Origin of the sequence: Arcticibacter svalbardensis MN12-7 (assembly GCF_000403135.1) — a bacterium.
Classification (GTDB): domain Bacteria; phylum Bacteroidota; class Bacteroidia; order Sphingobacteriales; family Sphingobacteriaceae; genus Arcticibacter; species Arcticibacter svalbardensis.
In genome coordinates this window covers 1-57,671 of record NZ_AQPN01000063.1, presented here as the reverse complement: position 1 = coordinate 57,671, position 57,671 = coordinate 1, and the positions used below count along the sequence as shown (strand labels likewise).

The 57,671-nt window shown below is 38.8% G+C and carries 53 protein-coding genes; 32 read left to right on the top strand and 21 right to left on the bottom strand.

All coding sequences use genetic code 11. The features are described 5' to 3' along the window. Nucleotides 1-109: 109 nt before the first annotated feature. From ADIARSV_RS07615 to ADIARSV_RS07580, 9 genes are all read left to right on the top strand, one after another. The gene (locus ADIARSV_RS07615) at nt 110-658 is read left to right on the top strand and encodes a DUF3347 domain-containing protein (protein WP_016194870.1); all 549 of its coding nucleotides are present in this window, start codon (nt 110-112) and stop codon (nt 656-658) included. A 508-nt stretch (nt 659-1,166) separates the two neighbouring features. After that, a complete protein-coding gene (locus ADIARSV_RS23000; protein ID WP_016194869.1) occupies nt 1,167-1,493 on the top strand; it encodes an L-rhamnose/proton symporter RhaT in 327 nt (108 codons plus the stop codon). Between the two features lie 18 nt (nt 1,494-1,511). After that, nucleotides 1,512-3,629, top strand: a complete 2,118-nt coding sequence (locus ADIARSV_RS07605; protein WP_016194868.1) for a bifunctional rhamnulose-1-phosphate aldolase/short-chain dehydrogenase — start codon at nt 1,512-1,514, stop codon at nt 3,627-3,629. A 76-nt stretch (nt 3,630-3,705) separates the two neighbouring features. Further along, nucleotides 3,706-4,590, top strand: coding sequence for a Rhamnulokinase RhaK in alpha-proteobacteria (locus tag ADIARSV_RS21025; protein WP_016194867.1), 885 nt, complete (start codon nt 3,706-3,708; stop codon nt 4,588-4,590). Nucleotides 4,591-4,790: 200 nt separating this feature from the next. Then, nucleotides 4,791-5,051 carry an FGGY-family carbohydrate kinase gene (locus ADIARSV_RS22115; protein ID WP_016194866.1) on the top strand — a complete coding sequence of 87 codons (261 nt, stop codon included), beginning with the start codon at nt 4,791-4,793 and terminating at the stop codon, nt 5,049-5,051. Then, nucleotides 5,048-5,377 (top strand): (Fe-S)-binding protein, encoded by a 330-nt coding sequence (locus ADIARSV_RS22995; protein ID WP_016194865.1) that lies wholly within the window; start codon nt 5,048-5,050, stop codon nt 5,375-5,377. The genes ADIARSV_RS22115 and ADIARSV_RS22995 overlap by 4 nt, the downstream gene beginning before the upstream one ends. Nucleotides 5,378-5,475: 98 nt before the next feature. After that, nucleotides 5,476-5,781 carry a (Fe-S)-binding protein gene (locus ADIARSV_RS22990; protein ID WP_016194864.1) on the top strand — a complete coding sequence of 102 codons (306 nt, stop codon included), beginning with the start codon at nt 5,476-5,478 and terminating at the stop codon, nt 5,779-5,781. Beyond that, the gene (locus tag ADIARSV_RS07585; RefSeq protein WP_016194863.1) at nt 5,778-7,145 is read left to right on the top strand and encodes a lactate utilization protein B; all 1,368 of its coding nucleotides are present in this window, start codon (nt 5,778-5,780) and stop codon (nt 7,143-7,145) included. The genes ADIARSV_RS22990 and ADIARSV_RS07585 overlap by 4 nt, the downstream gene beginning before the upstream one ends. Nucleotides 7,146-7,345: 200 nt before the next feature. Continuing rightward, nucleotides 7,346-7,930: a LutC/YkgG family protein gene (locus tag ADIARSV_RS07580; protein ID WP_016194862.1), complete on the top strand. Its 585-nt coding sequence runs from the start codon at nt 7,346-7,348 to the stop codon at nt 7,928-7,930. A gap of 208 nt (nt 7,931-8,138) precedes the next feature. Here ADIARSV_RS07580 and pflA read toward each other — a convergent pair whose 3' ends face one another. The 3 genes from pflA to ADIARSV_RS07565 all read right to left on the bottom strand — a co-directional run bounded on the left by pflA (nt 8,139) and on the right by ADIARSV_RS07565 (nt 12,638). Continuing rightward, a complete protein-coding gene (gene pflA, locus ADIARSV_RS07575; protein WP_016194861.1) occupies nt 8,139-8,924 on the bottom strand; it encodes a pyruvate formate-lyase-activating protein in 786 nt (261 codons plus the stop codon). Nucleotides 8,925-9,007: 83 nt separating this feature from the next. Further along, nucleotides 9,008-11,242 (bottom strand): formate C-acetyltransferase, encoded by a 2,235-nt coding sequence (gene pflB / locus ADIARSV_RS07570; protein WP_016194860.1) that lies wholly within the window; start codon nt 11,240-11,242, stop codon nt 9,008-9,010. Nucleotides 11,243-11,369: 127 nt separating this feature from the next. After that, the gene (locus tag ADIARSV_RS07565; RefSeq protein ID WP_152439806.1) at nt 11,370-12,638 is read right to left on the bottom strand and encodes an L-lactate MFS transporter; all 1,269 of its coding nucleotides are present in this window, start codon (nt 12,636-12,638) and stop codon (nt 11,370-11,372) included. A gap of 175 nt (nt 12,639-12,813) precedes the next feature. Between ADIARSV_RS07565 and ADIARSV_RS07560 the strand changes: the two genes are divergently transcribed. Next, nucleotides 12,814-13,845 (top strand): GntR family transcriptional regulator, encoded by a 1,032-nt coding sequence (locus ADIARSV_RS07560; protein WP_016194858.1) that lies wholly within the window; start codon nt 12,814-12,816, stop codon nt 13,843-13,845. 18 nt (nt 13,846-13,863) lie between these two features. Further along, the gene (locus ADIARSV_RS07555; protein WP_016194857.1) at nt 13,864-15,645 is read left to right on the top strand and encodes a glycoside hydrolase family 15 protein; all 1,782 of its coding nucleotides are present in this window, start codon (nt 13,864-13,866) and stop codon (nt 15,643-15,645) included. A 282-nt stretch (nt 15,646-15,927) separates the two neighbouring features. Here ADIARSV_RS07555 and ADIARSV_RS07550 read toward each other — a convergent pair whose 3' ends face one another. Further along, nucleotides 15,928-18,105, bottom strand: a complete 2,178-nt coding sequence (locus ADIARSV_RS07550; protein ID WP_040299433.1) for a bifunctional alpha,alpha-trehalose-phosphate synthase (UDP-forming)/trehalose-phosphatase — start codon at nt 18,103-18,105, stop codon at nt 15,928-15,930. A gap of 216 nt (nt 18,106-18,321) precedes the next feature. Between ADIARSV_RS07550 and ADIARSV_RS07545 the strand changes: the two genes are divergently transcribed. Continuing rightward, nucleotides 18,322-18,609: a hypothetical protein gene (locus ADIARSV_RS07545; protein ID WP_016194855.1), complete on the top strand. Its 288-nt coding sequence runs from the start codon at nt 18,322-18,324 to the stop codon at nt 18,607-18,609. Nucleotides 18,610-18,635: 26 nt separating this feature from the next. Here the strand turns inward: ADIARSV_RS07545 and ADIARSV_RS07540 are convergent, their stop codons facing one another. Further along, a complete protein-coding gene (locus tag ADIARSV_RS07540) occupies nt 18,636-19,559 on the bottom strand; it encodes an NAD(P)-dependent oxidoreductase (RefSeq protein ID WP_016194854.1) in 924 nt (307 codons plus the stop codon). 43 nt (nt 19,560-19,602) lie between these two features. Next, entirely contained in the window at nt 19,603-20,406 is an 804-nt protein-coding gene (rsmA, locus tag ADIARSV_RS07535) for a 16S rRNA (adenine(1518)-N(6)/adenine(1519)-N(6))-dimethyltransferase RsmA (protein ID WP_016194853.1), read from the bottom strand. A gap of 172 nt (nt 20,407-20,578) precedes the next feature. Here rsmA and pdxA point away from each other — a divergent pair, with 172 nt between their 5' ends. The 9 genes from pdxA to rpiB all read left to right on the top strand — a co-directional run bounded on the left by pdxA (nt 20,579) and on the right by rpiB (nt 27,782). After that, on the top strand, nt 20,579-21,634 hold the full coding sequence (pdxA, locus tag ADIARSV_RS07530) for a 4-hydroxythreonine-4-phosphate dehydrogenase PdxA (protein WP_040299471.1): 1,056 nt from the start codon (nt 20,579-20,581) through the stop codon (nt 21,632-21,634). 82 nt (nt 21,635-21,716) lie between these two features. Then, entirely contained in the window at nt 21,717-22,265 is a 549-nt protein-coding gene (locus tag ADIARSV_RS07525) for a YceD family protein (protein ID WP_040299430.1), read from the top strand. 18 nt (nt 22,266-22,283) lie between these two features. After that, the gene (gene rpmF / locus ADIARSV_RS07520) at nt 22,284-22,475 is read left to right on the top strand and encodes a 50S ribosomal protein L32 (RefSeq protein ID WP_016194850.1); all 192 of its coding nucleotides are present in this window, start codon (nt 22,284-22,286) and stop codon (nt 22,473-22,475) included. Nucleotides 22,476-22,490: 15 nt separating this feature from the next. Then, nucleotides 22,491-23,429, top strand: coding sequence for a phosphate acyltransferase PlsX (gene plsX, locus ADIARSV_RS07515; RefSeq protein WP_040299429.1), 939 nt, complete (start codon nt 22,491-22,493; stop codon nt 23,427-23,429). Between the two features lie 13 nt (nt 23,430-23,442). Next, complete coding sequence (locus ADIARSV_RS07510) at nt 23,443-24,432, top strand: beta-ketoacyl-ACP synthase III (RefSeq protein WP_016194848.1); 990 nt, start codon at nt 23,443-23,445, stop codon at nt 24,430-24,432. 39 nt (nt 24,433-24,471) lie between these two features. Further along, nucleotides 24,472-24,954: an acetyl-CoA carboxylase biotin carboxyl carrier protein gene (gene accB, locus ADIARSV_RS07505; protein WP_016194847.1), complete on the top strand. Its 483-nt coding sequence runs from the start codon at nt 24,472-24,474 to the stop codon at nt 24,952-24,954. Nucleotides 24,955-25,040: 86 nt separating this feature from the next. Continuing rightward, nucleotides 25,041-26,396: an acetyl-CoA carboxylase biotin carboxylase subunit gene (gene accC / locus ADIARSV_RS07500; RefSeq protein ID WP_016194846.1), complete on the top strand. Its 1,356-nt coding sequence runs from the start codon at nt 25,041-25,043 to the stop codon at nt 26,394-26,396. Between the two features lie 48 nt (nt 26,397-26,444). Beyond that, nucleotides 26,445-27,311 (top strand): twin-arginine translocase subunit TatC, encoded by an 867-nt coding sequence (gene tatC, locus ADIARSV_RS07495; protein WP_016194845.1) that lies wholly within the window; start codon nt 26,445-26,447, stop codon nt 27,309-27,311. Nucleotides 27,312-27,359: 48 nt separating this feature from the next. Then, on the top strand, nt 27,360-27,782 hold the full coding sequence (rpiB, locus tag ADIARSV_RS07490) for a ribose 5-phosphate isomerase B (RefSeq protein ID WP_016194844.1): 423 nt from the start codon (nt 27,360-27,362) through the stop codon (nt 27,780-27,782). A 76-nt stretch (nt 27,783-27,858) separates the two neighbouring features. Here the strand turns inward: rpiB and ADIARSV_RS07485 are convergent, their stop codons facing one another. Then, entirely contained in the window at nt 27,859-28,332 is a 474-nt protein-coding gene (locus ADIARSV_RS07485) for a hypothetical protein (RefSeq protein ID WP_016194843.1), read from the bottom strand. A 276-nt stretch (nt 28,333-28,608) separates the two neighbouring features. Between ADIARSV_RS07485 and ADIARSV_RS07480 the strand changes: the two genes are divergently transcribed. Both ADIARSV_RS07480 and ADIARSV_RS20465 read left to right on the top strand, forming a co-directional pair. Continuing rightward, nucleotides 28,609-29,070 (top strand): FKBP-type peptidyl-prolyl cis-trans isomerase, encoded by a 462-nt coding sequence (locus ADIARSV_RS07480; RefSeq protein WP_040299427.1) that lies wholly within the window; start codon nt 28,609-28,611, stop codon nt 29,068-29,070. A 23-nt stretch (nt 29,071-29,093) separates the two neighbouring features. Next, nucleotides 29,094-29,981: an FKBP-type peptidyl-prolyl cis-trans isomerase gene (locus ADIARSV_RS20465; protein ID WP_016194841.1), complete on the top strand. Its 888-nt coding sequence runs from the start codon at nt 29,094-29,096 to the stop codon at nt 29,979-29,981. 109 nt (nt 29,982-30,090) lie between these two features. Here the strand turns inward: ADIARSV_RS20465 and ADIARSV_RS07470 are convergent, their stop codons facing one another. Genes ADIARSV_RS07470 through truA form a run of 3 tightly spaced genes read right to left on the bottom strand, consistent with a single transcriptional unit; the run spans nt 30,091 to nt 32,442 of the window. Then, nucleotides 30,091-31,203, bottom strand: a complete 1,113-nt coding sequence (locus tag ADIARSV_RS07470; RefSeq protein WP_016194840.1) for a M42 family metallopeptidase — start codon at nt 31,201-31,203, stop codon at nt 30,091-30,093. Nucleotides 31,204-31,253: 50 nt separating this feature from the next. Further along, nucleotides 31,254-31,661 carry a GNAT family N-acetyltransferase gene (locus ADIARSV_RS07465; RefSeq protein ID WP_016194839.1) on the bottom strand — a complete coding sequence of 136 codons (408 nt, stop codon included), beginning with the start codon at nt 31,659-31,661 and terminating at the stop codon, nt 31,254-31,256. Between the two features lie 22 nt (nt 31,662-31,683). Continuing rightward, nucleotides 31,684-32,442, bottom strand: a complete 759-nt coding sequence (truA, locus tag ADIARSV_RS07460; protein ID WP_016194838.1) for a tRNA pseudouridine(38-40) synthase TruA — start codon at nt 32,440-32,442, stop codon at nt 31,684-31,686. A gap of 78 nt (nt 32,443-32,520) precedes the next feature. On the opposite strand from truA, the gene ADIARSV_RS07455 reads away from it, so the two are divergent. Continuing rightward, a complete protein-coding gene (locus ADIARSV_RS07455; protein ID WP_040299426.1) occupies nt 32,521-32,988 on the top strand; it encodes a DUF4293 domain-containing protein in 468 nt (155 codons plus the stop codon). 88 nt (nt 32,989-33,076) lie between these two features. After that, on the top strand, nt 33,077-34,894 hold the full coding sequence (locus ADIARSV_RS07450) for a DEAD/DEAH box helicase (RefSeq protein WP_016194836.1): 1,818 nt from the start codon (nt 33,077-33,079) through the stop codon (nt 34,892-34,894). A gap of 65 nt (nt 34,895-34,959) precedes the next feature. Here ADIARSV_RS07450 and ADIARSV_RS07445 read toward each other — a convergent pair whose 3' ends face one another. From ADIARSV_RS07445 to ADIARSV_RS07430, 4 genes are all read right to left on the bottom strand, one after another. Then, nucleotides 34,960-35,223 (bottom strand): hypothetical protein, encoded by a 264-nt coding sequence (locus ADIARSV_RS07445; protein ID WP_016194835.1) that lies wholly within the window; start codon nt 35,221-35,223, stop codon nt 34,960-34,962. 54 nt (nt 35,224-35,277) lie between these two features. Beyond that, the gene (locus ADIARSV_RS07440; protein ID WP_016194834.1) at nt 35,278-36,282 is read right to left on the bottom strand and encodes an NAD(P)H-dependent glycerol-3-phosphate dehydrogenase; all 1,005 of its coding nucleotides are present in this window, start codon (nt 36,280-36,282) and stop codon (nt 35,278-35,280) included. 147 nt (nt 36,283-36,429) lie between these two features. Further along, complete coding sequence (locus ADIARSV_RS07435; RefSeq protein ID WP_016194833.1) at nt 36,430-37,770, bottom strand: efflux RND transporter periplasmic adaptor subunit; 1,341 nt, start codon at nt 37,768-37,770, stop codon at nt 36,430-36,432. Between the two features lie 18 nt (nt 37,771-37,788). After that, nucleotides 37,789-39,237 (bottom strand): TolC family protein, encoded by a 1,449-nt coding sequence (locus ADIARSV_RS07430; RefSeq protein WP_040299424.1) that lies wholly within the window; start codon nt 39,235-39,237, stop codon nt 37,789-37,791. 45 nt (nt 39,238-39,282) lie between these two features. Between ADIARSV_RS07430 and ADIARSV_RS07425 the strand changes: the two genes are divergently transcribed. Together ADIARSV_RS07425 and ADIARSV_RS07420 are read left to right on the top strand one after the other, a co-directional pair. After that, complete coding sequence (locus ADIARSV_RS07425; RefSeq protein ID WP_016194831.1) at nt 39,283-39,900, top strand: polysaccharide deacetylase family protein; 618 nt, start codon at nt 39,283-39,285, stop codon at nt 39,898-39,900. A 184-nt stretch (nt 39,901-40,084) separates the two neighbouring features. Beyond that, nucleotides 40,085-42,352, top strand: a complete 2,268-nt coding sequence (locus ADIARSV_RS07420) for an aconitate hydratase (protein ID WP_016194830.1) — start codon at nt 40,085-40,087, stop codon at nt 42,350-42,352. A gap of 103 nt (nt 42,353-42,455) precedes the next feature. On the opposite strand, the gene sucD is transcribed toward ADIARSV_RS07420, so the two are convergent. Next, complete coding sequence (gene sucD, locus ADIARSV_RS07415) at nt 42,456-43,334, bottom strand: succinate--CoA ligase subunit alpha (RefSeq protein WP_016194829.1); 879 nt, start codon at nt 43,332-43,334, stop codon at nt 42,456-42,458. A 59-nt stretch (nt 43,335-43,393) separates the two neighbouring features. After that, on the bottom strand, nt 43,394-45,169 hold the full coding sequence (locus tag ADIARSV_RS07410; RefSeq protein WP_040299423.1) for an ABC transporter ATP-binding protein: 1,776 nt from the start codon (nt 45,167-45,169) through the stop codon (nt 43,394-43,396). A gap of 512 nt (nt 45,170-45,681) precedes the next feature. On the opposite strand from ADIARSV_RS07410, the gene ADIARSV_RS07405 reads away from it, so the two are divergent. From ADIARSV_RS07405 to ADIARSV_RS07390, 4 genes are all read left to right on the top strand, one after another. Beyond that, nucleotides 45,682-46,779: a porin gene (locus tag ADIARSV_RS07405; RefSeq protein ID WP_235048381.1), complete on the top strand. Its 1,098-nt coding sequence runs from the start codon at nt 45,682-45,684 to the stop codon at nt 46,777-46,779. Nucleotides 46,780-46,870: 91 nt separating this feature from the next. Beyond that, nucleotides 46,871-47,197, top strand: coding sequence for a hypothetical protein (locus ADIARSV_RS07400; RefSeq protein WP_040299421.1), 327 nt, complete (start codon nt 46,871-46,873; stop codon nt 47,195-47,197). Nucleotides 47,198-47,285: 88 nt separating this feature from the next. Continuing rightward, nucleotides 47,286-48,860 carry a SulP family inorganic anion transporter gene (locus ADIARSV_RS07395; RefSeq protein WP_016194825.1) on the top strand — a complete coding sequence of 525 codons (1,575 nt, stop codon included), beginning with the start codon at nt 47,286-47,288 and terminating at the stop codon, nt 48,858-48,860. A gap of 11 nt (nt 48,861-48,871) precedes the next feature. Then, nucleotides 48,872-49,585: a carbonic anhydrase gene (locus tag ADIARSV_RS07390; protein ID WP_016194824.1), complete on the top strand. Its 714-nt coding sequence runs from the start codon at nt 48,872-48,874 to the stop codon at nt 49,583-49,585. A 49-nt stretch (nt 49,586-49,634) separates the two neighbouring features. Here ADIARSV_RS07390 and gcvP read toward each other — a convergent pair whose 3' ends face one another. The 4 genes from gcvP to ADIARSV_RS07370 all read right to left on the bottom strand — a co-directional run bounded on the left by gcvP (nt 49,635) and on the right by ADIARSV_RS07370 (nt 55,425). Further along, the gene (gene gcvP, locus ADIARSV_RS07385; protein WP_016194823.1) at nt 49,635-52,514 is read right to left on the bottom strand and encodes an aminomethyl-transferring glycine dehydrogenase; all 2,880 of its coding nucleotides are present in this window, start codon (nt 52,512-52,514) and stop codon (nt 49,635-49,637) included. Nucleotides 52,515-52,818: 304 nt separating this feature from the next. After that, complete coding sequence (locus ADIARSV_RS07380; RefSeq protein WP_016194822.1) at nt 52,819-53,553, bottom strand: pyridoxine 5'-phosphate synthase; 735 nt, start codon at nt 53,551-53,553, stop codon at nt 52,819-52,821. Between the two features lie 60 nt (nt 53,554-53,613). After that, nucleotides 53,614-54,930, bottom strand: a complete 1,317-nt coding sequence (ahcY, locus tag ADIARSV_RS07375; RefSeq protein ID WP_016194821.1) for an adenosylhomocysteinase — start codon at nt 54,928-54,930, stop codon at nt 53,614-53,616. A 243-nt stretch (nt 54,931-55,173) separates the two neighbouring features. After that, a complete protein-coding gene (locus tag ADIARSV_RS07370) occupies nt 55,174-55,425 on the bottom strand; it encodes a DUF805 domain-containing protein (protein WP_016194820.1) in 252 nt (83 codons plus the stop codon). 512 nt (nt 55,426-55,937) lie between these two features. Here ADIARSV_RS07370 and ADIARSV_RS07365 point away from each other — a divergent pair. Then, entirely contained in the window at nt 55,938-56,954 is a 1,017-nt protein-coding gene (locus tag ADIARSV_RS07365) for a DNA/RNA non-specific endonuclease (protein WP_016194819.1), read from the top strand. A gap of 164 nt (nt 56,955-57,118) precedes the next feature. On the opposite strand, the gene ADIARSV_RS07360 is transcribed toward ADIARSV_RS07365, so the two are convergent. Then, nucleotides 57,119-57,671: IS66 family transposase (locus ADIARSV_RS07360; RefSeq protein WP_152439805.1), on the bottom strand; the 553-nt coding region annotated here is incomplete at its 5' end.

The window sequence follows — 57,671 nt, the reverse complement described above, 5'->3', positions numbered from 1 at the left end:
TCTAAAATACGAATTAACCTAATTTGCCGGGGCAATCACTGGGTGATAAACCTAATAAGATTAAGCTGATTCCTATGCTTTCAATTTATATCGAATAAAATAAACAAACATGAAAAGAAATTATTTTGTAAAAACGCTGATGTCTTTGGCTTTTATGGTATTTATTACTCTGGTAGCCTGTTCTTCAGATACTAAAACAAATCAAAGTACTCCTGCTGCAGAAACCAGTAACAGCAAATCGATCCAGAGTGTTCAGCCTGTATTCAGCGATTCAAAAGTTAAACAGGTTTACAGCAGTTATATTCTGTTAAAGAATGCAGTGTTTAACGCCAATGTGAGACAGGTGAAATTGGCAGCACAGACACTAAAGACAGCATTGACTGCAGTAGCTAGTCCAAAAGGCATAGACCTCTCAAATAAAATGGCAAATGCACCTTCTTTGGAAGTACAGCGTGGCTTACTAACTCCTCTAAGTGCAGAGGTTGAGAAGATTATTAAAGCATCGAAACTCTCATCCGGAATTGTATATAAGCAATTTTGCCCTATGGCAAACAATGGAGAGGGAGGCTACTGGTTGGCAAGCGAATCAACTATCAAAAACCCCTACTATGGCGATCAAATGAGCTCTTGCGGAAGCGTGGAGGAAGAAATAAACTAGAAGTTTCGGTTTATACTATAGATATTCGCCTTTGCTTAAATTCAAGCAATGTGCATTAACTGGATTTAGACAGTAGCGCAAAAAATTTCTATAGGATACTACTAGTTCTAAATTTATCACAACAGTTCTGTATTGGAGCAAGCATGCAGGAAATTTCAATCAATCGGTATTCTGAATTTGACTCATAGTTATTAGTTCATGTACTGTATTGAAAAGAAAAGTGTATTTTCTACATGACAGTGCATGACAGATGTACTGTCCGTTATAGTTAGTTTTAGCTAAACTAATTTTTTAACCCTAAATATAGGACTTGCCTTACAGTAGCCATTATTTCGGGGGTATTAAGTGCCTGTTTTAATTTCGCATTAGAAGCTGGAAAGCCAATGGCCGAAGCGGCTAATGAAATTTGGAAAGTGCTAATCCTGGTCAGGGTGAATTCCTGTTTCAGAATAATGTAACCTATGTTGTTATACTTTGAGGTGGATTAACAACTAACTTTATTTGGTGTATGATATTAAATGCGAGGAATAAGAATTTTGGAGATTATACCAATAAAAATACGCCTATTCTTCGTAATATAATATGCTCTGCCTTGGTTGGATTAACCTGGTTTCTTCAGTTCTTCTTTTACGGAATGGGTGAAAGTAGATTAGGTAAAGGACCAAGTTCTTGGATTTTACACATGGCATTCATTATTTTGGTTGCCAATGTTTGGAGTATTGTGTTAAAAGAATGGAAGTTTGTAAGTAAGAAAACATATGCTACGGTGCTTTCTGGAATTTTGGTAATTGTAATATCAGTATTGGTAGTGGGGCATGGGAACTCCTTAAAATAAATTAAATAAAAAATACATATGTCTATCGTAAAAGAATTTAAACACGTCAACTATCTATGGGAAGATAGTGTAGCGGCAAAGCTCGCAGGCGATGAAGTAGCATTACTCATTTACAGGTCAAATTTGCTTGGTGCAGACCTGCGACTAACTAATTATGGAGGGGGTAATACCTCTTGCAAGACAATTGAAAAAGATCCAATAACAGGTGGTAAAACCGAAGTGATGTGGATTAAAGGATCTGGTGGTGACATCGGTACTTTAAAACGTAGCGGACTTGCCGGCCTTTATGTAGATCGTTTAAGAAGTCTTGAAAACGTATACAAAGGAATTGAACAGGAAGATGAAATGGTTGAATTGTTCAATCATTGTATCTTTGACTTAAAGTCGAAGGCCCCTTCTATCGACACTCCTCTGCATGGATTCCTCCCTTTTAAACATATTGATCATCTTCATCCAGATGCGGCTATTTCAATTGCAGCAGCAAAAGATGGTAGGAAAATCACACAAGAGTTATTTAAAGGAACTATTGGTTGGGTTGATTGGCAGAAACCAGGTTTTGATCTGGGATTACAGTTAAAACAATGTCTGGCAGAAAACCCGGGTATCCGTGGAATCATGTTAGGTTCTCATGGATTATTTACCTGGGGAGATACCGCATACGACTGTTATATCAATAGTCTTGAAATTATTGAAGCTTCAGCTGAATATTTGGACCAGAATTACGGTAAAAAGGGTCCTGTATTTGGTGGACAGCATATTGAAAGCCTTGACGCTAATGGCCGTAAAAGACAAGCCGCAGCAATTGCCCCTGTTTTAAGAGGATTCTGTTCAAGCGAACGCCATATGATCGGTCACTTTACCGATGATGCACGCGTACTTGAGTTTATTAACTCAAAGGATTTAGATCGCTTAGCCCCTATGGGAACAAGCTGTCCTGATCATTTTCTTCGTACCAAAATCAGCCCTCTTGTATTAGAACTGGAAGCGAATGCCAATCTTGCTGATATAGACGATTTAAAAGAAAAGTTGACTCCGGCATTTGAAGCTTACCGTCATATGTATAAGGCATATTACGATAACTGTAAACATGAAAATAGTCCTGCTATCCGCGATTCTAATCCGGTAGTAGTTTTATATCCGGGTGTAGGAATGTTTACTTTTTCTAAGGATAAACAAACTGCTCGTGTAGCGGCTGAGTTTTATACCAATGCTATAAATGTGATGAAAGGTGCTGAAGCGGTATCAGAATATACCTCTTTGCCCCGTCAGGAAGCATTTGATATTGAATATTGGTTATTGGAGGAAGCAAAGCTTTCCCGACAGCCTAAACCAAAACCTCTATCCGGTCGTATCGCTTTGATCACTGGTAGTGCGGGAGGTATCGGAAAGGCAACTGCAAAACGCTTTATTGATGAAGGCGGTGTAGTGGTAATTAATGATAATGATTCAAACAGATTAGAATCGGCAAGAACAGAATTTAATACCCAGTTTGGTAAAGATGCTTTTGCTGCGGTATTATTAGATGTAACCGATTCAGAAAAAATAGTAAATGCCTATAATGAGGCTGCTTTAGCTTTTGGAGGTGTAGATATTATCGTAAATTGTGCTGGATTATCCATTTCAAAACCTATTGAAGATCATACTGAAAAAGATTGGGACATTTTATATGATGTATTGGTTAAAGGTCAGTTCCTGGTTACTCAAAAAGGACTTGAAGTAATGCGTAAGCAAGCTTTAGGTGGCGATGTAATCAATATAGTAAGTAAAAATGCGTTGGTATCCGGACCGAACAATGCCGGTTATGGATCTGCTAAAGCAGCACAGTTACACCTTAGCAGATTAAATGCTGCTGAATTAGGAGGTGATGGTATCCGTGTTAACGTCGTTAATCCTGATGCTGTTATTTCTGATAGTAAAATCTGGGAAAGCGGATGGGCTGAAGGCCGTGCGAAAGCATACGGTGTTACAGTTGCCGAATTACCAGCGTATTATGCTAAACGTACACTGCTTAATAAAATCATTTTACCTGACGACATTGCTAACGCATGTTTTGTACTGGTAGGTGGTTTATTAAACAAGTCAACAGGGAACGTGCTTAATGTTGATGGGGGTGTTGCAATGGCATTTGTGAGATAAAAACCAAATATATTAAGGGCTTCAGTTGGTTCATTCATTTATATGTATGCTGAAGCCCTCTTTAAAACCATAGTATATGAAAATTGAGAGGTATCAGATTGAGGAACACAATAGTAAATTGGCTCAATTGCACCAAAGAAAATCTGAATTTTTATCTCAGGATCTCGAGGGTACAGAGAATATCATAGCGAAGCTGATGAAGTTTCGAATTGCTATTCCAAGTTGGGCTCTTGGTACAGGAGGAACACGTTTCGCGCGTTTCTCAGGAGGTGGCGAACCAAGAAGTCTGGAAGAAAAGATTGAAGATATTGGCGTACTTCAGCAGTTAAATCAATCAAGTGGTGCTATCTCACTTCATAGTCCCTGGGATATCCCCGAAAATATTCAGGCTACCAAAGTGCTTGCTGCTCAACATGGCCGGCGTTTCGACGCCATGAATTCCAATACTTTTCAAGATCAACCCGGTCAGAAAAAGAGCTATAAGTTTGACTCTATGCAACATGTGGATAAAGCAGTTCGCCGTCAGGCCATTGAGCATAATATTGAAGCGATCAAGTACGGTGTTGATCTGGGTTCTGAATCACTAACTGTATGGTTGGCTGATGGATCTTGTTTCCCCGGACAGCTAAGCTTTAAAAGAGCATTCGAAAATACATTAGAAAGTTTACAGAAAGTTTATGCAGCCCTGCCTGAAAAATGGAAAATCCGTTATGCAGGCATTGGATTACATGACAGTTCTGCTGCGTTAATTCCTTTTCTTGCCAGTTTTCAGGAACCCTTTATGCTGCTTTCTACAGGCACATGGTGTGTAAGTCTGAATCCTTTCAACCAATTGCCACTCACAGAGGATGAATTAAAAAAAGATTGTTTGTGTTATATCAGTTATAAGGGTAATCCCGTTAAGGCCTCAAGGCTTTTTGCTGGAAACGAACATGAACAACAAACAAAAAAGATATCTTAGCACTTTAATAAACCAGCAGACTTTTATAAGAAATTAAAATACAATATGGAGAGCTTAAATCGCCTACATAAACAACAGCAAGATGTTCATATCACGACACAATCAGGAGATCTTTTAGCTTCAGGATTTGAGTCCAGAGATTTGAAGACCTTTGTTTCTGCCGAAGATGCATATCATCAATTGATTATTGATTTGATGATATGCAAACTCAGGCCAGTAAACTGGTACTTGAAGGCACAAATGTGAAACGTATTTTTGTAGACGGAGGGTTTAGTAAAAACCCGATATATATGCAATTGCTGGCATCAGCTTTTCCTGAAATGGAAGTTTTTGCCGCATCCGTAGCTCAGGCTACCTCGATCGGAGCAGCGCTGGCTATACATAAACATTGGAACAGTAAATCTTTAGCTACCAATATTATTGATTTAAATTTTTATTCAGCCTCAGAACTCGTATTATGACCGTAGGATTATTCATTCCTTGTTACGTAGATCAATTCTACCCCAATGCAGCCATTGCAACATTACAGTTGCTGGAGAAATTGGGCGTGGATGTCGTGTATCCTAAAAAGCAGACTTGTTGCGGTCAGCCAATGGCCAATTCAGGGTTTTCGCATCTCACTGGAGGATGTGACGATTTATTTACTGAGCTCTTTGAAGAGTTCGATTACGTCGTTGTTCCCTCCGGCAGTTGTACTTTGCATTTGAAAGAACATCTGCATTCAGATAAACACCCTGAATCTGCAAAAGGCTTACGTAAAAAGGTATATGAATTAGTTGAGTTTTAACTGACATCTTACAGGTTAAAAAGCTGAATGCGAAGTTTCCTTACCGGGTAGGTGTTCATCAGAGCTGTCATGGACTGAGGGGCCTTCATCTATCCCAGATGACAGAACTAGTTGCTCCGGCATTCTCTAAGCCCAATCAGCTATTAAGTATGGTTGATGGGTTGGAACTGGTAGATCTCGATCGTACAGATGAATGCTGTGGTTTCGGCGGCACCTTTTGCGTGGCTGAAGAAGCGGTTTCCTCTAAAATGGGCAAAGATCGTGTTGCCGATCATATTAAACATGGTGCCGAGTATATTACAAGTGCCGATTTATCCTGTCTTATGCATATGGAAGGTATACTGCATAGGCAAAAAAGTAATGTTAAAGTTGTGCATATCGCAGAGATTTTAAATGGAATATGAAGGATCACGCTGAACTATCTGAAGAATTTAATAAGGATGAACCCCGTGTGGATTGGCATGATGAAACGCTATGGTTCATCAGAGAGAAACGCGATAAGGCTGTTCATACCATTCCTGAATGGGAGTGGTTGAGGGAAACAGGATCACAGATTAAGAATAATGTACTTTCCAATCTTAGTGTTTACCTGGAGCAATTTGAATTAAATGCACAAGCAAACGGTGTTAAAGTCCATTGGGCTGCCAACGCTGCGGAGCATAATGACATCGTGTTATCTATCTTGAAAAAACATCAGGTAGATCGCATGGTGAAGAGTAAATCGATGCTGACCGAGGAATGTCATTTAAATGATTTCCTCACTGGCAATGGAATTGAAGTAATTGATTCTGATTTAGGGGAGCGCATTGTTCAGCTTGCCAATGAAGCGCCAAGTCATATTGTGCTGCCTTGTATCCATAAAAAGAAGGAAGAAATAGGCGACTTATTTCATGAGTTCTTAGGTACAGCAGCTGGTGAATCCGATCCTCAGGTACTTACTGAAGCGGCACGTCAACATTTACGTGAAACTTTCATGACCCGTAAAGTAGCACTTACAGGAGTTAATTTTGCAGTAGCTGAAACAGGGGAATTTGTTGTTTGTACCAATGAAGGTAATGCGGACATGGGTGCCCATCTATCTGAGGTGCATATTGCCTCTATGGGTATAGAAAAGATTATCCCTGAACGTCAACACCTGGGTGTCTTTTTACGCCTGCTCACACGAAGTGCAACCGGACAGCCTATTACAACTTACTCCAGTCATTTCATGAAACCACGCGAAGGCCAGGAGATGCACATTATCCTGGTAGATAATGGACGAAGCCGTCAGTTAGGGCGCGCAGACTTTCGTAATTCGTTGAAATGTATCCGTTGCGGATCTTGTATGAATACCTGTCCTGTATATCGCCGTAGTGGCGGTCACAGTTACCATACCGCTATTAGCGGACCGATAGGAGCGATCCTAGCACCCAACCTGGACATGAAAGATTACGCAGATCTTCCATTTGCCTCTACATTATGCGGTTCTTGCTCCAATGTATGCCCTGTGAAAATTGATATCCATGAGCAGCTCTATAAATGGCGTCAGGTATTGGTGAAGGATGGTTATGTGAGTCCCGTTAAAGCTATAAGCATGAAAGCCATGGCTTTTACCTTTGCTAATCCTACCGTATTTGAGGTAGCTGGGAAATCAGGACGTTGGTTTATGAAAAACTTCCCTTCCATGGTAAGTAATAAGTTAAACCCCTGGTACAAAGAACGAGAGATGCCAGAACCTCCAAAGGAGTCTTTTAGAGAATGGTATTCAAAAAATAGAAAAAAACCTTAATTAATAGCAGGGAAAAGATCTAATTTCTTTCCTGAATTAATAGGAATATAAAATATACTTCGTTAGATGATACATTAAGAAAAGGTCTAAATTGTTTCCTCAATTACCAGGATTCAAACTATACTTCGTTAGATCATTTGGAGAGATAAATTTTATTTATTTCTTAAATTAGAATTATTCAATATATAATACTTTAAAAAATGTCGAGCAGGAATTCAATATTAGCAGCGTTAAGAGAAAATCAACCGGAGTTAAGCGTATTGCCCTCTCTTGCGGGCCCTATATCTGTAGAGGCTGATCCAGTTGAAAAATTCAAGACGCTTGCAACTGCTATTGGTAGCAAGATTTTTGAAGTCATTACCTTTGATCAGATCAAAGAAGTAATAATGAAACAGTTTCCCGCACCAGCACGCATTATTTCATCCTTTGAAGAATTAGCTGCCATAGCTGAGACAGATATCAAAGTCATCAACCCACATCTTCTGGAAGATACTGAACTTGCTGTTCTTAAAGCACAGCTAGGTGTTGCCGAGAATGGGTCCTTATGGGTACCTGAACTCAATATGATGCAACGTGTGCTGCCCTTTATTTGTCAGCACCTTGCTTTGGTTGTATATAAAAAAGATATTGTTTCTAATATGCACGAAGCTTATCAGGTTTTAGGTAATAGTAATACAGGTTTTGGTGCATTCATTGCCGGGCCATCTAAAACAGCTGATATTGAACAATCCCTGGTTCTTGGGGCACATGGTCCAAGAAGTATGACCGTTTTTATAATGAGCTAAATCCCTTTATTGCCGAGATATTAAAAAATATCAAACAGTATCCAATAAAGGGTACTTTCTATTTTCGATAGCAAAGGCATGAGGACGAGTCAATCTGTAAGGGAAGCGCTTGAAGACGCAACTTTCTTCCCTGATAAGAGTAAACCCCCACAAATGAATGGCAAGGTGTAATCAATATACCAAGTAAATACTCCTCTGCAAAGAAACCCTATTTTAATATCACATTATCAAAGTACTTATTAAAAATAGCGAGCGTTTTCTGCTTACTTTCCTCCGTAGGAGTGGGCGTATCTTTCAAAGGATATTCCATTTTTAATAACTCCCATTTATGCAAACCAAGCTGATGGAATGGAATAATTTCTACCCGTTCTACCGTCTTAAAATTAGTAAAACGCTGTCCCCATTCTTCAATATATTCTTCCTGATCGGTCCATCCCGGAACCAGAACATAGCGCAGCCACAATCTCTTTCCAATCGATTCGCAGTAATCAGCCAATGCCAGCGTATTTTTATTAGTCAACCCAGTCAGCTTATGGTGGATCTCATCATTGATGTGTTTCACATCCAGCATCACCACGTCGGTATGTACCAGTAATTCATGTACCAGCGCATCATTCAGCCGTCCATTTGTATCCAGACAGGTATTAATTCCTTCCTTATGCAGGCGCTGAAATAATGTTGAGAGTTTACTTCTTTGTAAAAGCGGTTCACCACCTGATACCGTTACTCCCCCAAATTTACCGAAGTAAGCTTTTTGCCTCACAGCCCTTTGTACCAGTTCATCAATGGCAATCAGTTCTCCAGCTTTTACATCAAGCGTATCCGGATTCTGACAATACAGGCAGCGGAACTGGCAGCCCTGAACGAATATAACCATCCGTATTCCCGGACCATCATGTGTTCCAAATGTTTCAAGAGAGTGGATGCGGAGATGTTCAGGATCATCAATATTCAATTTTGAAGCTTCGATATCCTGTAAGGGTAAATACAACATGTTGTAAGATGTGAAAAATAAATGAAAAAAAAGGGTCAGGCGTAAAAATACCTGACCCTTTCAATATTTAAACTGATTATTACTTACATTCTTTCGTGGAATGTACGAGAAATAACCTCTAATTGATGTGCACGAGATAAACGAACAAAGTTTACAGCGTATCCAGAAACACGAATGGTTAACTGTGGATATTGTTCTGGATGATTGTAAGCATCCATCAAAGTTTCACGGTTTAAAACATTCACATTTAAGTGATGAGCCATATGTTTGAAGTATCCTTCAATAGTGTTCACCAAGTTTGTAGTTTGTTCTTCCTTATTATCTCCCAATGATTTTGGAATCATAGAGAAGGTATTTGAAATACCATCCTGAGCATCTGTATATCTAAGCTTAGCTACAGAGTTTAATGATGCAATAGCACCACTGCTATCACGTCCATGCATTGGATTTGCACCTGGAGCAAATGGTTCGCCAGATTTACGTCCATCAGGAGTAGCACCAGTGTATGTTCCGTACATTACATTTGATGTAATGGTTAACAATGAAAGTGTAGGTGTTGAGTTTTTGTAAGTCTCATGTTTACGCAATTCATTGATAAAGAAATGAGTGATTTCCTGAGCAATAGTATCTGGACGGTCATCATCATTACCATATTGTGGATATTCTCCTTCAATCTTAAAATCAACTGTTAAGCCTTTTTCATTTCTTACTGGAGTAACCTTAGCATACTTAATTGCAGCTAATGAATCGGCAATAATAGAAATACCAGCAGCACCATAAGCGATATCTACACGGGGATCAGAATCAATTAATGACATCTGTGCTCTTTCGTAGTAGTATTTATCATGCATGTAGTGAATGATAAACATTGCTTTTGAATATACACGGGCAAGATCACTTAAAGTTCTCTTGAATACATCCAATACTAAATCATAATCTAAAGGTCCTTCTGGTAATTCAGGAATTCCCTTAACCATTACAGTTCCTTCATGTTCTTCTCTACCTGCGTTCAAAGAGATTAATAATGCCTTAGGAAGATTTGCTCTTGCTCCAAAGTGTTGAATTGCTTTACCAATTTCCTGGTAAGATACACAACATGCAATACCATAATCATCAGAACCTCTATTAGGACGCATCAAGTCATCATTTTCATATTGAATTGATGAAGTATCGATAGATACCTGTGCACAGAACCTCTTAAAGTCTTCTGGTAATTCTTCAGACCATAAGATAGTTATATTTGGTTCTGGAGATGATCCTAAGTTGTATAATGTTTGTAAGAAACGGAAAGAGTTCTTAGTTACCTTAGTACGTCCGTCGTTTAACTGACCACCTAAAGATTCAGTAACCCATGTTGGATCTCCACCGAAGATTTCATCATAAGAATTTGGACGTAAATGACGAACTATTCTTAGTTTCATCACAAACTGATCTATCATTTCCTGAGCTTCTTCTTCAGTAATTAAACCGCTCTTTAAATCTCTTTCAATGTAAATATCAAGGAATGAAGATACATTACCTAATGACATTGCAGCACCATCTTGTTCCTTTACAGCAGCAAGATAACCGAAATATACCCATTGAACAGCTTCTAATCCAGTAGTTGCTGGTTTAGAAAGATCTAAACCATATTCAGCAGCCATTAAAACGATATCCTTTAATGCAGCGATCTGAGAGTTTATTTCTTCACGTAACCGAACTTTATGTTCTGTCATTTCTCCACTAACCTGTTTGAAATCGGCTTTCTTGAAAGCGATTAACGCATCTACACCATATAAGGCCAAACGGCGGAAGTCACCAATGATACGTCCACGTGCGTAATTATCAGGTAAGCCTGTTAATACGTGTTTTGAACGGTATGCGCGAATTTCAGGATCGTATGCGTTAAATACACCTTCATTGTGACTCTTTGCATAATTGAAGATATCCTTGATTCTGTCTGAAACTTCAACTCCGTGTTCTCTTGCTGCAGACTCAACCAATTTGATACCACCAAACGGTTTCAATGCTCTTTTAAGTAATACGTCAGTTTGAAGACCAACAATTACTTCATCTTCTTTTTTAATATATCCTGGCCTGAAGGCTGTGATGTTAGAAATTACTTCTGTGTCTATTCCCAGAACCCCATTGTTAGCTCTTTCAATTGCAAGTGCTTCCTTAGTTGCATTCCATACATTGATGGTTTTTGCAGAAGGACCGGATAGGAAGGAAGAATTTCCGGTGTACGGAGTAATGTTTTTTACAACAAAACTGTACACGTTTAATGTTGAGTTCCATTCTCCTTGTTCAAATGGAATTGCTGTGACATCTGTTTTCATAATTTTTTAAAATTACTGTTGTTCTTATTAGATACAACAAATTTAACTAATGTTTCAACTTATAAATATGATACGGGTCACATATTAATATGATTCTATATTCATAAATAAGTGAGTAATATTTTGCTTAATTTTCAAACAATATAGTGTTTTTATTGTCAGTATCGCAAATTGTTTCTTCGTCATCCCTTGACACCATCTTATTTTTCAAAACAATTGACATGATACAAGTTGTGAATAAAATACCTGCAAACAGATAGAAGATCCGGGTATAATCATCACTTAAAGTAATTAACCAAGGGCCTACAAAGGCAGCTGCCGACCATGCAATCAATACATATCCAAGCACTGAACCCATTTTATCTGATCCATAAATATCTTTAATAAATGCTGGAATTGTAGAAAAAGCCCCACCATAACAACTGATAATTACGAGTACTGCAATATAAAATACGGTTGCTCCAGGAGTCTGGCTGAGTATAAGAAAGCAAATAGTTCCTATAACAAAGAAGCTCATAAAGGTATTCCATCTACCCATTTTATCGGATACGCTGGACCATATTAACCTGCCTAAACCATTGAATAAACCGATGAAACCGACAAACACAATGGCCGCTGCTTCACTGATATGAATGATGTCTTTAGCCATTGGAGCCGCTACTGCTATCAATGCAATTCCGCATGTGGTATTCAAAAATAACATAAACCACAAACCATAAAACCGGACATCTTTTAATAAAATAAACGCTGGTACGGAAGAACCACCACTATGATAATCGACCACAGCTGTTGGTATTGTTGGATCTTCCAATTCGACCCTTGTTGGTAATGCTGGATTTTCCAAATACAAAGATGCAATCACCATGAAAAAGAAATACGTCATTGCTAAAGTGTAAAAAGTATTGGGTACACCTATACTAGTAGATATAGGATTGATAATCTGAGATGCAATCACTGATCCGACAGCAAACGACATAATTACCAATCCTGAAGCGAATCCCGGTTTATCAGGAAACCACTTAATCACAACCGAAACCGGTGTGATATAGCCAAAGCCTAATCCAATACCACTTATCACTCCGTAAGATAAGTAAAAAAGAGGTAATGAGCCGATACTATTTGCATAACCGGCAACTGCTAGCCCTGTACCAAAAAATAGAGCTCCGATTATTCCTGCTTTTTTCGGTCCTACCTTATTCACAAAGCTACCCATAAAGGCTGCGGTAAGTCCTAAAAAGCAAATTGCAAGACTAAAAGCGAACTTTAACTGATGGGCATCCCAGCCGTTTAAAGATCCGATAGGTTTAATCCACACACTGTAAGCGTAGATAGACCCAATTGATAATTGTAAAGTCATTCCGGCTAATGCCATTAGCCATTTATTCTTTGAATTCATATTGATGAAAATGATATTATGAGACAAAGGTATATACCACCTGCCTATAAAAAATTGATCCCGGTCATATATGCACAATATCATCGATCAGGTTTAAAAACAATTCGTATAGAACATTAGGCTGATTAAAAACAAAAATTTAACTTAGCCTCTCCATCGACAGCTTTTATAACGAATGAAACCCATCCGATTCTTTGATCATGTCCGGATTGATGAGTTCTCCGCAACTCCAAAATATCTACAACTTACCAATGCAATTCTCATTGCCATTGAAGCTAGAAAGCTCGATAAAAATGAAATGCTCCCATCTATCAACGAGTTAAGCTATGCGTTAGAAATCTCTCGGGACACCGCGGAAAAGGGCTATAAGTATTTAAAAAAGATAGGAGTGCTGGCTTCCATTCCCGGCAAAGGCTATTATATAGCCAGTACAGAGTTTAGACAAACCCTGCGCATTTGTTTGTTTTTCAATAAACTGAGTAGCCACAAAAAAATCCTTTACGATGCGTTTATTTCCACACTGGGAGAACAGATAGCCGTAGATTTTTATATTTATAATAGCGATTGTACTTTATTCAAGAAATTGCTCAGCAATAAACTCGAAGGATATTCGCACTATGTAATTATTCCTCATTTTTTTGAGGGCGAAGAAAGCGCCTGCCAGATGATCAATTCTATCCCTAAATCAAAGCTGATCATTCTGGATAAAAAAGTCCCTGGTATTACAGGGGAGTATGCTGCCGTATATGAAAATTTCGAAAAAGACATATATAATTCACTTGAACAAGCCAGGGAATCCCTAAGTAAATATCATACCCTTAAACTGATCTTCCCGGCACGGAGTTATTTTCCAAAAGAAATTAAAAAAGGATTTCTTCGCTTTTGTCAGCAATACGCCTTTAATCATAAAATAATAAGCGATATTGTTAATGAGCCCATCCAGGAAGGGGAAGTCTTTATTAATCTGATGGAAAGTGACCTGGTAGCCTTAGTAGAACGCCTCATCTGTCTCGATCTTAAAATTGGAAGTCAGGTAGGTGTAATCTCCTATAATGAGACCCCTTTAAAGCGAATTATATTGGATGGAATTACCACTATATCAACTGATTTTCAGGAGATGGGATCCATCGCCGCAAAGATGATAATCGAAAATTCCAACAAACACGTTGAAGTTCCGTTCTCTTTAATATTAAGGTCATCTTTATAATTTAACAAAACCTTTATAATGAATAAACATACATATCAAACCGGACTGATCGGTAATTGCGCTTTTCTTGCCCATGTACACAAAAACACCGACATTTCCTGGTTATGCTGGCCTCGTTTTGATAGCACATTCGTCTTCGGATCGCTGCTTGATGAAGAAAAAGGTGGCGAATTTACTATCCGTCCTGAGGAAGAATTTACTACCACACAGCACTATATTGAAAATACGAATGTCCTGGTTACCGAAGTGACCTCTGAAAGTGGGATTTATCGAATTACTGATTTTGCACCTCGCTTTAGTAAGTATGACCGCTATTTTAAGCCACTGATGCTGATCAGGAAAATAGAGCCTATAACTGGCACGGCACGCATAAAAGTGAAATGTCGCCCCGTTGCCGAATATGGAAAACGTCAATTAGAGGCTCAAAGGGGAAGTAACCACATTGAGTATGCAGGTGCTGAAAGTGACATGCGTTTAACTACTGATATTCCCATCACCTATATAGTTGATGAAAGCTACTTTGTATTAAATGAGGCTAAATATTTAGTACTCACCTATGGCGCTCCTCTTGAAGCTCCTCTAGTCAGCACCAGTGAAACCTTTTTGAGGGAAACAATCAATTACTGGCAGACCTGGATCAAGTTTTCTTCTATAGCCGGCTTTTTTCAGCAATATGTAATCCGTTCAGCCCTGGTTTTAAAAATTCATCAATACGAAGATACAGGAGCCATTATCGCAGCAAGTACCACCAGTCTGCCAGAATTTGACGGTAGCGGACGTAACTGGGATTACCGCTATTGTTGGTTGCGCGATACTTTTTATGTCATCTCATCACTAAACCACATCGGCCATTTTCAAGAAATGGAACGCTATTTTAACTATGTAGCAGATATTTCGGTGTCCGAAAAGTCGCGCTATCAACCTCTATACCGGATTGATGGCAATAAAAAACTAGATGAGTCAATATTGGATTATCTCGACGGGTACAAAGGAAACAAACCCGTCCGAATCGGTAACCAAGCCAATGAACATATTCAGAATGATATCTACGGACAGGTAATGATTTCGATCATGCCCTTATATACCGATCACCGGTTTGTGTTCAGTGAGCGTAAGGATTCAAGGATGTGGATCTCATCGATCCTGGATAAAATAGAGAGAACTATTGATGAGAAGGATGCCGGGATTTGGGAGTTTCGAAACTTCGCCAACGTACATTGCTATAGTAATTTATTCCAATGGGCAGGTTGTTCAGCGGCAGCAAAAACGGCAGTCACTATCGGGGATAAAGAATTGGAAGCTAAGGCCTTAATGCTGAAAGATAAGGCGGCAGCACATATTGAAAGTTGTTACGACCCAGTACGGAAAGTATATACCAATGCAGCCGGAAGTAGCCATTTAGACGCCAGCACGCTGCAATTAATTATGATGAACTATCTTGATCCTGCATCCGACAAGGCTAAAGATCATCTAAAGGCATTGGAAGCAGAGCTTAAGACCGACAAAGGATTAATTTACCGTTATGTGCACGAAGATGATTTTGGTAAACCAAAAACGACCTTTCTGATCTGTGCTTTCTGGTATGTAGAAGCGCTGGCCTGTGTGGGTAGAATAGAGGAAGCTGTAACCGAGTTTGAAAAACTAATGCAATACGCTAATCATCTGATGTTATTCAGTGAGGATGTGGATGAGGCTACCGGAAGCCAGTGGGGGAATTTCCCTCAGGCCTATAGCCACGTTGGTTTAATGAATGCGGCCTACCGGATCTCTATGAAATTAGATAAGCCAATATTTCTGTAGATTACAGCTTCAGATCTTAAAAGAACACTATCCTTGACGATTCAACATGAACGTGTATAGTAGGATAATGGAATAAGAGAAGAAAGGCTCTGATGGCGTGGCTTTCCCTTGTTTGTTCGCTGGTTGTCCCTTGCTTGTTCGGCACATAGCGAGCAAGCAAGGGACAACCAGCGAACAAGGAAGCCGGGAGATGCAACCAAAGCGTACAGGCTTCTCCTAGCTGATACCTTCTTGTTGGGCGGCAGAACCCTATTGTATTCAATCTCTATAGGAAGAAAATTATTACTCGCTTTTGGCAGCAAGCGTACGTAGAAACTTGCGTACCTCCTTATAATCCTGCAGATAAAAGCGTGCAGCTGAAATATTACTTCCTATTTTAATAGTGTAAGCATCCTCAGGTAAAACTTTAAACATATCTTCATCGGTCTGATCATCACCAAGGGCTAGAATATAATCATAATCATATTTGTCCAGCCATGAGATCACCTTTCCTTTGTTTACTTCATAGTTTTTAATTTCGATCACCTTATTTCCGGACATCATCTGCAAATTCTTATCATCAGTTAAAAAACGCAGGTTGTTCATGAGCTCATTGGCTCTTAATTCGCCTAAACCTTCTTCTACCTTGCGATAATGCCAAACCAGGGAAAAGCTTTTTTCTTCGATAAAGGATCCCGGTGTGCGATCCACATACATTTCGAGTACCGGCATCAGGTCTTGTTTCCACTGATCATTCAAACCTGGTAGCTTGGCCCATTCTTCATTTGCATATTTCTGCCATGCACCATGTTCAGCAATAATATCAATCTGCATGTGCCCAAACCAATCTTCAAGGGTATCGTGGCTTCTACCACTCACAATAACGACATGATTTAAAGGGTCTGCAATCAGTTCGTTAAGAATTTCATACAGGTCATCATCCGGAAAGGCCTGATTTATATTGGTCTTAAAACCTACTAATGTTCCATCGTAATCCAGGAAGATCAATCGTTGTGATGCTTTTCTGTATTCGGTTTCTAAATAGGTCATGGTTATAGGTCCTACGTGTTTAGCTTGCATAGAGGCTTGTAATTCTTTTACTTCTTTGAGTTGATTCATATATATTTTTACCCAATGTCTGACATTAAATTTGGCAACCACCTCACGCATTGGGATCATTCGGCGTTTTTGTTCTTCTATTGGCATACTCAGTGCTTCAATCATTGCCCTGTATAGTTCTCCAACGTTGTTTGGATTTACAATTACAGCATCAATGAGCTCTTTTACAGCACCTGCCATTTCGCTTAAAATGAGAACTCCTGTATTGGCTGTGCGACTTGCCACGTATTCTTTACTCACCAGATTCATTCCGTCGCGCATAGGTGTAACCAAACAAACTTCTGCTACATGATACAAAGCAGATAACATTTCGATCTCAAAAGACCGGTAATAATAATGTACTGGGATCCAGTTTAAAGTTCTGTAACGGGCATTGATATTACCCACTAGTTTATCTATTTCATCGCGAAGTTCTTTATATTGTGGTACGGTATCTCTGGAGGGTACCACAATCATATACATGACCACATGATCTATATATTCGGGATTCTTTTGCAGCAGGATGTCGAATGCCTGTAAACGCTGTAAAATTCCTTTGCTATAATCAAGGCGGTCAATGGACAGGATCATCTTCAAATCCTGAAAGCTCTCTTTTAATAATGCGACATTTTCCAGCACTGTAGGATTGACTGTCAGGGACTCAAACTTCTCTGCATCAATGCCCATAGGGAAGGCCTCAACTACTATTTGACGGTCGTTATAGTTAATCTGGTTGGCTGTTGCATGAACGGGTAGGAGCCGGGTTGTGGAACTAATAAAGTGCCTTGCATCATCGAAAGTATGGAACCCAATCAAATCTGCTCCCAGCATATTTTCCAACAGCTCCGCTCTCCATGGTATGAGTCTGAAGAGTTCATACGAGGGGAAAGGAATATGCAGAAAGAACCCGATTGTAATATCGGGTTGTTCGTCCCTGATTAATCCGGCAAGGAGTAAGAGTTGATAGTCGTGAATCCAAATAATATCCCCGGCTTCTGCCACTTTAAATATAGCTTCTTTAAATTTATGGTTGACGGCTAGATAGCTGTCCCAGTAGCTTTGTTCATAATGTGCATAGGTAGGGTGGTAATGAAAAATAGGCCAAAGTGTTTCATTTGAAAAGCCTTCATAATATAGATTGATTTCATCTTGTGTCAGAAACACAGGGAATAGACTTAAATCTTTTAATTTATCCTTAATTTCATCTTGTTTTTCTGCGGAATTGACTTCAAGACCTGGCCAACCCAGCCACATATTATCTCCTTGTTGATAGATAGAACCAAGGCCTGTAGCCAATCCTCCTTCACTTTGCCTGAACTCTAACTGCCCGTCATTTTCTGTGATTTTTACGGGCAATCGGTTCGATACAATAATAGTCTTCATTACTTATGTTCCTCTGTTTATTAAGACGAAAAATTGCCTTTTGTTACGAATATATAAAAAATGCTTTGACGGTAAGATAGTATAAATTAATTTGTAAAGTGAGTTGTTAACAAAACTTATTCACACTTTTCCATTAAAAGGTGTTGATTTTTAGGAAGATAATGAATATCTTGTGTAGAATATTAAATTGTTTCTCAATCTTCTAAAATGCCTTTTATGACACAGAATAAAGCGTTACTAATAAAAGAATGGATTAAAACAATGGGATTTAAATTAACCAAATCTCATAGTCTGGATCATCATAGAAGAAAGATCAAGTACTACACGCTGGGAAATTTTGGAGTTTACGAACAAACCACATTGCTTGGCAGTAAACTAAACAGTAAAATGAAGTTTACAAGCTGGACTCCCTGGGGAGAAAACATAGAGGTAAATTCGGTTAAAGATCTTTGGCTGGCTTATGAGGATTTTGAAAAATACAACCCTAATTTATTAACAGTCTAGTTTTATATTGCAAAAAAGGAAATTGATTAACGGATCAATTTTAATTTTTCGGCGAGTACTTCAGATATTTTACGATATGACTCGACCGTCCAACCGGCAACATGAGGACTAAGCAGTACTTTTTCGCTTTTCTTCAATTCATTAAACCATTCTATTTCATCCAATGCCGGGAACTTTTCTACTTCTAACACATCTAAACCAGCACCACGTACTTTACCTTGTTTAATAGCGCGCAGCAGTGCAGCGGTATTGACAATTTCGCCTCTTGCGGTGTTTAGTAGAATGATGGGCTTTTTAAAATGAAACAAGTATTCGTCGTCCACCATTTGTTGTGTTTCGCGGGTTAAGGGAATATGTAAGCTCAGGATATCGGCATGTTTGACAATTTGTTCCATGCTTACTTCCTTTGCATAGCGGTTAGAAAAGCCGCTTTTATATTTATCATAGGCAATTACCTCTACTTCGAAACCGCTCAGCTTATGTGCAAAGCTTTGTCCCATGTGGCCGAATCCTATAATCCCCACTGTTTTGTTTTTAAGCTCCAGTCCTCTGTTTCCTTCACGGTCCCAAATTCCATCACGCACTTCGATATCGGCCTTTCGTAAATTGGCGTATAAGGAAAGAAGCATGCCAATGGCATGTTCACCTACTGCATCCTGATTTCCTTCGGGAGCATTGATACAGACGATGTTTCTTGCTTCGGCTGCAAGAAGATTGATATTGTCCATTCCTGCCCCAGCTCGAGCGATAAATTGGATTGAGGTAGCAGCATCAATAAGTTCCTGATCTATATTGAATTTGGTACGAATAGCGATACCGGTATATTCGTGAATGATGGCAAGCGTCTCTGCCCGGGTAATTTCGGGCCGGTCATCCACATGGTAGCCAAACTTTTGTGCTTCTTCTTTAAATATAGGATGCAGTTTATCGGCAATCAGTAATTTCTTCATTTTAGGGTATTTGTTGAATGGACCTGGTCTGAGACCTGATCAATCATTCAGGTGAACTAGCCGGTTGATGAATTCCAGTTGTGATCATGTTCGTTAAGCGGACAAAATCGGCTACGCTTAGGCGCTCTGCCCGAAGTTCAAAGACTGGGTCTTCAGGCATTCTGTCTTTGCTTACCAGCGAGGATAAGGAGTTTCGGAGTGTTTTTCTGCGTTGATTAAAACCTGCTTTTACCACTTTCCAAAAGAGTTTTTCATCACAGTCCAGCGTTTTCACCTCGTTCCTGTTTAGCCGGATGACGGCAGACATTACTTTAGGCGGGGGGTTGAAAACGCCTGGTTTAACGGTGAATAAATACTGTACCGTGTAATAGGCCTGCACAAATACGCTCAGGATTCCATATTCTTTCGTACCGGGGTGTGCATTGCAGCGCTCTGCTACTTCCTTTTGAAACATGCCTACCATCTCAGGAATCTGATCGCGGTTATCTAAGATTTTAAACAGGATTTGTGAGGATATATTATATGGAAAGTTTCCTATGACCGCTACATTTCCAGGAAATATAGCCTGGAAATCGAGCTCCAAAAAGTCGCCTTTTATTAATTTAGTGCCAAGATCAGGGTATTTTTTATTTAAGAATTCGACAGATTCGCCATCCAGATCAATCATATAGGTCTCGTATTGCTTGTTTTGAAGCAATACATCCGACAGTATGCCCATTCCCGGACCTACTTCTAAAACTTGCGAAAAGCGGTTTTCCGGTTTTAAACTGTCAACGATTTTTAGTGCTATATTTTTGTCAGTTAGAAAGTGTTGACCAAGATGTTTTTTTGCGCGTACGGAACTCATGAATATTGGAATTAAAAGAAGGCAACAAAACCCGCTATAAATAAGCGCTGATGGCAGTATACAATCCTTATTTGCAAATTAAGGAATTAAAAGGTAGATATTGTAAGAGAATTTGTCTGTAAAGTGTTTAATTTGTATGATTACGTTTAAGTAATAGAATGTAATGAACTATATGAGTGAGAAAATAAAAATAGGAATTTCAATTGGAGATGTTAACGGAATAGGGCTTGAGATAATTTTGAAAACATTGGTTGATCCTTCCATATATGACTATTGTACTCCCATTGTGTACGGTACTACCAAAGTTGCCTCATTTTACCGCAAGACACTTTCATTAGGAGATTTTAATTTTAATGTAATCAATCAGCCGGATCAGGCAAATCCTAAGCGTGCGAATATGATTAACTGCTGGGAAGAGGAAGTTAAAATTGAGCCTGGAGTAGCAAATGAAATAGGAGGCAAGTACGCTTTTCTTTCACTGGACAAGGCTACCAATGACCTTATAGCAGGAAATATTGATGCTTTAGTAACTGCTCCGATTAATAAACATACGATACAAAACCCGGATTTTGATTTTCCGGGGCATACCGAATATATCCAGCATAAGACAGGGTCAAAGGATTCATTGATGTTTCTTATTGGAGAAGATTTAAAAGTGGGTGTGGTTACGGGACATGTACCGGTTGCTGAAATTGCCAATCATATCACCAAAGAGGTGATCTTGTCTAAACTGGAGTTGATGCGGGATAGTTTGAAAAAAGATTTTTGGGTGCAAAAGCCAAAAATTGCTGTATTAGGGCTCAATCCACATGCTGGAGATAACGGTCTAATTGGCAAGGAGGAATTAGAAATAATCACACCAGCTATTGAAGAAGCGCAGGAAAAGGGCATTTTTGCATTCGGGCCTTATTCGGCAGATGGATTTTTTGCTACAGGAGCACACTTAAAATTTGACGCGGTTTTGGCTATGTATCATGATCAGGGTTTGATCCCTTTTAAATACATCGAATTTCATAACGGAATCAACTTTACGGCGGGGCTTACGGTAGTACGAACTTCTCCTGATCATGGGACAGGGTATGACATTGCAGGTAAAAATCAGGCGTCAGAGAGCTCATTCAGGGAAGCGATGTTCAGTGCCATACATATTGTAAAACGCCGCAGAGAGATTGCTGAGTTATCTTCTAATCCATTAAAAATAAATAAACTGACGAAAGACAGGGACTAAAAGGGTCTGGAGAAACTCTATATTAAAAAAACTTTTTCCAAGTCATTAATTTCAGTAGCTTTGCAGGCTCAATTGCCGTGCTTTGAATTTGTTAAACGAATATAGAATACCCTTTGTAGGATTGAAAATTGGAGAGCATCAATTCAGTTATGAAATTGATGAGCGATTTTTCAATGAGTTCGAGTATTCTCTTGTTAAGACTGGGAAAATAAAGGTTGACCTGACTCTTAATAAGCTGGAAACGATGCTCATACTGGAGTTTGTTGGGAAAGGGAATATCTTTCTGAGCTGCGACAGATGTGTGTCTGATTTTCCGATAGAAGTGAATATTAAAGAAAGGCAGATCGTCAAGTTTACCGGAGATGAGAATCTGGAAGATAATACAGACGATATCGTTCTTTTAGGTAAAAACGAGCATGAGCTGGATGTAGCACCGTTGATATATGAGTATATTAATTTAGGTGTACCGTATTTTAATCGCTGTGATGAACCGGGCAAGACAGAATGGTGCGATAAAGATATGCTGGATAAGTTAGAAAAACTTTCTAACCAGTTACCAGAAGAAAAAGAAGAACAAAAGAGTGAGGCTGACCCGCGGTGGGAAGCTTTGAAGAAGATAAATAACACATAAAATAAACAAACCAGGAAGATGGCACATCCAAAACGGAAAATTTCTAAATCAAGAAGAGATAAAAGAAGAACTCATTACAAAGCTGAGGCCCCTACCTTGTACACCTGTAAAGTTACAGGAGCGGTTCATTTACCACATCATGCATACAATGTAGATGGTAACTTGTACTATAACGGTAAATTAGTTATTGAAAATACCTCTATTGCTTAAGGTAATTTTCGAGAAATGAGAATTGGCTTAGATATAATGGGCGGAGATTTTGCTCCTGACGCGACAGTGTTGGGTGCAATTGCAGCTTATAAAGCCTTAGAACCACAACAAAAGCTCGTACTTATCGGTGATAAAAACCTTGCTCAGCGTGTTTTTGCTGAACAAAATTTTAGTCCTGATCTTATTGAGTTCATTCATACTACGGAAACGATTGGTATGGGTGAACATCCTACAAAAGCAATAACACAGAAACCTAACTCCAGTATTGGAATAGGTTTCAGTATGCTAAAAGCAGGAGAGATTGATTCTTTCTCTTCAGCAGGTAATACAGGTGCGATGCTGGTAGGTGCAATGTTTAGTGTTAAGACTGTTCCTGGCGTGATACGTCCGGCAATATCATCTGTTGTCCCTAAGGTAAAAAAGGGATATGGAATTATGCTGGATGTGGGTGCCAATGCTGATTGTAAACCGGATACACTATTGCAATTTGGTGTGTTGGGGAGTCTTTTCGTTGAAAATATCCATGGGGTTGCTAATCCGCGAGTTGGATTAATCAATATTGGAGAAGAAGAAGGGAAAGGCAATATGTTAATGATTGCTACACATTCACTGATGAAGGAAACGAATCTGTTTAATTTTGTCGGAAATGTGGAGGGCAGAGACATGTTTTATGATAAGGCTGATGTAATAGTTTGTGACGGGTTCACTGGCAATGTGATTTTGAAACTTGCGGAAACATTTTATGATCTTACCAGGAATAGCGGGTTTGAGAATGAATTTTTTGCCAAGTTTAATTACGAACAATATGGTGGAAGTCCTATTCTTGGTGTAAATGCACCAGTAATTATTGGACATGGGATATCAACACCAGAAGCTATAAAAAACATGGTTCTCTTATCGAGAAGTATGATCACAACGAAGCTAATTGATAAAATCAAAGCTGCATTTAAATAATTCATAGAGGATTATGCAAAAAATTAACGCTGCAATTACAGCGGTTCATGGATATGTACCTGATTACATATTGACAAACCATGAATTGGAAACGATGGTGAATACCAACGATGAATGGATAACATCTCGTACCGGTATCAAAGAAAGAAGAATATTGAAGGGTGAGGGTCTTGCTACTTCTGATCTTGCAGTGCCTGCTGTATTGGGACTTCTGGAAAAGAGAGGAATAGGTGCAGATGAAATTGAACTAATCATTTTCTGTACATCTACTCCTGATATGCATATTCCCGCTACAGCAAATATTCTGGCTCATAAAATTGGGGCTGTGAATGCTTGGGGATATGATCTGCAAGCAGCTTGCTCAGGTTTTCTCTTTGGGTTAACAACCGGTGCTCAGTTTATAGAATCGGGAAAACACAAAAAGGTTTTAGTTGTTGGAGGCGATAAGATGTCGTCAATTACTAATTATGAAGACCGCTCTACCTGTATCCTTTTTGGTGATGGTTGTGGAGCTGTGTTACTTGAACCTAATTACGAAGGAAATGGATTAATTGATTCAATTCTTAAAAGTGATGGATCGGGTGCTCATTCTTTATATCTGAAAGCTGGCGGATCTTTAAGACCTGCATCTCATGAAACAGTTGATGCCAAAGAGCATTATGCGTATCAGGAAGGGCAGACTGTTTTTAAGGCCGCTGTTAGAAGTATGGCTGATGTAGCAGGTGAGATTGTAGAACGAAACCATTTAAAACCCGAGGATATAGCCTGGCTAGTTCCTCATCAGGCAAATAAGCGGATAATTGATGCTACGGCCAGTCGTGCAGGTGTTTCTCCTGAAAAGGTAATGATTAACATCGAGCGGTATGGTAATACAACAAATGGAACAATTCCTTTGTGCTTGTGGGATTGGGAAAGTAAGCTTAAAAAGGGTGATAATTTAATTATTGCTGCTTTTGGAGGTGGTTTTACATGGGGCTCTATTTATTTAAAATGGGCATATTAATGACGAAAAGCTTGAATAATAAAAACTTAACCGGTAAAAATGGATATTAAACAGGTTCAGGAACTCATCAGATTTGTAGCAAAGTCGGGTGTTAATGAAGTTTCGATTGAAGAGAAGGATTTTAAAATCACTATAAAGACAAATCAGCAACCTACTTATGTAACTGCTGTAGCACAACAGGCTCCTGTTGCCGTTGCTCAACCTGTACCCGCTGCTCCGGTAGCACCTGTTATTTCAGCAGCTGATGCGAAAGCAATTGCAGCAGCAGAAGATATGGCTAATTATGTCACTGTCAAGTCGCCTATGATCGGTACTTTCTATCGTTCTGCAGGTCCAGACAAAACTTACTTTGTAAATGTAGGTGATGAAGTGAAAGCCGGACAAGTGGTTTGTATCATAGAGGCGATGAAGTTGTTTAATGAAATCGAATCAGAAGTTACCGGAAGGATCGTGAAAATTCTTGTGGATAATTCAAGTCCGGTAGAATATGACCAACCGTTATTCCTGGTAGAACCAGCTTAATTATATTATAAAACGTGCAAATGTGCAGATGTATGTAAATCATCTGCACATTTGCACGTTTTCATATTTGTACATTTGAGTAGATTATGTTTAAAAAGATATTGATTGCCAATCGCGGAGAAATTGCTTTACGTATTATTCGTACGTGTAAGGAGATGGGTATTAAGACCGTGGCTGTATATTCGACTGCAGACAGAGAAAGTTTGCATGTACGATTTGCTGATGAGGCAGTATGTATTGGTCCCCCGGCGAGTAAAGATTCTTATCTTAACATTCCAAATATTATCTCTGCAGCGGAGTTAACCAATGCGGATGCTATCCATCCGGGATATGGATTCCTGTCTGAGAATGCCAAGTTTTCGGCGATATGCCGGGAGTATCATATTAAATTTATTGGAGCGACTTCAGAGCAGATCAATGCGATGGGGGATAAAGCCTCAGCTAAGGAAAGTATGAAAAAGGCGGGTGTTCCAACGATACCGGGTTCTGAAGGATTACTGGAGAGTGTGAAGGAAGGTATCGAGATTGCAAATAGAATTGGTTATCCGATTATCCTGAAAGCAACTGCAGGTGGCGGTGGAAGAGGAATGCGTGTGGTTTGGAAAGATGAAGATTTTGAAGCGGCATGGGATTCGGCACGTATGGAATCGGGTGCAGCATTTGGTAATGACGGTTTATATTTAGAGAAATATGTGGAAGATCCCCGTCATATTGAGATCCAGATTATAGGAGACCAGTATGGAACGGTATCTCATTTATCAGAGCGTGATTGTTCTATTCAGCGCCGCCATCAGAAATTAGTGGAGGAATCTCCTTCGCCTTTTATGACAGAGGCACTTCGTGAAAAAATGGGAGATGCAGCGGTAAAGGGTGCTGTAGCGGTACAATATGAAGGTGCTGGAACTATTGAGTTTTTAGTGGACAAGCATCGCAATTTCTATTTCATGGAAATGAACACCCGTATTCAGGTGGAGCATCCGGTTACGGAAGAAGTGATTAACTACGATTTGATTAAAGAGCAAATTCGTGTAGCTGCAGGAGTGCCTATTTCGGGGCGTAATTACTATCCTGCCATGCATGCTATTGAGTGCCGCATTAATGCGGAAGATCCGGCAAAAGACTTTAGACCATCACCGGGACGGATTACTATTTTCCATTCACCAGGTGGACATGGAGTTCGTGTGGATACCCATGTTTATGCCGGTTACCAGATTCCACCAAATTATGACTCGCTTATTGCAAAGTTAATTTGTACAGGCCAGACGAGGGAAGAGGCGATTTCTACGATGGAAAGAGCGTTAAGTGAATTTGTTATTGAAGGAGTTAAAACAACTATCCCCTTTCATTGTCAACTAATGCGGGATCCAAATTTCAGGGCTGGTAATTTTACTACTAAGTTTATGGAAACCTTCGAATATGTAGAAGAGGAAGAAGAGGATTAGAATTCGATCACAATTATCAATGATGCCAGGTTTCATGTTTAAAAGGTAATGAGCGAAAATAAAAGGAAGAGTTTAATTGAGTCTATAAAAGATAAAGGTAAAACTATAGAGGCTGAGATGTCTTTCTTTGATCATTTAGAGGTTTTAAGATGGCACCTGATCCGGTCAGCTATTGCCATCGTCATTTTTACTTCACTCTCTTTCATTTATTACGACTTCATTTTCGATACGATCATTATGGGGCCTAAGAACCCACAGTTCTGGACGTATCGGATGATGTGTATTGTTGGGCAGAAATTTGACCTTGGTCCTGATTTTTGTATTAAGGATATTCCCTTTAATATCATCAATACGGATATGGCGGGACAGTTTACTCTCCAGATGAACTCTTCCTTACTCATTGGGTTGATATTCGGATTTCCTTATTTGTTATATGAGATCTGGCGGTTTATTAAACCGGGGTTAAACCCGAATGAGAAGAATTCGGCAAGTGGGTTTGTGTTTTATGCCAGTCTGCTTTTTATATTAGGAATCCTTTTTGGCTATTATATTATAGCGCCATTATCGATAAATTTTTTAGCCAATTATACCATCAGTTCGATCATTCAGAATCAGATTACAATTGATTCGTACCTGTCATCTGTGGCTACACTAACTTTAGGAGCAGGAATCACGTTTGAATTGCCAATCGTTATATTTGTGTTATCTAAGTTGGGGATCATGACTCCCACGTTTATGCGGGCGACAAGGCGGTATGCCGTGATTGTGATTCTGATCATTGCTGCGGTTGTAACGCCTACACCGGATATACTGACCATGCTTACTGTAAGTTTTCCACTGTTTTTGCTTTATGAAATCAGTATAGGTGTTTCAGCACGGGTAGACAAAAAGAGGAGAAAAGCAATCGGCGTATAACGGTACGGATTTATTTTGAGATAATATTTTTGAAAGGCAATATATAAAATGACTATAGCAATCGGATCGGACCACGCAGGGTTCGAATATAAAGAATTGGTAAAAGAATTTTTAAAGGAGTACGAGGTAAAGGATTTTGGGACCTATAGTGCTGCATCTGCAGACTATCCTGATTTCGCTCATGCTGTAGCTTCTGCTGTGGAGCAGGGTGCTTATCCGAAGGGTATTTTGATCTGTGGGAGTGCTAATGGAGTAGCGATTACTGCAAATAAACATCAGGGTATTCGGGCGGCGATTTGCTGGACGAAGGAAATTGCTGAACTGGCCCGGTTACATAATGACGCGAATGTGCTATGTATTCCTGCAAGGTTTATATCTTCGGAGGAAGCAATGGCTATTGTGACCACGTTTTTGAATACGGAATTTGAAGGAGGACGGCATGCTACCCGGGTGGGTAAAATAGCCTGTTAAGCGTTTCTGTAAATAATCTGTTAAATAAAAAAAGCTGAACCTTGTGAAAGATTCAGCTTTTTTTATTGCTTTTTATTTAGAATGTTATTCTTACAGATAAACCAAATCCTTCTGGATCGAATTCTGTATTCGGGGTAAACTCAATAGCTGGTTTCCAATCCAATGAAAGATTGATAGGAGCATCGCTGAACTTATAATCCAGACCTAAAACTCCATCTACACTGAAAAGAAAGTCGTTATGATCTGTATGTTTGTAATTATAGTTACCGATTGTAGCACCACCACCATAAAACCATTTCAAGCCAGCAAGGTCATTGATTGGATTATGTACTTCGTATAAACCAGTTAAGCGAAAAGATGAAACTTCATTTCTATCTCTAAAGTTCAGGATGAAATCAAGTGCTTTATCTTGTTCAATAAAGGTTTTGTATGTGATTCCATAGGCATTGCCAACGCGTACACCTAATGCATTTTTGTACTGTGCCTGAGCGGTAGTTCCTGCTAATAAAAGGGCTCCACTAGCTAAAAATAATAATAAAAACTTTTTCATAAACTCATTAAATTATATTACAATGACAATAGTACTGTCCGTTTGTTTGGTTGACAGCATAATATGTGGGTGCAAAAGTATCAGTTTTTTATTAATCAACGTATTGTAAGTGTAAATTATGAGACGAAGTGCTAATGACAGAGGTTGCATGAATAGAAAAATAAAATTTATTAGTGCTTTCTAAGTAATAAAAATTAAGATAATAGAATTTGAAATTTAATAATATAAATTTGCGGCAGGAAGTCGTTGATTTATAAAAGGGACTAATTAATATAAATGAGAAAAATACTTACGGTTGCATTGTTATTCATGGTGATTATTACATCTTGTAAAAAGGATGAGTATGATCAGGCAAAACAGCTAGCGACTGACGAAAAGCTTATAAACGAATTTGTTGCTGCAAATAAAATAGAGAATGTAAAGCGGACAGATGATGGTCTATATTACGTTATTATAGAGCCGGGCACTGGTAGTGTGGTGTATAATGCAAATACTGCGGTAAATGTGAAATATTCAGGACGCTTACTTAACGGTGCTGTCTTTGATTCTAATACCACAGGTACCACTTTAACTCTTGGAGGATTAATCTATGGATGGCAGTTAGGTATTCCCTTGATTCAAAAAGGTGGAAAGATCAGGTTACTCATACCATCTTACTTAGGATATGGACAAAACGCGATTGGCTCTATTCCAGCGAATTCAGTATTAGATTTCGATGTTGAATTAGTGGCAGAGTAATATATATAATTAAAAAAATATTGATGAATTTAAATAAAAAATACCCTTACTTCATAGTACTCTTGTTCATAATATTAACAGCAGCGTGTACAAAAGAGTATGCTACTATTGCTGAAGAGGATGAACAGAATATCCAGGCTTATATAAGCACAAATGGATTAGTGATGCAGAAATATGATACTACTGGTGTTTACTATTCGGTTACGCAAGTGGGAACAGGTCCCGATCTTGACTATACTAAGCAGATTCCATTGGTTTATTCTGTGAAATCTTTAGATGGATCTTATACTAGTCAGGATACTTTCGTTAATCATTATGCTTCCTATTTTGGTTATTTTACTCCGGAAGTCTTGAAAAAGACAATCATGGCTAATTTGATAAAGGAGGGTGGCACTATACGTGTTATTGTTCCTTCACATTTGGCTTATGGTAGAAATGGCAGTGGTCCGATTCCTGGAAATGCAAGTTTAGAGTATACAGTGAAGGTATTGGAGCGGTCTAAGCTAAAGCAGTATGAAAAATCGGTGATTAAGACCTATCTGAGTGCTAACGGCCTTACAGGATTTACAGAATATGATACTACAGGGATCTATTATAAGATAAGTGAAGCAGGTACAGGTACGACTCCAATAGGACTGGATTCTTCAATTACCTTTAATTATACTGGGAGGCTCTTAAATGGGACCGTATTCGAAACCAATGAAGCTATTACTACTATTTTAGGTTCTTATATTCCTTCATGGCAAACGATGATACCTTTGATAAAAGAGGGTGGATCCATCCGTTTTATTGCTCCTTCTTCCTATTCATATGGAATTACAGGATCTGCAGCTACTACAGTTGGCCAAGTTTCAATTCCTCCTTTTGCACCACTTGATTTCGATGTACAGGTTACAACTGTAGCTCCATAGCGCATTTTATAATCTCAAAGAATTTTATATAAAAAAAGGGCAGCCGATATAACATCAGCTGCCCTTTTTATTTGTCCTATGAGTAAATTATAACGATTCCACAATCAATTTATTTTAATGTGCGAAAATCATGCTCTGGATCAATAGCCAAAAGTGTGTTGTAAATCAGGCTAATGACATTATCGACATCTTCTTTATGTACCATTTCGACTGTGGTGTGCATGTACCGAAGTGGTAAGGATATTAAAGCAGATACCACTCCATTATTTGAATAGGCAAAAGCGTCAGTATCAGTTCCTGTCCAGCGCGAAGATGCTTGTCGCTGAAAAGGGATGTTATTATCTTGAGCGGTTTTAACTAACAGCTTGTTGAAGTTGATTTGAACAGAAGGAGCATAGGATAAAACAGGTCCCTTTCCGCAAGCCAGATCACCTTGAGCAGCCTTGCTGATCATCGGTGTTTGTGTATCATGGGTTACGTCAGTGACAATAGCCAGTTGTGGTTTGATGCGGTTAGCAATCATTTCTGCACCTCGCAGACCTACTTCTTCCTGTACCGCATTCACGATATACAGTCCAAAGGAAAGTTCTTTTTTATTTTCTTTCAGGAGTCTTGCAACCTCAGCAATCATAAAACCACCTACGCGGTTGTCTAATGCTCTGCCTAAATAATAGCGGTCGTTCAGCACCATGAATTCGTCTTCATAGGTAATGACGCAACCGACATGGATTCCTAAAGCTTCCACTTCCTGATCGGAGATACATCCGCAATCCAGGAATATATTTTTTAAAGTAGGTGCTTCTTCTTTTTCTCCACTGCGGGTATGGATAGCGGGCCAGCCAAATATGGCTTTTACCAATCCTTTTTCTGTATGAATATTGACGCGTTTTGAAGGGGCTATCTGATGATCAGACCCTCCATTGCGGATCACATATATTAATCCTTCTTTACTGATGTAGTTGACAAACCAGGAGATTTCATCTGCGTGGGCCTCAATGACTACTTTAAATTTTGCGTCTGGATTGATTATAGCAACTGCTGTGCCATAGTTGTCGACAAAATGGGTGTCGGTATAGGGTTTGATGTAATCTAACCACAGGCGCTGTCCTTCCCACTCAAATCCTGTAGGAGAGGGATTGTTGATATAGGGTTCTAAAAATTGTAGTGACTGCTCGGTCACCACTGGAATATGTGTTATCTTTTTATCTTCATCCATAATCATGTTTTTATTGCTGGTAAAATTAGTTAATTGAAATTAGGCAGCAGATTTTTCTATAAAAACAACTCTGCTATTACAAAGTCGTAACCATCCTGATGATACGTTTGATTGGTTTCTTTGAATCCAAACTGGGTGTAAAAGCCTAGTGCATTTACGCGGGCATTGCACCATACCCGGTTGATCTGTTGAGTTTTACTATATTCGAGGATATAACTTAGTAGCTTTTTCCCATACCCTTTGCCTTGCTCCTTTTGAAGGGTAGCGAATTTTCGGAACTGGATTTCATTGTTTTTTTTAAATAATGAAACAACAGATACAAGCTGATTGGCCTGGTCAAATGCTCCCAGATGAATACCTTTCCGGTCATTTGGTAAAGTGAGCTCTTCTAGTGTCTGATCAGGATACATGACTATTTGCCTGATGGGAAGCACTTTTTCTATATCGATTTCTTTAATAATCATTCTTAAGGGTATTAGCAATTGGTCAAAAATTCACGATATAGGGATATTTTACTTCAGTAAGATACAGTCCGCAGGCTGGAACAGAACTGCCGGCGTTAGAACGATCCTTACTTTTAATGACCTCATGGATGCTCTCAGGGCTATTCAATCCTTTACCAATTGGTACTAAGGTGCCCACAATGGCTCTGACCATGTTTCTTAAAAAGCGATCTGCTGAAATGGTGAATTTTAATCCGGTTTGATTTTCTGTCCATTCGGCCCTGACTATTTTGCAGTTATTGGTGAATACCTGCGTATTCGATTTGCTAAAGGAGGTGAAATCGGTATAATGCATCAGCTCTGCAGCCGCTTGATTCATCAGGTTGATATCGAGCCGGTCAAATAGGAGCCATGATCGGTTATGCAAAAAAGGATCTTTGTGGTGATGGATCAGGTATTCGTAAGAGCGCAGGGTAGCATCATAACGGGCGTGTGCCCGATCCTCCACTGGAATAATTTTTTTTATGGCGATTTCATAGGGCAAAAGGGAGTTTAAGCTTTTAATAAAGCGGGCACTCAGCAGGTCATGCTGGTGCGAGTTGTCGATTACATCAAAATGAGCATAAAACTCTCTGGCATGAACGCCTGCATCTGTACGACCGCATCCCAGTGTGTCAATTTTTTGGCGAAGTATGATGGACAATGCCTTATCCAGTATTTCTTGCACCGTAATAGCATTTGGCTGGGTTTGCCATCCATGAAAGGGGTTGCCATTATAGGCTAGTTGAACAAAGTAACGCATATTCAATTTCAAAATTAATAAATCCGGCTCTTCATCCTGAAAAAATAAATATGTAATTTTGGTTAGATAATTAATTATATGCTTCAACGGATACAAACCCTATGGTTGTTTTTGTCAACTACCATGATCTTCGCCTTATTTTTATTCCCTTATCTGCAAATTTTCAATGCGATGGGAACGCCTAAAGTTATAAAAGTGACTGGTGTTTTTGAGAACGTTGGTGGGCAGATTGTTAAAACTGACGATTTTACATTAATCACGATTGTTACAGTTTTATTAGCCCTGCTACCATTTGTAACTATTTTTCTGTATAAAGAAAGGAAGCGGCAAATTACATTAGGGTACATTACCATTGCCTTAATTGTGGCTTATAGTTTCTGGCTGGCTTCAACTGCACAGCAGGTTTTAGGCGATTTGAGGTTGCAGTTTCAAAATTATGGCTTAGGAATCATCTTTTTGCCTCTATCTATTTTCTTTATTATTATGGCTATAAAAGGAATTAGGAGCGATATTAGGCTTTTAAAGTCCGCTGAACGCTTAAGATAGCATTCATTCGGATGTTTAAGCCGGTTTTGCCGAAAATTTTGTTACCTTTGCAGAATACCGTCAATACAGTCGGTTTTTTATTGTTATCATGAACCCATTTAGTACACTGGGTATCCGTCATGATATTGTTAATGCCATAACTGATCTGGGATTTGAAACTCCCACCCCAATCCAGGAACAATCAATCCCGGTTTTACTTTCAGGCAGCAACGATTTTGTCGGATTAGCCCAAACCGGCACGGGGAAAACTGCCGCGTTCGGCCTCCCCTTATTAGAATTATTAGACTTTGACAAAAATTATCCTCAGGCACTTATTTTGTGTCCTACAAGAGAACTATGTCTTCAGATTACCAACGATGTAAAAAACTACGCGAAGAATTTAAGTAATGTTAATGTAGTTGCCGTATACGGTGGTGCGAGTATTACTGATCAGCTTCGTCAGATTAAACGTGGTGTACAGATCGTTGTCGCTACCCCAGGCCGTATGCTTGATATTATCAATCGTAAGGCCATTGACTTCTCACAAGTACGTTTCGTCGTATTGGATGAAGCAGATGAGATGCTCAATATGGGTTTCCAGGAAGATATAGATAGTATACTTTCAACTACCCCTAACGACAAAAAAACATGGTTATTCTCTGCAACTATGCCTGCAGAGGTTCGTCGGATCGCTAAGAAATACATGAAAGATCCGCATGAATTAACTATGGGTAAACAAAATACTGGTAACGTAAATATCGAACATGAATACATTATTATTCGTGCCCGTGATAAATATGCGGCCTTTAAACGTATTGTAGACTTTAATCCAGAGATCTTTGGTATTGTATTTTGTCGAACAAAGCTTGAAACACAGGATATTGCAGAAGCACTTATTAAAGACGGTTATAATGCCGATTCTTTACATGGTGACCTTTCTCAACAACAACGTGATAAAGTAATGAAACGTTATCGTGAAAGAGGACTTCAGTTGTTGATTGCAACGGATGTAGCTGCTCGCGGAATTGACGTAAATGACGTTACTCACGTTATAAATTACTCTCTTCCTGATGAAATTGAAAATTACACGCATAGAAGCGGACGTACAGGACGTGCCGGTAAATCGGGTATTTCAATTGCCATTATCAATGCAAAGGAAGTTGGTAAAATCAGACAGATTGAACGTACATTAGGTAAGAAGTTCACTAAGATTGAAGTTCCAAGTGGATTTGATGTTTGTGAGAAACAACTTTTTGCTTTAATTCATCGTGTTCATAACGTTGAAGTGAATGAAACCCAAATGGAAGGGTACATTACACGAATTATGGATGATCTTAAGGAGATGGATAAAGAGGAAATTATCAAACGTTTTGCTTCTCTTGAATTTAATCGTTTCCTTGATTATTACAAGAATGCACCTGATTTGAATGCTCCTCTTCACGATGATCGTTCAAGTGATCGTGGTGATCGTCCCGAAAGAGGCGAACGTGGTGAAAGATCAAGTCGTCCGCCTAGTGCTGACTTCACCAGATTGTTTATCAATCTTGGATCTGTAGATGAATTTACAAGAGGCGATATGCTTGGTTTTATTTGTAATAACGCTAAGATAAGTGGTAAGTCAATTGGTAAAATCGACTTGAAGGGTGTGTATACATTCTTTGAAGTAGAAAATGCAGTTGCAGAAACTGTTCAACAAAACTTTAAGTCAGTAGACTTTAAGGGACGCACAGTTCGTATCGAACTTGCTGGTGATCGTGATGGTGGAAGTCGTGAACATAGCGGAAGTCGCGAACATAGCGGTGGAAGTCGTGAACGCAGTGGTGGTGGCGGTGGTTACCGTGATTTTTCTGGCAAACGCAAGGAAGATCGTGGTGGTAGCGGCAGATCCTCCAGTGGTGGCGATCGTGAACGTCGTAAACGTTACTAATCATATATTTAAAAAAAGACCGTTGATTTAATCAGCGGTCTTTTTTTATGTTTAATAATTTTTGACTAATCCGTCAGATAAATACGTTTGCCAGCAGGGTCTTCATAGAACTGACGATCGTACATATCGATGTAAAGGTCTTCGCCATTCGGTCCTTTGGCGTTGTTCAAGAGGTTGTCTTTGAGTCTATTGCCGTATTTAATGAGACGGTTCCCTATTCCCTTAGCTGAATTTAGCAATTCGTCGGCCTCGTCTTTTTTGAGAATAAGAGCAACTATTGTAGCAGCTGCTGCTCCTGCAACTACTCCCCAAATGATCATATTTTTCATGGCTGTATTATTTTTTGAATTAACAATACAGTCCCTTGTAAGTTTGATAAAAAATCAGGAAAGTTGATCTGCCAGCAATTTCATCTCAATAGATGGAGAGTGGCCCTCGTATAAAATAGCATAAACTGCTCTGCAAATAGGCATTTTTACTTTAAATTGCTTGTTGATATAGTGTAATGACTTAGATGCATAATAGCCTTCAGCAACCATGTTCATCTCTAACTGGGCCGATCGTACATTATATCCTTTGCCTATCATATTTCCGAATGTTCTATTTCTACTGAACTGAGAATAGGCAGTAACTAATAAGTCGCCCAAATATGCTGATTCTTTAATGTCACGGTCAATGGGATGCACAATATCTACAAAACGACTGATTTCCCTTATTGCGTTTGAGATAAGAACAGATTGAAAATTATCACCGTAACCTACACCATGACAAATTCCACTAGCAACAGCATAAATGTTTTTTAGTACAGCTGCATACTCTGTTCCATAAATGTCGTCAGATATATTCGTTTTAATGTACCGTGTATTTATAAGCGCTGCAAATTGAGTAGCTAATTCACAATTAGGCGAGGCGACAGTTAAATAGGATAACTTCTCTAGTGCCACTTCTTCTGCATGACAGGGACCGCTTAGAACAATAATATCCTCAAAAGGAACTTCAAATGTTTTGTTAATGTATTCCCCGACAATCATATTATATTCGGGAACAAAACCTTTTATTGCTGAGATAACCTTTTTCCCTTTGAAGCTGGATGGCGATAAACAGGATAGCGCATTTTTTAAAAAGGCAGCGGGGATATTTAACAGGATGATCTCACATTTAGATACAATGTCATTTAAATCATTGCTGATATTTTCAGTTGGAACTTTGATTTCAACCGAGCTTAAATAACTCGCATTATGCTTGTACGTTTTTATATACTGGATATTTTCCTTGTCCCGCATCCACCAGAATATTTCTTTTGGACTGTGATTATCGGATAGCATTTTAATGTTTGCTGTTGCCCAGCTTCCTCCTCCGATAACTGCTATTTTTATAATTTGATCCATAATTGATATACACGCAAGTTTACGAATTATTAGGTATAACTGTAAACTCTAGTGTTAAAGAAAAAGGTACTGTTTCGTTGGAAACAGTACCTTTTTCTTGTTGATTACCCGAAAGTTCAGGTAATTAATTATTTATGGATGATAAAACTACTTTTTAGCCTCACCTTCAAATAATTTATCCTTACCTACCTTTTCCACAACTAAACTATCCTTTAATGTTTTTGAGATAGCACTAAAAGGTGCAGAGACAATTTCTTCATTTTCTTTAAGTCCTGACAATACCTGTATGTAGGTGTCGTTCTGAATGCCTGTAGTAACAGCAATCTGTCTTACCAGTCCATTTTTATAAACAAACACATATTCTTTCACATCAGGTTTGTCTTTGTCTTTTTTAGGCGCTTTGTTAACATTCATATTTAGATCTTCCCTGGTAGTAACCGATTGGATTGGTACGGCAATCCCTGAAGCTTTTTTGGTTTGGATATCAACCGTAGCTGAAAGACCTGGAAGAAAAGGAGATTTTTCTTTATCCCTGTTTTTCATGTATGAAGCATAAGATTCGGGCAGTATCCTGATTTTAACACTGAAGTTAGTCACCTGATCTGTGCTTTCACCAACAATATTTGCTGAACTTGCAATTTCAGTTACCTTTCCCTGAAATTTCTTTTCCTGAAAAGCGTCGACTTCAATATCTGCAAGGTTGCCAATGGCGACACGATTAATATCGTTTTCGTTCACATTCACGTTCACTTCCATGGAGTTGAGATTAGAAATGCGCATGATTTCTGTACCCGCCATTTGCGCAGTACCAACAACTCTTTCCCCAAGTTCTACAGATAGTTTCGATACCACACCATCTACCGGAGCATAAATAATGGTACGATCCAGATTATCAGCAGCCTCTTTAACCACAGCCTGAGATTGTTCAACACCATATTTGGATCCAATAATATTTTGTTTTAATGCTTCCAGATTAGCTTTAGCACTTTGATATTCAGCTAATGCCACATCATTTTCAGCCGCAGAGAGAACTTTTTGTTTATATAACTCAACACTTCTTTTATAACTCGCCTGAGTGTTTCTGAAAGTAGCTTCAGCTTGTAAAAGTTGTTGTTGGGCACCTGCTAGAGAGGCACGCTGTGTATTAAGCGATGCAACTGCCCGATTATAACCTGATTGCAAAATATCAGGTCTGATCTTACATAAAAGCTGGCCCTTCTTTACCACATCACCTTCCTTTACTTCAAGTTCCACGATTTCACCCGATACTTCAGAGCTTAACTTGACTTCAATTTCTGCTTGTACTTTACCACTCGCTGATACTGTTTCGGTAATATTCCTTTTCTGCACCTTTTCAGTTGCAACCATTGTCTTATTACCAGATCCTATCCACCCCATTTTAAAAGCAATTCCTAACACAACGATTAATAGGACAACGCCAATAATTACAAACTTAAGGGTGCTTTTTTTCTTTTTTTTCTGTTCCATTTTTATGGCGTTTCTATCTTAAAATGTTAGTGGTTTACCCAGGTAAAAATCTATAATTTTATTTCTAAAGATAAGATCATATCGTGCCTGAATGACATCAAATTCTTTTTGATTGAGATCTGTTTGAGCCTGATTGAAGTCTAAAGAATTAACCAAACCTACATCATATCTTTTACTTATCGCATCAAAAGCTGCTTTAGAAGATTCGAAGGCACTGTTTGCTGATCTAAACCTGCTATCTGCAGCCCTAAGATCAGTTACTGCCTGATAAATGATCTTATTGAAATTATTCCTGGCAAGCTGCTCTGTTACCTGTGCATTCTGATACGTAATTTTTGCCCTCCGTACGTTTATACGAGCAGAATAGCTGTTGAAAATTGGAATACTGAGTGTAAATCCAAGCGCTTGATTAAAATTCTCATTCAACTGATCTTTAAAATTTGTTGGCTCATATGTATTATTGTATTCCGGAGTTAGTACACTTTGATTCGTTCCTTCCAAAAAGCCGATTACTGTATTTTGGCCGGTAAGCTCAGTGCCTACCAAGTGCTGCCGGTTGTTTGAATAGCCTGATCCAATACTTCCCTGAAAGGTAAGTCGGGGATATAAGGACGATTTGGCAACATCAACAGCTTTTAAAGAAGCAAGAGTGCGATTCTTTGCCAGTTGAATATCAGGATAATTGTCAGCCGCTTTAGTGTAAATTTCCGCGGCAGCATAATTAGAATTAATATCTCCTATTTGATCGATTACAGGCTTTTCAACACTGAAATCTTGTGCAGGATCTCTTTCCATTAGTTGGGCAAGATTAAGCTTGGCTATATCCAGTTGATTTTTTGCATTGGTTACATTCAATTCTGCTGTAGCAAATTGAGCCTTAGCCTGCGATAAATCTGCCAGCGTTTTACTGCCTACCTTAAATTGTTTGTCTTCTCTGTCCAGTTGCAACTGTGATAGCTGCAATTGTTGCATTGATGCCTTAAGTAAATCTTCATAGCTCAATACCTGCAGGTAAGTGGTAACAACGGTAAGTGAAAGGTCATTCTTTATCTTCCTCGTATTGCTTTTATCGGCCTCTAACTGATATTTAAATTGTGATATTTGATGCCATAGTCTGAACCCCTGGAAAATGGGTACCGAAGTACTTAGTGATCCATTTGAATTGGTGGTTTTTTGATTGACAAACTGATAAGTCAAAGGATCTACATTTCGTCCAAAGTTAAAATTCAGATTTGCTCCTCCATTTAAAGTAGGATAAAAGTATAATTTTGATTCAATCAAATCCTCTTTTGATAAAGATTCACTGAGCTGAGCTTGTTTAATTTGTAAATTGTTTTTTAATGTAAGGTCTACAGCCTGTTCCAGTGTAATCTTTTCCTGGGCGTTGGCAATACCTGAAATAAGCAAACAACATGCAATTGCAAGTGTAGCTATAGGATGGTTATAGGATTTTTTTTTGATGGTCATTCCTCAACTAATAAATTTGTAGTATTGCACGTATCCTAACATAATATGTATCTCGTAAAAACTCCTGCCTGGCTAAGATTAATCTATCCTTCTTTAATATGGAGGAAGTTAAACGATTCAAATACAATATATATCACCTTTGACGATGGTCCTATTCCCATTGTTACACCCTTTGTCATAAAAACGCTAAAATTATATAATGCGCCCGCTACGTTTTTCTGTATAGGTGATAATATACGTAAGCATCCTGAAGTATTTCAGCAGTTGATAAATCAAGGTCATCGTATTGGAAATCATACCTTTAATCATTTAAAAGGTTGGATAACAGATGATGAGGTTTATCTTCAAAATGTAAAAAAATGCAATCTATTAGTGAAATCTAACCTGTTCAGACCTCCTTACGGGAAGATAAAAAGGTCGCAGATTGGGCTTTTGAAAAAGGAGTATCCCGATTTAAACATTGTAATGTGGGATATATTAACGGGTGATTTTGATCAGAGTCTAAGTCCTGAAACCTGCCTCAAAAGAGTGCTACATGCTACAAAACCGGGGGCAATTATCGTTTTTCATGATAGTTTGAAAGCTTTAGAGCGACTGCAATATGTACTTCCAAGAGCATTAGAATATTGGACCCAAAAAGGGTATCAATTTGAAAAACTCTAAAACGAGGACTTATTACCATATAACTTAAAAAATCGGCTCTAAATATTTCTGTTAACAAGAACTTTTCCAAATAATAATTGTCCTATCTTGATGGGTGACCTGTCATCCATTTTTTGTAATTTCGCAAGAACTCACCTCAATAGGGTTGAGTTTTAAATGTAAACCCCTTAATAATAAACTCATAATGGCATTTGATATAGAAATGATCCAGAAGGTTTACAGCAATTTGGAAAGCCGTATTGAAGCTGCCAAAAAAGTTGTTGGAAAACCTCTTACCCTAACAGAAAAAATTCTTTATTCGCATCTATGGAATGGTAATGCCGAAGAAGCTTACTGTCGTGGAACTTCTTATGTTGATTTTGCACCTGACCGTGTAGCTATGCAAGACGCAACGGCTCAAATGGCTTTGTTGCAATTTATGCAAGCGGGCAGGCCTCAGGTTGCAGTTCCTTCTACAGTGCATTGCGACCATTTGATCCAGGCAAAAATAGGAGCTACTGAAGATTTAGAAATTGCGAACAACACGAATAAAGAAGTATACGACTTCCTTTCTTCGGTTTGTAATAAATACGGACTTGGTTTTTGGAAGCCAGGAGCAGGGATCATTCATCAGGTAGTATTAGAAAATTACGCTTTCCCCGGTGGATTGATGATTGGTACCGATTCGCATACCCCTAATGCAGGTGGATTAGGCATGATTGCTATAGGTGTTGGTGGTGCTGATGCTTGTGATGTTATGGCTGGTTTCGCTTGGGAATTAAAGTTTCCTAAACTAATCGGTGTTAAATTAACTGGTAAGTTGTCAGGCTGGACATCTGCTAAAGATGTTATCCTGAAGGTGGCGGGTGTGCTAACCGTTAAAGGTGGTACAGGTTGTATCGTGGAATACTTTGGTGAAGGAGCACGTTCTTTATCTGCAACCGGTAAAGCTACTATCTGTAATATGGGCGCTGAAATTGGTGCTACTACATCTGTTTTTGGCTACGATGAAAAAGCGGAAATCTATTTACGTGGAACAGGAAGAGCCGAAATTGCCGATCTTGCTAACCAGGTAAGTGTTCATTTAACAGGTGATGATGAAGTATATGCTAACCCTGAACTTTATTTCGATCAGGTAATAGAAATTGACCTTGACACACTTGAACCTCATATTAATGGTCCCTTTACTCCAGATTTAGCATGGCCTATTTCTCAGTTTGCAGCAGCAGTTAAAGAACATAACTGGCCGGCAAAACTTGAAGTTGGTTTAATCGGTTCTTGTACCAACTCTTCATACGAAGATATTACAAGAGCAGCATCTCTGGCTCAGCAAGCAGTAGATAAAAACCTGATCGCAAAAGCAGAATATACAGTAACTCCGGGATCGGAATTAGTGAGATATACCGTAGAACGCGATGGTTACCTGGATACATTTGAAAAGATTGGTGGTGTGGTACTAGCGAATGCTTGTGGTCCTTGTATTGGCCAATGGGCTCGTCATACTGATGATCCTACCCGCAGAAACTCTATTATAACCTCGTTCAACAGGAACTTTGCCAAACGAAATGATGGTAATCCAAATACACATGCTTTTGTAGCGTCTCCTGAGATTGTAACCGCTTTAGCTATTGCCGGCGACTTAACATTTAATCCGCTAACAGATTTTCTAATCAATGAAAATGGCGAATCGGTTAAATTGGAAGAACCTCAAGGTATAGAAATGCCGATTAAAGGGTTTGCTGTAGAAGATGCAGGTTACCAGGAACCAGCTGAAGATGGTACTGCTGTTGAAGTACTTGTTGATGAAAAATCCAGCAGACTGCAACTTCTTGCACCTTTCCCTGCTTGGGAAGGCGTTGATATTAAAGGGCTGAAATTATTAATTAAAGCAAAAGGCAAGTGTACTACCGACCATATTTCTATGGCAGGACCTTGGTTGAAATTCAGAGGCCATATTGACAATATTTCTAATAATATGTTAATAGGTGCGATGAATTACTTTACTGATCAGACCGATTCAGTGAAGAATCAGTTGACGGGTATATATGGCCCTGTTCCAGCTACTCAGCGTGCATATAAAGCAGCGGGTATCGGAACAATCGTAGTGGGTGATGAAAACTATGGAGAAGGATCTTCACGCGAACATGCTGCTATGGAACCTCGTCATTTAGGCGTTCGGGTTATATTGGTTAAATCTTTTGCCCGTATCCATGAAACGAATCTTAAAAAACAAGGAATGCTGGGTGTCACCTTTGACGATCCTACTGACTACAATAAGGTTCAGGAAAATGATATAATTGATATTGAAGGATTGACTTCTTTTGCTCCTGGAAAACAGCTTCACGTTGTTCTTCATCATGAAGATGGAAAGTCAGAGTCTTTTGCTGTTAACCATACTTACAATCAACAACAGATTGAATGGTTTAAAGCTGGAGCAGCTCTGAATATCATAAGGATGAAACAAGAGTTTTAGACGATTCAGTTAATCTAATAACAACAAAGTCCCGGTCAATCAACCGGGACTTTGTTATGATATAGATAAATGAAGAATATTATCTAGCTATTTAAAAATTTCCTTAACCTAGCTTAGCAAGTTCTTCAGCCATTGCAGCACCTATTTCAGCAGGTGATTCCACTACACGGATTCCACATTCTGTCATAATACGCATTTTAGCAGCTGCAGTGTCATCAGCACCACCTACTATTGCACCCGCATGGCCCATTCTACGTCCCGCAGGAGCAGTCTGGCCAGCAATAAAGCCAACTACAGGTTTAGTGCCATTTTCTTTAATCCACAGAGCCGCTTCAGCTTCCATTCCGCCACCAATTTCACCAATCATGACGATTCCTTTTGTTTCAGGATCTTCCATGAGCAGTTTAACCGCTTCAACAGTTGGTGTTCCAATGATCGGATCTCCACCAATACCAATGGCAGTGGTGATTCCTAATCCTGCTTTTACAACCTGATCTACTGCTTCATAAGTCAACGTCCCTGATTTAGAAACAATGCCTATTGAGCCCTTTTTAAAGATAAATCCTGGCATAATACCAATCTTTGCTTCATCAGCTGTTATTATTCCCGGGCAGTTTGGACCAATAAGGCGACAATCTTTACCTGATATATATTCCTTAACAAGGATCATATCTTTCGTTGGAATACCCTCAGTTATACAAACTATAACTTTAATACCAGCTTCAGCTGCTTCTAAAATAGCATCGCCCGCAAAAGCAGGAGGTACAAATATGATAGAAACATCAGCACCAGTTTTTTCAACTGCCTCTTTAACAGTGTTGAAGACAGGTCGGTCTAGATGGGTTTGTCCTCCTTTTCCTGGAGTAACACCACCTACAACCTGTGTTCCGTACTCAATCATTTGGGTCGCATGATAAGTACCTTCATTTCCGGTGAAGCCCTGAACAATAACTTTGGAATTTTTATTAACTAATACACTCATTGGTCGGATTTTAAGATATGCAAAACTAAGAGATTAGCTTAATAAGCCAAACCTTTTTGTCAGCTTACCGTAGATTTTTTAATTCCAGCCGAATTAAACTGCAGATCGAACAAACGTTTATAGAATCCGTTGAGCTGCAGAAGTTCCTGATGGGACCCGATTTCCTGAATCTCTCCCAGATCCAGCACGATTATTTTATCGGCATTTTGTATTGTAGACAGCCTATGCGCAATCACAATAGAGGTACGACCCTTTACAAGCCGCTGTAGCGTAGATTGAATTAATAATTCGGTTTCTGTATCCACTGATGATGTTGCTTCATCTAATACCAGTATTTTAGGGTTGTAAATTAATGCACGGATAAAAGAGATGAGCTGCGCCTGACCAGCAGATAGAGTTGATCCCCGTTCCATTACGTTATAATCGTACCCACCGGGTAGTCGCTCAATAAATTCATGGGCACCTGCCTCTTTAGCAGCAGCAACTACATCTGCTTTAAGAATGTTTGGGTTCCCTAGAGTAATATTGTTTTCAATCGTATCGGTAAAAAGGAAAACATCCTGAATCACTGTGGCAATTTTGGAACGGAGATAAGGTAAGGAGTAATCTCTGATATCACGGTCGTCAATTTTAATACTGCCTTTCCCAATGCTGTAAAACCTATTCAGTATGTTGATAATGGAGGATTTGCCTGCCCCGGTAGCACCCACAATAGCCAGTGTTTCACCTGGTTTTACTTTGAAACTGACGTCTTTTAAAACCCATTTCTCTTCGGTATAGGCAAACCAGACATGTTCAAAGGATATAGAGCCGGTAAAGATCTCCGGACTGTAGTCGCCTGTATTCACTTCCTCTTCTTTGCTGTCCAATAAAGTAAATACACGTTCGGCCCCAACCATACCCATCTGAAGGGTGTTAAATTTATCTGCCAATTCACGTATAGGACGGTATAATAGGTTGATATACATGATAAAAGAGACGATCACACCTGGTGACAGGTCGTTTTCTATGATAGACTTCGATCCGTACCATACCAGCAAACCAATGGATAGTGACGATATAACTTCTACAACAGGGAAAAATATAGAATAATACCAGTTCGACCTGATGTTTGCATCTCTATGTTTGGCGTTAATCTTTTTAAACTTGTGCATCTCCTGGTTCTCACGCGCAAAATATTTTATAATGCTCATCCCGGTAATATGCTCCTGCAAAAAAGTATTCAGGTTGCTTACCTGACTGCGGACATCCTGAAACGCCGATTTAATGGCTTCTTTAAATACATAGGTAGCTAACATCAGCAGAGGCATCGGGGCCAACACAATGAGTGTCAGTTTCCAGTCCACATAAAGCATTACTCCAATGATGGCAAATACTTGCAATATATCACCAACAATTACAATCAGTCCTTCGGAAAATATATCAGCAATCGTTTCCAGATCAGAAACGGTACGTGTGATGAGCTGCCCGATAGGTGTACGGTCAAAAAAACGAAGTTTTAATTTAGTGATATGATTAAATACATGGATTCTTAAGTCGCGGATAGTTGACTGGCCAAGTACATTGGTTAGATACGTATGGAAATATTGAATGATCGTTTGCAGAATAAGTAAAATGAACAGAACGATGGTCATGAAAACTAATCCCTGCGAATCATTTTCAAATACATAATGATCGAGTGCATATTGAATCAGAAAGGGGCGGAGTGGAGCTACTATGGCTAGCAGTATAGTTAGTACCACACTCCATACGAACATCTTATGGTAAGGTTTGATATAGAGGTATATCCGTTTTAATAAGTTTATATCATAAGCTTTTCCGCTAATCTTCGCCATCGATCAATTCTTTCGCTACAAAATTACGATTTTTAGAGTCAACACTGTATTAAGGCTATTAGGAATTAAAATAAAAATTCTAGTTTTCTAGTTTATAATAGAAAATAGCATAAGTAAATAAGCATAGCTTTTTAATTGATGTGTAGAAAAATAGGAATTGACCTCACCTACTCCCCAATTAACTCATAACCGAGAGGAGAAGCTACGGTTTAGGTGAATAGAATTGCACTTTAGTTATATATCAGATACGGTATTATCTCGCCTTAATATAGATATACAGCTTTTGTATTATTATAGGATTTAATAATTAACGTTTTTAAACATAAAATTAATTACTTAACATTAATTTAATCTTCAGGCCAATAATGTTAAGTAATCTTAATAATTTTACTTTTTTAAGATTAACTAATAATGCCACAGATTAAGCACACCTTTTTATCCCTGTTATTTTTTTTATTATCCTTAATGTATTTGCGCAAGGTGAAGTAGATGAACGCCCAATGATTTTTAAAATGAAAGGACTAGAAGTTGCAACCAAAGATTCCTCTTTCTATGCTAACTTTCGTTTCAGAATGCAAAACAGAATGGGTTTTTATACAAATGGTGGTGATGATTTGGGAATCTCAGAGTGGGATGCACGGGTAAGACGACTTCGGCTTCGGGTAGATGGATATGTACTAAGTCCTAAAATTGGCTATAGCATTCAGCTGGCATTTACACGAAGTGATCAGGACTTTGACAATACCGGAATTGCCAATATTGTTCGCGATGCAGTAGTCTTTTACCACTTTACCGATAAATTCTATATTGCTTTTGGGCAGAATAAGCTTCCCGGAAACCGCCAGAGAGTCAATTCATCCGGACAGCTACAGTTTGTTGAAAGATCAATCGTAAACGGAATTTTCACAGTCGATCGTGATTTCGGTCTAAAAGCCTATTACAACAATACGATTGCCGATATGCCATACCGTTTCAAGGCGGCAGTTACTACAGGCGAAGGTCGAAGCGTAAATGGTACAGACAATGGATTAGCTTATACCGGAAGAGTAGAAATTCTTCCTTTTGGCCTGTTTAAAAATGATGGTGATTATTCTGAAGGCGACCTCGAAAGAGAGGAAACTCTTAAACTAGCAATAGGAGGAGGGTATAGTTATAATGTAAAAACAAATCGTACAGGTGGGCAGTTAGGCAAAGAATTATATGCTCAAAGAGATATGGGAACGGCTATATTCGATTTAATCTTCAAATATAGTGGCTGGGCCTACGAATCCGAATTCCTTAAACGCAGATCAGTTAACCCCCTTACCTTTAATGCAGCAGGCGATGTTCGTTATGTATATGCAGGTTGGGGAAACAATAATCAAATCTCCTACTTGTTTAAGAATAATATTGAAACCGCATTCCGATATTCTATTGTTCAACCCGAACATCAAACCACTTTATACGAAAACAGAAAGGAAGTTGTTGAAGCAGGTTTATCTAAATATTTTAGAAATCATCGAATCAAAGCTCAATTTAACCTGAATTATAATACGGAAGAAGGTAATTGGAACATACACAGTACGAATAATTACTGGGGAGCCTTGTTTCAGGTCGAACTAGGGATCTAAATCATATATATAATTTAAGTGTAATTTCCTCGTTGATAAACATAAAACTAAAAGCTATTTTGTTAGTTTTGTCATAGATGTTATCACACACATGAGAAAAGCACTTGCTAAAAGACTCTTCAGCATATTTTTCTTGTCTATCTTTCTAAGTAAGATGGTGATTTCTATCGCACCCCTGATTATTGCTCATCTGGATTCAAGAAGCGTGAATAGTGTGATCATGCAACTGGAAATAGAGCATCCTAAATCAGTTGATGTTAAGGACACTGCAATAAAAGAGTTTTTAAATCTTAACACTTTTAACATAGCACCATTAAATCCTTTATTGATTTTAATGCCTGTTATTGTGATCTCTGATCATGATAAACATATTAGGTCCTTCTATCCTGTAGTACCTACCCCTCCTCCAAACGTCTGATTTTTGAGTTTATCTACGTATCAGCCTTTCTGATATAATATTGTTTATAAATACAAATTTACCTTCTTAAACTTAAGCAGATCAAATTATGCCTGCATCAAAGATTTTTGCGAGATATTTATCGCCTAAAAATTTAAAAAAAGACCTTCCTGCAAGCTTAGTTGTCTTTCTGGTAGCATTGCCTTTGTGTCTGGGTATTGCCCTTGCATCCGGAGCACCACTATTTGCCGGTTTATTAACCGGTATTATAGGTGGAATTATTGTTTCTACGGTAAGTGGATCTCAATTAAGCGTGAGTGGACCGGCTGCCGGCCTTACTGTAATTGTATTCACTGCAATAGCCCAGTTGCAAAGTTTCGACATTTTCTTGCTGGCAGTAGTTCTGGCAGGAATTATTCAAATCATATTAGGTTTTCTAAAAGCCGGTACAATTGCGAACTATTTCCCCTCTTCTGTAATTGAAGGGATGCTAGCTGCTATCGGTATTATTCTTATCCTAAAACAACTTCCCCACGCAGTAGGATATGATGCTGATTTTGAAGGAAATGAAAGTTTTGTAGCTGGGGCTAACAATACCTTCTCTGCGCTAACTGAGGCTTTAAGCCGGATTAGTTATGGTGCTGTCGTTATTAGTCTTATTTCTTTAGCTGTATTGATTTACTGGCCTAAGATTAAAAAGATAAATAGTATTCCAGCCCCTTTAATTGTTGTGCTAGTTGGGATTGCTCTAAATATCGTATTCCATGGAACTCCGTTGGCAATCAATGCTGAACATTTGGTTCAGGTTCCTGTTGTTGAGTCATTTGGTCAATTTACAAGCCTGTTTGTTACGCCTGATTTTAGTCAGATTACTAATCCCGCTGTATGGACAGTAGCTTTCACTATTGCGATAGTCGCCAGTTTAGAGTCGTTGCTGAGTTTAGAGGCTGTTGACAAAATTGACCCTTATAAAAGGGTTTCCCCAACCAACCGTGAACTTGTGGCACAGGGAATAGGAAACCTGACTTCTGGATTAATAGGTGGATTACCTCTTACAGCAGTAATCGTTCGCTCTTCAGCAAACGTGAATTCTGGAGGTAAAACCAAAATGAGTAGTGTATTTCATGGAGTTTGGTTACTGGCGTCCCTGCTTTTGATCCCTGGAATAATCAATAGTATTCCGCTATCCTGCCTGGCAGCAGTCCTATTGTTCACCGGTTACAAATTAGCAAACGTTCATCTTTTCAAGAAAATGTGGGGCGAGGGAAAGTCTCAGTTTATACCCTTTATTGTAACCATATTAGCCGTTGTATTCACTGATTTGCTTAAAGGCGTAGCGGTAGGGATGGTTATCGGTATATTTTATATTCTTCGGAATAATATGCGGAACCCATATTTCTATACCATAAATAGGGAAGGAGACAAAAAAGTTATCCATATGAAGCTTTCTGAGGAGGTATCTTTTCTAAATAAAGCGGCAATCTCGTACACTTTAAATAATTTACCACAAGAATCAGACGTTATTATTGACGGCACAAATTCCAGATATATCGATCCTGATGTACTCGAAGTAATACATAACTTTAAGCATTCAGCTTATTCCAGAGCAATTATTGTAAGGCTCGTAAATGTCAAAAAACAGTATGACATTCCACAATTAGAAGAATTAATATTCAAACTCTAAAATTAAAAAAAATGACAAAAGAAAATATGAATGCAGTATCAGTTAAAGAGCTGCAGGATACACAAAAATACACATACCAACAATTGCTTGAGGGAAATAGGATATTTGTGGAAAATGAATTGAAACAAGATCCTGATTATTTTAAAAAGCTGGCTGCAGGTCAGAATCCAAATGTACTGTGGATAGGTTGTTCCGATAGCCGTGTTCCTGCAAATCAGGTTACCAATACCAAACCAGGTGACATATTTGTTCACCGTAACATAGCAAATGTTTGTGTGCATTCAGATATGAACATGCTTAGTGTGCTGGATTATGCAGTAAATGTATTAAAGATAAAGCATGTTATTGTAGCCGGTCATTACGGTTGTGGTGGAGTGGCTGCGGCCATGACGAATCAACAGTTTGGCTTAATAGACAACTGGCTAAGACATATAAAAGATGTGTACAGGCTTCATTCTCATGAACTCGACTTAATTACAGATGATAAGCGACGTTCAAACCGTCTGGTAGAATTAAACGTGATTGAACAGGTTTTTAATTTGTGTAAAACTACGATTGTACAGAATGCCTGGCGCGAAAGAGATGATCTTGAGGTACATGGTTGGGTTATAGACATTAGTACCGGGAAAGTTAAAGACATGCACGTAAGTTGCAGTAATGCGGATAATCTGGGTAAGGTATTCGCTCTTAATAAGGTAGATAAAGTAAAAGAAACTCAAGAATAATATAAAGAAGGCCGGTACCATCATACCGGCCTTTATGTTTTAAAGTTGTTTAAACAGTAAACTCAGCATAGGCCTCAATAGGAGGGCATGAGCAGATCAAAGTTCTGTCACCCTGTGTATCATTCACTCTACCTACAGCAGGCCAGAATTTATGTTCGGCCACATAATGGAGTGGAAATGCCGCTTTATTGCGACTATATGCTTTCTCCCAAACATCCGCTGTAACAACCGATGCAGTATGAGGAGCATTTTTTAAGATGTTATCGTGTTTATCATCACCGTTCATCACCTCATCTACTTCAGTGCGAATGGCAATCATGGCATCACAAAAACGATCAAGCTCATGTTTGGGTTCCGATTCTGTAGGTTCAACCATCAACGTTCCAGCTACAGGAAAGGAGACCGTTGGTGCATGAAATCCATAATCCATCAATCTTTTCGCTATATCAGTCACCTCAACACCATCATGCTTAAACGCCCTGCAATCTAAAATCATTTCATGCGCACATCTTCCCTGGCTACCTGAGTAAAGAACAGGGTAATGGTTTTCCAATCGTGATTTAACATAGTTGGCATTTAATATGGCATATTTTGTTGCATTTGTTAACCCCTCAGGACCCATCATCGCAATGTAGGCATGCGAGATCAGAAGGATTGAAGCAGATCCCCAAGGCGCTGAAGAAACAGCTGAAATGGAATGTTCGTTGTTGATGTTTACTACCGAATGGCCGGGTAAATAAGGAACAAGATGTTTTGCCACACCAATTGGACCTACACCAGGACCACCTCCACCATGAGGAATACAGAAGGTTTTATGCAGATTCAGATGGCAAACGTCTGCACCAATAGTAGCCGGACTAGTAAGTCCTACCTGAGCATTCATATTTGCACCATCCATATAAACCTGACCACCATTCTGATGAATAATACTACAGATCTCTATAATTGCCTCTTCAAAAACACCATGAGTAGAAGGATAAGTAACCATCAGTGCGCAAAGATTCTCTTTATATTGAATTGCTTTGGCATTCAAATCTTCGACATCAATATTTCCGTTCGCATCGCACTTAATTACCACTACTTTTGATCCTGCCATAGAAGCAGAAGCAGGATTGGTTCCATGCGCAGAAGCTGGAATTAATACAATATTACGGTGACTTTCATTTCTACCAGCATGGTAAGCTCTGATCACCATCAATCCCGAATATTCGCCCTGAGCACCTGAATTAGGCTGAAGACTCATTTCAGCAAAACCGGTAATCGCACATAACCATTCATTTAGTTCAGAAATCACTTGCATATAACCACCAACCTGATCAGTGGGAGCAAAGGGATGAATTTTACTAAATTCTGCCCACGTTACAGGAAGCATTTCAGTAGTCGCATTCAATTTCATTGTACATGATCCCAAAGGAATCATGGAATGACATAAGGAAAGATCCTTAGCTTCTAACGACTTGATATAACGAAGCATTTCATGCTCTGCATGATGTGAATTAAATATTGGATGAGTCAGGTAAGATGAACTTCTTTGCAGTGCAGAAGGTATAGCTGAAACAATCTCCTTTTTCAAAAGATCAGGATTCGCATCATTCAGATGTTTCCCCTTCACCTTAGCAAAGAACTTGACGATCATTTTTACATCTTCAAGAGATGTTGTTTCATCAATAGAAATGGTTGCTTCAGTGCCATTGTAAGAAAAGTTCGACTCATTATTAATCGCTTCAGCATGAATAGAAGTACTCAGCTGACCCAGATCAAAACGTATAGTGTCGAAAAAGGAAGTATTAAGCTGTTTGTAGTCAAGCTTTTCAAGTGATGCTGCAAGTAGGGTGGTCAAACTATGAATCCGTACCGCAATATTTTTAATTCCTGTAGGGCCATGATAAACCGCATACATTCCTGCCATGATAGCAAGTAAAGCCTGTGCAGTACAAATATTGGAAGACGCTTTATCTCTTCGGATATGTTGTTCCCTTGTTTGTAAAGCCATGCGGAGCGCATAATTACCCGTATTATCAACCGTTACACCAATTATTCTTCCAGGGATATTTCTTTTGTATACCTCCTTGGTGGCAAAATAGGCAGCATGCGGACCACCGAAGCCCATTGGCACACCAAAACGTTGAGTTGAACCAACTACCACATCAGCTCCCCACTCTCCCGGAGGAGTCAGGATTGCTAAACTCATGATATCAGCAACTACAGTAAGTTTAATATTCCTTTCATGAAGCTCAGTTGCGAAGTTAGTATAGTCGTAAATACAACCGTTTCCTGCAGGATACTGAACAATTGCACCAAATATCATATCGTTCAGCTCAATAGTTTCATGATTACCAATCAAAAGCTCAATACCAAATGGCTTAGACCTGGTCTTCAGTACATCTATAGTTTGAGGGAAAAGATTTTCCGATACAAAGAAGATATTAGCCTGTGGATTTTTGCGTAAACCATATTGCATAAACATTGCTTCAGCTGCCGCAGTACCTTCATCAAGTAAAGAGGCATTTGCAATTTCCATACCTGTAAGGTCAGCGACCATAGTTTGGAAATTCAATAAGGCCTGAAGGCGTCCCTGAGATACCTCTGCTTGATAAGGCGTATATTGGGTATACCATCCCGGGTTTTCAAATATGTTCCGTTGAATAACAGGAGGGGTGATGGTATCGTAATATCCTTTGCCTATAAAAGACTTAAATACTTTGTTTTTTGATGCAGTCTGCTTTAAATCATTGATATACTCAAACTCACTCTTTGGTGCCGGAAGGTTCATCGGGCTTTTAAGCCTGATCTGTTCTGGTACAGTCTGCTGAATAAGCTCATCCAGCGAGTTGACACCAATTATAGCAAGCATTTCCGCTGTTCCTGTACCATCAGGAGCTATATGACGCGATTCAAATTTTTCTTTAAAATCAGTATTTAAATTCATGAAAATGAAGGATAAAAGACAATGCAAAGATAAGAAAATGGCGTGAATTAAGAGATAGGGTAGGTTTTGTAAGAGAGCTTCCTGTTTTTTGAGTTAATAATAGCAAATTGATATTTTTAACTCTTATACATTATTATATTATATAAAAATCAAAAGAAAGAAAACAATAATAGGTTCATAAAGGATTATGTATACTATTCTTTGGTAAGAACTGGATTGTATTTTTCGAAAATAAGACTCAATTAATGGAGAAAATTATAATTAACTGATATTTTGCGTATAAATACGTTCTAAAAGGGCTCGTTTAGCTCTTCAATTGATCTAAATATCGTTGAATGGTGACTTCAAGTCCCAAATATAGCGCATCACAGATCAATGCGTGCCCGATGCTAACTTCCAGTAATCCCGGAATATTTTGTGCAAAATAGCGTAAGTTATGTAAATCGAGGTCATGACCAGCATTTAAACCCAGTGAAGCTTGTTGAGCCACTTTAGCAGCTTGAAGATAAGGCGTAAGTGCCAATTCTTTATTTAACAAATAATTAGTAGCATACGATTCGGTATATAACTCAATCCGGTCAGTGCCTGTTGTAGCAGCAGCTTCAACCATTCTAGGATCAGGGTCGACAAAAAGAGATACACGAATACCCGCTTCCTGAAATACCGCAACGATATCTTTCAGATATTCCTGGTTTTTTATCGTATCCCATCCATGGTTGGATGTAATCTGTCCCAAGGCATCAGGAACCAGTGTCACCTGAGTAGGCTTATTAGCTAGTACCAACTGAATAAACTTCTCTTCCTGACAGTTGCCTTCAATGTTAAATTCAGTAGCAATAGCTGCTTTTAAATCGAAAACATCCTGATACCGGATATGCCGTTCATCAGGTCTTGGGTGAACAGTGATGCCCTGTGCACCAAAAGATTCACAATTCAATGCCGTCTGAACAAGATCCGGATTATTGCCACCTCTTGAATTACGCAGCGTAGCGATCTTATTAACGTTTATAGAAAGTTTGGTGTGTGGTAATTCAGTCATAGGTAAGAGTAAAGATGCTTACCCAGAAGTAAGCATCTTTTTGAAAATAAAAACAGATAATTAGTATCTGTATGTTTCTGCTTTATAAGGACCATCAACAGTAACGCCGATATATTCAGCTTGTTCTGGATCAAGTACATCCAGTTCAACACCAATCTTAGCCAGGTGAAGACGGGCAACTTTCTCATCTAAGTACTTAGGCAAGGTATAAACCTTATTTTCATATGCAGCGGTGTTAGTCCACAATTCAAGCTGAGCCAATGTTTGATTGGTAAAAGAGTTTGACATTACAAAAGAAGGGTGACCAGTTGCACAACCTAAATTTACAAGGCGACCTTCAGCAAGAACGATCACATCTTTACCATCAATGGTATACTTATCAACCTGAGGTTTGATCTCAATTTTAGTCTGACCATAGTTGCCATTTAACCAAGCCATGTCAATTTCATTGTCAAAGTGGCCAATATTACAAACAATAGCCTTATCCTTTAACGATTTGAAATGCTCAGCACGAACGATATTGCAATTTCCAGTACAAGTAACCACAATGTCAGCTTCTTTAACTGCAGTGCTGAATTTCTTCACTTCAAAACCTTCCATAGCAGCCTGAAGCGCACATATAGGGTCAATTTCAGTAACGATTACGCGAACACCAGCACTACGTAAAGATTCAGCAGAACCTTTACCTACATCACCGTATCCAGCAACAACAGCAACTTTACCAGCCATCATTACATCTGTAGCACGACGAATTGCGTCAACTAATGACTCACGGCAACCGTATTTATTATCAAACTTTGATTTAGTAACGGAATCATTTACGTTGATAGCAGGTAAATGTAAAGTGCCATTTTTCATACGTTCGTATAAACGATGAACGCCTGTAGTAGTTTCTTCAGACAATCCCTTGATTTCAGGAATCAACTCAGGGAACTTATCAAATACCATATTGGTCAAATCACCACCATCATCTAAAATCAATGTTAGCGGTTTGCGATCTTCGCCAAAATGTAGCGTTTGCTCAATACACCATTCAAATTCTTCCTCATTCATACCCTTCCAGGCATAAACAGCAACACCTGTAGCAGCAATAGCAGCAGCAGCATGATCCTGAGTGGAGAAAATGTTACATGATGACCAGGTTACTTCAGCACCCAGCGCAGTTAGCGTTTCAATTAAAACAGCAGTTTGGATCGTCATATGAAGACATCCCGCAATGCGAGCGCCCTTCAATGGCTGTGTTGGACCAAATTCTGCACGAAGTGACATTAAACCAGGCATTTCAGCCTCAGCCAATCCGATTTCTTTTCTTCCCCATTCTGCAAGGGTAATGTCCTTAACTTTATAAGGAACGTAAGTTGTCTCTACTGATGACATAGTGTTTTGTGTTAATTAATTAATATAAAGTAGGTTAGCGGTTGTTATATTGTGGTCTTGCACGCTATTTACACATATACATTTTTCGATCCTGCTTTCCACATCAAAAATAAGCAATACTTTAACCAATTTCAAAGGGTATTCGCGGTATGACTATTTAGTGATAATGGCATTAATATGATAATTTTTGGTTGTTTGAAAAACAATTCATTCGTAAATGCGATTTATTACGAATGAAGCTCGTTATAAAGCTCTATTTGGAAACATAGAAATGTAGGTAAAGTAACCGATACTATCCAGGTCATGACATCTTTTCGTGTTTTGCGCCAAAACAAACCAAAGTAAAGGAAGATATAATACTCCGACAATTTGTGCTCCATTTCCAATGGTCATAGTTTCGGTTATAATACCATTTGCAATTAAAGATAGTAAGATGCTAATTGCATATTCCATTCTTCTGATACGTCCTTCAAATGAAAAAGAGTTTTTAAACATGGTTTGATGATTTAAAACTATTGATTAAAGTTTGGCTTATTTAAGGATCTAATATACAAACTCTGCATACCATTTTCCGATAAAATCAAACCAATCGACCAATGGTATGCAGAGCGTTAATTTAATTTTGTATCGGGCCGAACATTCCTGTCCATCTCTACAATCCCGATACAATAATTCCGTTATGTGCCAAACCAAAAATGGGTTACTTTTTCATTCCTATTAAACCAGGCACCTGCGTTGTAGACGACTCTACTCGCTCCCGATTCAACACTCATTACTAAGCTGCTTTCGATTTAAAATTGAATTCCTATCCTGAAAGGTGAATGCTAAATTTAAATCTCTCTGTTGAACAAAAGTAAAATGTCCTTAAAGAAGAAGCGATTCTCAAGTCCAATCTTCCTAAATCTTCTCAATTATGTATGATTTTGTCTATTGTTTGCTAATTCGCTACATTCGTTCGTGGAAATTAAAGGAGAAATAAGCCTTTATATCTGCCAGTCCTTAATACAATGAAAAAATTCTATGCCTTACTTTGTGCTATACTTATCACAAGCATTGTTACCTATTCAAAATCAGAGCGAATTAATCTGTCTGCACGAAAAGCAGTTATTTCTGAAGATAACTCGTTAAAATTTCCTAAGAATAACCGGCTTGATATTAGTAAGTCCGCAACAATTAGAAAACTTGAAATCCCTAAATTAAAACCCAATGAATATGTGATCACACATGCCGCTTATTCGCTTTCTTACAACGAGCAAAACGAGCAAGCAAATTGGGTTGCCTATGAACTAACCAGTAAAGAAACTAACTCCATATACGAAAGAACGAATAAGTTCATTGTTGACTTACTCGTTAAAACCGGATCAGCAGATAATCAGGATTATTTAAAAAGCGGATATGATAGGGGACATCTGGCTCCTGCTGGTGATATGGGTTGGTCATCTACGGCTATAAGGGAATCGTTTTATTATAGCAACATGTCTCCACAAAACCCAAGCTTCAATAGAGGTGTTTGGAAGCGGGCAGAAGAACTAGTAAGGAGTTGGGCTGTTGATTATAAGTCGGTTTATATCGTTACCGGACCAGTACTGACCAAAGGCCTTCAAACTATTGGATCTGATAAAGTAGCAGTTCCGAATTTTTTTTATAAAGTTATTCTTGATAACAATGCTCCAGGCATTAAGGGGATAGGATTCATTATTCCCAATAAAGGCTCAAGCGAGTCATTGCTAAATTATGCAGTTAGCATTGACCAGGTAGAAAGAATCACAGGAATTGACTTCTTTCCATTACTACCTGACAAGCAGGAAGAACTTATCGAAAGTAACCTGAATACTACCGCATGGATCTGGAAAAGTTCCTCAACCAGCAGTAGTAGTAAGTCTGTTAGCAAGCGAAGAGTCAGCTCAGCACAGCAGAAAACTAACAGAATTGCAACTTCTGTTCAATGCTCTGGGACAACCAAGAAGGGTTTGCGCTGTCGGAATAAAACAAAAAATTCAAATGGTAAATGTTACTTGCATTAATGATTAAATTAAAACACTTATTAATCTCAGGCTTCCTTATTTGTATTAATGCTATTTGTTTATCCATTTAGATCTAAAATTATTCGTCGATTAAAAGTAAGCTAACACTACAGCACAGGTATGAATTTACAGCAAAATAGCCGTTTTTAGGGTTAATAAGGCAATTAGGCGGTTTTTAGGATAGTGTTTTCCTGTTTTTCTTCCAATGTTTCTTCTTGCAGTTTCTTCCAGTTTGGAGGTAAAAGTTCGTGAATTTTATCTGATGGATGTGTATTTATTCTTTTCAGAACATCTTCCATCCAGGTCATTGGGTTAATACCATGCAGTTTGCATGTTCCCATAAACGAGTATAGCATGGCACTTCTTTGTGCCCCATCATGAGAACCACTGAACAAAAAGTTGCGCCTGCCCAAAGCGATAGGCCTGATACTTGATTCAATAGGATTGTTGTCAATATTCAGCATACCGTTTTCCATATAAACTGACAACCGTTTGTGCCGTTTCATGGTATAGGCAAAGGCCTTGTAGATAGCACTGTTTTCTTTTATCAGGCCAGCGTTCTCTTCAAGCCATCTGCCAAAGTTTTCCCATATCGGTTTAGCCAGTTTCTGCCTTGCTTCTTTGCGTTCAGCACTGCTCTTGTCCTTGATATCGCGCTCAATATCATAGAGCTGACCAAACACATCCAATGCATATGCCGCCCTCTTTTGATCGTTA

What these genes read in the sequence shown, in the direction of transcription:
- ADIARSV_RS07380 (WP_016194822.1), bottom strand. Translation starts at nt 53,553, where the DNA reads ATGACTGAATTACCACACACCAAACTTTCTATAAACGTTAATAAGATC.
- ADIARSV_RS22115 (WP_016194866.1), top strand. Translation starts at nt 4,791, where the DNA reads ATGCAAACTCAGGCCAGTAAACTGGTACTTGAAGGCACAAATGTGAAA.
- ADIARSV_RS07480 (WP_040299427.1), top strand. Translation starts at nt 28,609, where the DNA reads ATGAGAAAAATACTTACGGTTGCATTGTTATTCATGGTGATTATTACA.
- ADIARSV_RS07550 (WP_040299433.1), bottom strand. Translation starts at nt 18,105, where the DNA reads ATGAAGACTATTATTGTATCGAACCGATTGCCCGTAAAAATCACAGAA.
- ADIARSV_RS07470 (WP_016194840.1), bottom strand. Translation starts at nt 31,203, where the DNA reads ATGATTATGGATGAAGATAAAAAGATAACACATATTCCAGTGGTGACC.
- ADIARSV_RS07445 (WP_016194835.1), bottom strand. Translation starts at nt 35,223, where the DNA reads ATGAAAAATATGATCATTTGGGGAGTAGTTGCAGGAGCAGCAGCTGCT.
- ADIARSV_RS07435 (WP_016194833.1), bottom strand. Translation starts at nt 37,770, where the DNA reads ATGGAACAGAAAAAAAAGAAAAAAAGCACCCTTAAGTTTGTAATTATT.
- ADIARSV_RS07540 (WP_016194854.1), bottom strand. Translation starts at nt 19,559, where the DNA reads ATGAAGAAATTACTGATTGCCGATAAACTGCATCCTATATTTAAAGAA.
- ADIARSV_RS07425 (WP_016194831.1), top strand. Translation starts at nt 39,283, where the DNA reads ATGTATCTCGTAAAAACTCCTGCCTGGCTAAGATTAATCTATCCTTCT.
- rpiB (WP_016194844.1), top strand. Translation starts at nt 27,360, where the DNA reads ATGACTATAGCAATCGGATCGGACCACGCAGGGTTCGAATATAAAGAA.
- rsmA (WP_016194853.1), bottom strand. Translation starts at nt 20,406, where the DNA reads ATGAGTTCCGTACGCGCAAAAAAACATCTTGGTCAACACTTTCTAACT.
- ADIARSV_RS07465 (WP_016194839.1), bottom strand. Translation starts at nt 31,661, where the DNA reads ATGATTATTAAAGAAATCGATATAGAAAAAGTGCTTCCCATCAGGCAA.
- ADIARSV_RS07455 (WP_040299426.1), top strand. Translation starts at nt 32,521, where the DNA reads ATGCTTCAACGGATACAAACCCTATGGTTGTTTTTGTCAACTACCATG.
- ADIARSV_RS07555 (WP_016194857.1), top strand. Translation starts at nt 13,864, where the DNA reads ATGAATAAACATACATATCAAACCGGACTGATCGGTAATTGCGCTTTT.
- truA (WP_016194838.1), bottom strand. Translation starts at nt 32,442, where the DNA reads ATGCGTTACTTTGTTCAACTAGCCTATAATGGCAACCCCTTTCATGGA.
- plsX (WP_040299429.1), top strand. Translation starts at nt 22,491, where the DNA reads ATGAGAATTGGCTTAGATATAATGGGCGGAGATTTTGCTCCTGACGCG.
- ADIARSV_RS23000 (WP_016194869.1), top strand. Translation starts at nt 1,167, where the DNA reads ATGATATTAAATGCGAGGAATAAGAATTTTGGAGATTATACCAATAAA.
- ADIARSV_RS21025 (WP_016194867.1), top strand. Translation starts at nt 3,706, where the DNA reads ATGAAAATTGAGAGGTATCAGATTGAGGAACACAATAGTAAATTGGCT.
- pflA (WP_016194861.1), bottom strand. Translation starts at nt 8,924, where the DNA reads ATGTTGTATTTACCCTTACAGGATATCGAAGCTTCAAAATTGAATATT.
- ADIARSV_RS07615 (WP_016194870.1), top strand. Translation starts at nt 110, where the DNA reads ATGAAAAGAAATTATTTTGTAAAAACGCTGATGTCTTTGGCTTTTATG.
- ADIARSV_RS07370 (WP_016194820.1), bottom strand. Translation starts at nt 55,425, where the DNA reads ATGTTTAAAAACTCTTTTTCATTTGAAGGACGTATCAGAAGAATGGAA.
- ADIARSV_RS22990 (WP_016194864.1), top strand. Translation starts at nt 5,476, where the DNA reads ATGACAGAACTAGTTGCTCCGGCATTCTCTAAGCCCAATCAGCTATTA.
- ADIARSV_RS07450 (WP_016194836.1), top strand. Translation starts at nt 33,077, where the DNA reads ATGAACCCATTTAGTACACTGGGTATCCGTCATGATATTGTTAATGCC.
- ADIARSV_RS07390 (WP_016194824.1), top strand. Translation starts at nt 48,872, where the DNA reads ATGACAAAAGAAAATATGAATGCAGTATCAGTTAAAGAGCTGCAGGAT.
- pflB (WP_016194860.1), bottom strand. Translation starts at nt 11,242, where the DNA reads ATGAAAACAGATGTCACAGCAATTCCATTTGAACAAGGAGAATGGAAC.
- ADIARSV_RS07365 (WP_016194819.1), top strand. Translation starts at nt 55,938, where the DNA reads ATGAAAAAATTCTATGCCTTACTTTGTGCTATACTTATCACAAGCATT.
- ahcY (WP_016194821.1), bottom strand. Translation starts at nt 54,930, where the DNA reads ATGTCATCAGTAGAGACAACTTACGTTCCTTATAAAGTTAAGGACATT.
- gcvP (WP_016194823.1), bottom strand. Translation starts at nt 52,514, where the DNA reads ATGAATTTAAATACTGATTTTAAAGAAAAATTTGAATCGCGTCATATA.
- ADIARSV_RS07510 (WP_016194848.1), top strand. Translation starts at nt 23,443, where the DNA reads ATGCAAAAAATTAACGCTGCAATTACAGCGGTTCATGGATATGTACCT.
- accC (WP_016194846.1), top strand. Translation starts at nt 25,041, where the DNA reads ATGTTTAAAAAGATATTGATTGCCAATCGCGGAGAAATTGCTTTACGT.
- ADIARSV_RS07410 (WP_040299423.1), bottom strand. Translation starts at nt 45,169, where the DNA reads ATGGCGAAGATTAGCGGAAAAGCTTATGATATAAACTTATTAAAACGG.
- accB (WP_016194847.1), top strand. Translation starts at nt 24,472, where the DNA reads ATGGATATTAAACAGGTTCAGGAACTCATCAGATTTGTAGCAAAGTCG.
- ADIARSV_RS07580 (WP_016194862.1), top strand. Translation starts at nt 7,346, where the DNA reads ATGTCGAGCAGGAATTCAATATTAGCAGCGTTAAGAGAAAATCAACCG.
- ADIARSV_RS20465 (WP_016194841.1), top strand. Translation starts at nt 29,094, where the DNA reads ATGAATTTAAATAAAAAATACCCTTACTTCATAGTACTCTTGTTCATA.
- tatC (WP_016194845.1), top strand. Translation starts at nt 26,445, where the DNA reads ATGAGCGAAAATAAAAGGAAGAGTTTAATTGAGTCTATAAAAGATAAA.
- ADIARSV_RS07545 (WP_016194855.1), top strand. Translation starts at nt 18,322, where the DNA reads ATGACACAGAATAAAGCGTTACTAATAAAAGAATGGATTAAAACAATG.
- ADIARSV_RS07395 (WP_016194825.1), top strand. Translation starts at nt 47,286, where the DNA reads ATGCCTGCATCAAAGATTTTTGCGAGATATTTATCGCCTAAAAATTTA.
- ADIARSV_RS07565 (WP_152439806.1), bottom strand. Translation starts at nt 12,638, where the DNA reads ATGAATTCAAAGAATAAATGGCTAATGGCATTAGCCGGAATGACTTTA.
- ADIARSV_RS07585 (WP_016194863.1), top strand. Translation starts at nt 5,778, where the DNA reads ATGAAGGATCACGCTGAACTATCTGAAGAATTTAATAAGGATGAACCC.
- ADIARSV_RS22995 (WP_016194865.1), top strand. Translation starts at nt 5,048, where the DNA reads ATGACCGTAGGATTATTCATTCCTTGTTACGTAGATCAATTCTACCCC.
- ADIARSV_RS07485 (WP_016194843.1), bottom strand. Translation starts at nt 28,332, where the DNA reads ATGAAAAAGTTTTTATTATTATTTTTAGCTAGTGGAGCCCTTTTATTA.
- ADIARSV_RS07440 (WP_016194834.1), bottom strand. Translation starts at nt 36,282, where the DNA reads ATGGATCAAATTATAAAAATAGCAGTTATCGGAGGAGGAAGCTGGGCA.
- ADIARSV_RS07605 (WP_016194868.1), top strand. Translation starts at nt 1,512, where the DNA reads ATGTCTATCGTAAAAGAATTTAAACACGTCAACTATCTATGGGAAGAT.
- rpmF (WP_016194850.1), top strand. Translation starts at nt 22,284, where the DNA reads ATGGCACATCCAAAACGGAAAATTTCTAAATCAAGAAGAGATAAAAGA.
- ADIARSV_RS07420 (WP_016194830.1), top strand. Translation starts at nt 40,085, where the DNA reads ATGGCATTTGATATAGAAATGATCCAGAAGGTTTACAGCAATTTGGAA.
- ADIARSV_RS07430 (WP_040299424.1), bottom strand. Translation starts at nt 39,237, where the DNA reads ATGACCATCAAAAAAAAATCCTATAACCATCCTATAGCTACACTTGCA.
- ADIARSV_RS07400 (WP_040299421.1), top strand. Translation starts at nt 46,871, where the DNA reads ATGAGAAAAGCACTTGCTAAAAGACTCTTCAGCATATTTTTCTTGTCT.
- ADIARSV_RS07560 (WP_016194858.1), top strand. Translation starts at nt 12,814, where the DNA reads ATGAAACCCATCCGATTCTTTGATCATGTCCGGATTGATGAGTTCTCC.
- sucD (WP_016194829.1), bottom strand. Translation starts at nt 43,334, where the DNA reads ATGAGTGTATTAGTTAATAAAAATTCCAAAGTTATTGTTCAGGGCTTC.
- ADIARSV_RS07405 (WP_235048381.1), top strand. Translation starts at nt 45,682, where the DNA reads ATGAAAGGACTAGAAGTTGCAACCAAAGATTCCTCTTTCTATGCTAAC.
- pdxA (WP_040299471.1), top strand. Translation starts at nt 20,579, where the DNA reads ATGAGTGAGAAAATAAAAATAGGAATTTCAATTGGAGATGTTAACGGA.